Origin of the sequence: Streptomyces sp. NPDC047130 (assembly GCF_040643475.1) — a bacterium.
Classification (GTDB): Bacteria; Actinomycetota; Actinomycetes; order Streptomycetales; family Streptomycetaceae; genus Streptomyces.
This window is the reverse complement of record NZ_JBEYUK010000009.1, coordinates 114,343-170,221: the sequence shown is the minus strand read 5'-3', so window position 1 is coordinate 170,221 and position 55,879 is coordinate 114,343. Positions and strand designations below refer to the sequence as shown.

The following is a 55,879-nucleotide window of genomic DNA, read 5'->3' as shown; positions in this document are numbered from 1 at the left end:
GCCCTGCGGCCGCTTCACCTACTACCGGCTGAAGCCGGAGGTCCTGACCGCGCTGTCCGGGCAGTTCGCCGCCCTGGCCGACTCGGCCCGTGGCGCCGCACGGAACAAGAGGGCCTGCCCATGACCTCCACCGGGCCCACCACGGCCACCGCGCCGGACCCGGCCGCGGACGACTCGATCGCCGGCCGGCTCACCGCCCTCGACCGCTACCTCGCGGTGTGGATCCTCCTCGCCATGGCCGTCGGCCTCGCACTGGGCCGCCTGGTCCCCGGCCTGGGCGGCGCCCTCGCGACGACCGAGATCGGCGGCGTCTCGCTGCCGATCGCGCTCGGCCTGCTGGTGATGATGTACCCGGTTCTCGCCAAGGTCCGCTACGACCGGCTCGACCGCGTCACCGCCGACCGCAGGCTGATGGCCGCCTCCCTGGTCGTCAACTGGATCGTCGGCCCGGCGGTGATGTTCGCGCTGGCGTGGATCTTCCTGCCCGACCTCCCCGAGTACCGCACCGGCCTGATCATCGTCGGCCTGGCCCGGTGCATCGCCATGGTGATCATCTGGAACGACCTCGCCTGCGGCGACCGCGAGGCCGCCGCCGTGCTGGTCGCGCTGAACTCCGTCTTCCAGGTGCTCGCCTTCGGCCTGCTGGGCTGGTTCTACCTCGAACTGCTGCCGCGCTGGATGCATCTCGGCGACGGCCGGGGCCTGGACGTGTCGGCCGGAGGGATCGCGCTGAACGTCGTCGTCTTCCTCGGCATCCCGCTGCTGGCCGGCTTCCTCACCCGCCGCCTCGGCGAACGCCGGATGGGCCGCGAGGGCTACGAGCGGACCTTCCTGCCGCGGATCGGCCCGTGGGCCCTGTACGGGCTGCTGTTCACGATCGTCGTCCTCTTCGCCCTGCAAGGGAAGACCATCACTTCCCAGCCCTGGGACGTCGCCCGGATCGCGCTGCCGCTACTGGTCTACTTCGCGGTGATGTTCTTCGGCACCTTCCTCCTCGGCAAGGGTCTGGGCCTGGCCTACGACCGCACCGCCACCCTGGCGTTCACCGCGGCGGGCAACAACTTCGAGCTGGCCATCGCGGTCGCCATCGCCACCTTCGGCGTCACCTCCGGGCAGGCGCTGTCCGGCGTCGTCGGCCCCCTCATCGAGGTACCCGTTCTCATCGGCCTGGTGTACGTGGCCCTCGCCTGGCGCCGCCGGTTCGCCCCGGACGCGGTGACGACGGCCCCATGACGCGGCGGACGGACGTGGCCTCGTGACGCGGCGGACGGCCGACGGCAGCCGCGCCGAGGCGGACGCGGTCGTCCGGTGCACCGGCTTCCGCCCCGCCCCGGCCCACCTCGCCCCCCTGCGCCTGCGCGGCCACCGCGGCCACCTGGCCACCACCGGCACCAGGGCCGCCGACGAGCGTCTCCACCTGCTAGGCCACGGCGACCGGACCGGCCCCGCCTCCGCCACCCTCATCGGCGTCGGCCGCCCCGCCCGCGACGCGGCCCGCGCCGTCGCGCGGCTGCCGGGCGACGACTGAGGCACCCGGTCCTCCACCGGGGGCCGCGTGGACCGCTCCCTGGCGACAGGTGCCGTGAAGTTGCGTCGATGCGGGAGGCCGGCCCGCCCGGAGCACGCTGCGGATATGCTCTGTGGCCGGACCGGGCGAGGGGGCGCAAGATGGACGGCGCGATCGAACTGGCGCAGTTGATAACGCAGTTGAGGAGCGAGCTGAGTCGGGCCATGGCCGACGGGGAGGGCGCCGACCTGCGCTTCGAAGCCGAGCAGGTGGAACTCGAGCTCACCGTCGGCGTGGAACGCAGCCGCGAGCCGGGCGCACAGTTGAAGTTCTGGGTCCTCGAGGTCGGAGCGGCCGCCCGACAGGCGACGGCGGTCACCCAGCGCATCAACCTCACGCTTCGCCCCGTCCGTGGCGACCGCCCGGATCAGCCCGCGCTGATATCGGGCGACGAACTCCTGGACGAGTACTGACCTCCATCGTCGAACCCGCCGCCAGGCACGCGGAAGAGAGCCGGAGCCGTCGATGACCACAGCAGAGCCCTCCACCGCGGGCATCGACCCGCGGCGCATCGCGGAGATCATCGTGGTGACCCGTGGTGGCAGACGCCGGGGTTCGGGTTACCGCGTCACCCGCACCTCCGTCCTCACCGCCGCACACGTCGTCTCCGACGCCACCCAGGTGACCGTGCGCTGCGAGGCGGACCGGCCCGGAGAATGGTCGGCCGTGGCCGCCACGGCCTGGACGGACCCCGCACTGGACCTCGCCGTACTCACCGTCGAGGCACCGGCCACGGCTGCCGACGTGGAGCCCGCCGCCTTCGCCCGCATCCCGGAGGAACGGCACGCCGTCGTCCCCGTCCACGCAGCCGGCTTCCCCCTGTGGAAGCAGCGCAGGAGGCCGGAGGGAGGCACCTTCCGGGAGCTCCACCAGGCCGACGGCACCGTCGCCGCCCTCTCCAACCTCCGGACCGGAACGCTCGAGATCACCGTCGCTCCGGCAGGCGCCGATCCCGACCCGAAGGCCTCCCCCTGGGCGGGCATGTCGGGGGCCGCCCTCTGGGCCGGCGACCGGATCGTCGGCGTGGTGGCCGAACACCACCGCTGGGAAGGCTCCGGCCGACTCACCGCGGTCCGCATCGACACGGCCCTCCGCCAGGCCGACGACGCCTCGGCCGCCGCCTTGGCCGACCTGCTCGGTGTGCCCCGGACGACCGGCCTGCCCCCGGTCGGCACCGGGACCGGAACGCGCGGGCCCGCAGGCCACGACCGGGACACACGCGCGTCCCGCCCTGTGAAGAGAGTCATCGGACTCCCCGTGACCCACGGGATCGAACTCTTCAAGAACCGGACCGAAGAGCTCGCCCGGGTCGGCTGGCACCTCGCGGACCCGACCGTCCGCCTGGTCTCGGTCGTCGGACGGCGCGGCATGGGCAAGAGCGCGCTCGCGGCCAAGCTGATGGAACAGCTGGACCACGGCCTGTGGCCCGGACGTACCCGGATCCCCGTCGTCTCCGGACTGGTCAACCTCAGTACGCGAACCTCAGGGATCTCGCTGGAGCGCCTCTACTTCGACTGCGCCCGCCTGCTCCCCGCCCACCTCCGCACCCACCTGGAGAGGGTCTGGGCGGACAACCTTCCGGTCGCCGACCGGATCCAGGAACTGTTCGACGCCCTCGATGGCCGGCTGTTCGTCGTCCTGATGGACAACTTCGAGGACCTCCTGACCGACGAGGGCGAGGTCACCGACGAAGAGATCGCGGTCTTCCTGGACTGCCTGTTCCGCACCGAGGCGGGGCCCCGCCTGCTCGTCACCACACAGATCCCCCTGCGACTCAGGCCGGAGCTGCGCAGGTTCGCCGCACAGGTCGAGCTGACCGACGGGCTCGGGGCGGACGAGGCGGTCGAACTGCTGCGGGAGCTGGACCGCGACGGCGCCCTCGGCCTGGCCGAACTCTCCGACGAGGAACTGCTGAGTGCCTCGGTCCACGTCCACGGAGTGCCCCGCGCCCTCGAACTCATGGTGGGAGCCCTGGCCGAGGACAACGCCGAACTCCCCACCCTCCACGAGATCCTGGAGGACTTCGTCCAACGCGAGAACGTGGTCGAATCCCTCGCCCACGACCGCTACCGCCGCCTCGACGCCGGCAGCCGCACCGTGATCCAGGTGCTCGCCGCCCTGCGGACACCGGCATCCCGCGCGACCCTCGAGGAGATCGTCTCCCGCGTCGACCCCGAGGTGGACCTCGGTCTGGCGCTCAGCAAGCTGCTCCAGGTGCGCCTCGTATCGGCCGACCGAACCACGCGGACCTTCTCCCTGCACCCGATGGACGCCGATCTGGCCTACGCCGACCTGTCCCGGCACAGTCCCGCGGGGCGCCGCGCCATCGAGCGCAGGATCGCCGACCGGTACGCCAACACCGCCAGACCCAGGCCCGCATGGCGCACCCTGGACGACCTCGAGCCACTGCGGCGGCAGTTCCTGCACCTGGTCCGCGCCGGGGACCACGACGACGCCGCCATGGTCCTCGGCGAGATCAGCGAGTGGATGGTGTGGAAGGGATCCGTCCTCACCGCCCTCTCCTTCCACGTGTTGATCGACGACCTGGTACGTGACGACCGCGCCCGCCTCGCCCACCTGGTCCCCTACGGGCACGCGCGCCTCAGCGGCGGGCCTCTGGAACAGGCCCTGGACCTCTTCCGGCAAGGAGCCGAGCTCGCCGGACGTCTGGGCGACCCCGTCGCCCTGCAGAGCGCCGTCTTCGGACTGGGTGACACCTACCGGCAGATGGGCAGGCCGGAGGACTCCGTCGAGCCGCTGACCAGGGCAGGCGAACTGGCAAGGGAGAACGGCGACACGGAGAACGAGATCCACTCCCTGCTCTCCCTCAGCCTGACCCTCAGCTACTCGAGCAGAGGTGAGGAGGCGCTGGCCGCCGCCGAGAAGCTGCGGGCCCTCGCCGCGCAGACGGGCGACCCGCTCACCGAGGCACGAGCCTGGAACGCCCGCACCATCTCCCTGCTGACGCTGGGCCGCTGGGAGGAGACGGTGGTCTCGGGGGCACGTGCCGCCCAGGCGTACCGCACGGCGGAAAGCCAGGAGGCGGTCGCCTACGCGCTCAACGCCCAAGGCATCGCCCTCCTCGCCCTCGGCCGCACCGACGAAGCGTCGAACGTCCTGGAAGACGCCCTGCGGGAAGCCTCCCTGATGCAGAACCCCCGCGCCGAGGGTGTCTGCCTCTGCAACCTCGCCTGGGCCTACTGGAGGTCCGGCCGGTGGGACGAGGCCGCCGCATGCGCCGAGCGGGCCTCCGCCGCCCTCCAGATCGCCGGCGCGACGGAATGCTCCGCCGCCGGGGACCTCGCGTCGGCGGCCCGCGCCATGGCCAGGTCCGAGCCCGCGGCCGCCGCCGCGGCTCTGACCGGAGCGGCCGGCGCCCTCACCGGCAACGCCGAGGTGATCTCCGCGTCGTGGCTCCTGCAGCAGGCCGAGGAGCTTGGAGCCGCCGGCACCTGACGGACGGACCTCGGCCGGGCGCCCGCCGCCGGGGTCCGGGCCAGGCGGGTGCCGGGTCAGGCAAGCGGGGTGCCGGTCTCCTCGGTCAGGGTGTGCAGGAGGCGGTCCTGGAAGGCGGTGTCGTGGACCGCCGGGTGGGGGCGCCGTCGTTCGCGGTGGTACCAGTAGCCGCCGGTGGTCAGGGCCTCGCGGTCGTCGGAGGCGGCGAGCCACTCCTGGGTGCGGTGGCCGAGCTCCAGGTCGTCCGGGGCGCCCGGGCCGCCCATCTTCGTCGGGACCCAGCCCGGATCCACCGCGTTGCTCGGCACGCCGGGCCGCAGCCGCGCCACCGCGGCGGCGAGGGCCGTGACGAACAGCTTGCTGTCGGCGTACGACCCCGGGACCGCGCCGCGCCAGTCCACCCCGGCCAGGGAGGGCCGGCCGCCGAAGTGGGAGCCGCTGCTGAGGTACACCAGACGGCGCGCGCCGCCCACCAGCGCGGTCAGCAGGTAGGGGGCCACGACGTTGACCGGCATGACCGCCGGCCCGCGCCACACGCCGGCGTTGTGGATCACCGCGTCCAGCGGCTCACCCCCGTTCAGCTCGTCGGCGATGCGGCGCACCGCGTCACGGTCGGTGAGGTCGCCCACGACCAGGCGGGCTCCCCGGGCGGTCAGCGGGGCGAGGTCCCGTGCGCGGCCCTCATCGCGGGCGTGCACCACCACCTGGTGTCCCGCGGCGAGCAGGGAGTCCGCCGCGGCCCGCCCGAGGCCGTCCGCGGAACCGGTCACGAGGATGCGACGCATGAGGTACCTGTCCCTTCGGTGCTGCCTTCGGTGCTGCCTTCGGTGCTGCCTTTGGTGCTGCCTTCGGTGCCTTCGGTGACGGCGCGGCGCTTGCGCGGACGGGAGGGCCCGTGTCGTCCAGCGAACAACACCGACCGGCCGTCGGCGAGTCGCAGCGGAGCCGGGGCAGCCCTCCCCGGGGCGTCACGCACCGGGCGCACCGGGCGGCCCCGGCCGCCGCTCCGCGGTCCGCCGTGGGGCCGTCGGTACGGCGAGCACCATGGTGAGGCCGCCTCCCGGGGTGTCCTCGGCGTCGAGCGTGCCGCCGACGGCCTCGACGAAGCCGCGGGCCACGGCGAGACCCAGGCCGACGCCGACGCCCCTCGGCGCGTCGCCGTACCGCTGGAAGGGCTCGAAGATGCGGGCCTTGGCGTCGTCCGGCACCCCGGGCCCCCGGTCGACGACCCGGACCTCCACGCGGTCGGCGAGGGCGCTCGCGGACACCAGCACCTTCGCCTCCGGCGGGCTGTACTTCACGGCGTTCTCGACGACGTTGGCGACGGCCCGCTCCAGCAGGCCGCGGTCGACGTGGATCATGGGCAGGGTCTCGGGGATGTCGAGCTGCACGCTGTCCCCGGGCACCCCGCCGAGTGCCTTCGGGACCACCTCGTCGAGGTCGGTCTCCCGGATGAGGGGGGTCACCGTGCCGGTCTGGAGCCGGGACATGTCGAGCAGGTTCCCGACCAGGTGGTCGAGGCGGTCGGCGCCGTCCTCGATGGCCTCCAGGAGGTCCGCCCGGTCCTCCTCGGACCATTCGACGTCGTCGGCGCGGAGCGAGCTCACGGAGGCCTTGATCCCGGCGAGCGGGGTGCGCAGGTCGTGGCTGACCGCGGCGAGCAGCGCGGTCCTGATGCGGTTGCCCTCGGAGAGCTCCTGGGCCCGGTCGGCCTCGTGCTGCAGGCGCGAGCGCTCCAGGACGACGGCCGCCTGCGCGGCGAACGCGGCGAGCACCCGGCGGTCGGAGGCGGGCAGCACCCGTCCGGAGAGGGTGAGGGCCGTGTGGGCGCCGGCCGGGACGTCGACGTCCGCCTCCTCGGGCGTCGCTGCGGGCCGCTCGCCCACGCTGCCGACACAGGTCCACGGGGCGGTCTCACCGGCCCGCTCGAGCAGCGCCGCCGACTCCATGCCGAACGTCTCGCGCACCCGTTCCAGCAGCGCGTCGAGCGTCGTCTCCCCCCGCAGGACGCTTCCGGCCAGGAAGGACAGGATCTCCGACTCCGCGCGCAGCCGGGCCGCCTGGTGGGTGCGCCGGGCCGCCAGGTCCACCACGGAGGCCACGGACACGGCGACCCCGACGAAGACGAGGAGGGCGACGATGTTCTCAGGGTCGGCGATGGTCAGGGTGTGGACCGGCGGCGAGAAGAACCAGTTGAGGAGCAGGGAGCCCGCCACCGCCGACGCCAGCGCCGGCACCAGGCCGCCCACCAGGGCCGCCGCGACCGTCAGCGCCAGGAACAGCAGCATGTCGTTGGCCAGGCCCACCGACGGCACGGCGGCGATGAGCAGCCAGGTCAGCAGGACGGGGCCGAGGACGCCGACCACCCAGCCGCCCGCCACCCGGGCCCGCCCCAGCCGTCCGCCGCGCGCCACCGGCAGCCCGCGGCCCCTGCCCGCCTCGGCGTGGGTGACGAAGTGGACGTCGAGGTCGGGCCCGGACTCGCGGGCCACGGTGGCGCCCACGCCCGGCCCGAAGACGTACTGCCAGGTCGGGCGCCGGGAGACGCCGACCACGATCTGGGTGGCGTTGACCCCGCGGGCGAAGTCGAGCAGGGCGGCCGGGACGTCGTCGCCGACGACCTGGTGGAACGTTCCGCCGAGGTCCTCCACCAGCGCGCGCTGGACGGCCAGCTCCTTCGGCGAGGCGGTGCTCAGGCCGTCGCTGCGGGAGATGTACACGGCCAGGACCTCCCCGCCCGCCCCCTTCTCGGCGAGCCGGGCGGCCCGGCGGATCAGGGTCCGGCCCTCCGGCCCGCCGGTCACGCCGACGACGATCCGCTCCCGCGATCCCCAGATGGCCTGGACGCGGTGCGCGCTGCGGTACTCGGTGAGGTACTCGTCGACCCGGTCGGCCACCCACAGCAGCGCCAGTTCCCGCAGGGCCGTCAGGTTCCCGGGCCGGAAGTAGTTGGACAGCGCCGCGTCCACCTTGTCCGGCTGGTAGATGTTGCCGTGCGCCATACGGCGGCGCAGCGCCGGCGGGGACATGTCGACCAGCTCGATCTGGTCGGCCCGCCGCACGACCTCGTCGGGCACGGTCTCGCGCTGCCGCACCCCGGTGATCGACTCCACGACGTCGCCCAGGGACTCCAGGTGCTGGATGTTGACGGTGGAGACGACGTCGACGCCGGCGTCGAGCAGTTCCTCGACGTCCTGCCAGCGCTTGGCGTTGCGGGAGCCGGGGACGTTGGTGTGGGCCAGCTCGTCGACCAGGGCGACGGCGGGCGCCCGCCGCAGGACGGCGTCGACGTCCATCTCGGTGAAGACGGCGCCCCGGTACTCGATCTCCCTGCGCGGCACCATCTCCAGGCCGTGCAGCATCACCTCCGTGCGGGGCCGGTCGTGGTGCTCCACGAAGCCGACCACGCAGTCGGTGCCGCGCTCGGTCCTGCGGTGCGCCTCCGACAGCATCGCGTAGGTCTTGCCCACGCCGGGTGCCGCGCCGAGATAGATCCTGAGCTTGCCGCGTGCCATGTCATTCCTCGGGGCGACGGCCCGGACGGGCCGGGGGTCGGACGGCGGGGGTGGTGTGCGGGGGCCTCTCCAGTGTGCGGCGCGGCCGGCCCCCGGACGCCGCGGGCCGCGGCGGTCAACGGCTCGCCACGAGGTCCTTGAGCGCGATGTTGAGCTCCAGGACGTTCACCCGGGGCTCCCCGAGGAAGCCGAGGGCACGGCCTTCCGTGTGGTCCTCGACCAGCTCCTCCACCCGGGTGACCGGCAGGCCGTTGCGCTCGGCGACCCGGTGGGCCTGCAACCGCGCGTACGCCGGGGAGATGTGCGGGTCCAGGCCCGAGCCGGAGGACGTCACCGCGTCCGCGGGAACGTCGGACGGGTCGACGTCGTGACCGGGCACCGAGTTGTCCTCGACGACGGCGGCCCGGGCGGCCAGCACCTGGGCGCAGAGCGAGCCCTCCGCCGACCCGGCGGTGCACCGTCCGTCGACGGCCCCGCTGTCGGCCGCAAGGTTGGTGGCACCCGACAGGACGAGCCGGTACTGGGTGTTGCGACTGTTGACGCCGAGCCCGTTGGCGGGGCGGCCCTGGAACCACCGCAGGTCCGGCTCGGGGGTCTCCTGACCCTCCTTCAGCGGCAGGGTGTACGCCTGCCCGATCAGGGAGGAGCCGACCACCTCGCCCTCGGAGGTGATCTCCGAGCCGTTCGCCCTGCCGGGGAAGAGCCCCTGGGCGACGCCGGTGACGACGAGCGGGTAGACGACGCCGGTCACCAGCGTCAGCAGGAGCAGGGCCCGCAGCCCCGCTCCGAGCGACCGGGCGGTGTTGACGAGGGAGTTGTTCATGGCAGCACGCTTTCCAGAGTCACAGCCCGGGGAGGAGCGAGACGAGCAGGTCGATGATCTTGATGCCGACGAAGGGGACGACCAGGCCGCCGAGGCCGTAGATCCCCAGGTTGCGGCGGAGCATCCGGTCCGCGCCCATCGGCCGGAACCGCACGCCCCGCAGGGACAGGGGCACCAGCGCGACGATGATCAGCGCGTTGAAGACGACGGCGGACAGGATCGCGGAGTTGGGCGAGGACAGCCGCATGATGTTGAGCGTGTCCAGCCCGGGGTACACCGAGGCGAACAGCGCCGGGATGATCGCGAAGTACTTGGCGACGTCGTTGGCGATGGAGAAGGTGGTCAACGCGCCCCGGGTGATCAGCAGTTGCTTGCCGATCTCGACGATCTCGATGAGCTTGGTCGGATCGGAGTCGAGGTCGACCATGTTGCCGGCCTCCTTGGCGGCCGACGTGCCGGTGTTCATGGCCACGCCGACGTCGGCCTGGGCCAGCGCCGGGGCGTCGTTGGTGCCGTCGCCGGTCATCGCGACCAGCTTGCCGCCCGCCTGCTCCCGCTGGATGAGGGCCATCTTGTCCTCGGGGGTGGCCTCGGCGAGGAAGTCGTCGACGCCCGCCTCCTCGGCGACGGCCCGGGCGGTCGTCGGGTTGTCACCGGTGATCATGACGGTCCGGATGCCCATCCGGCGCAGTTCCTCGAACCGCTCCCGCATGCCCGTCTTGACGACGTCCTTCAGGTGGATCACCCCCAGGACCCGGGCCCCGCGCCCGTCGTCCACGGCGACCAGGAGCGGGGTGCCGCCGGCCTCGGAGATCCGGTCGGCGACGGCTTCGGCCTCCCCGGCCACCGTGCCGCCCCGTTCCCGGACCCAGGCGACGACCGAGCCGGCCGCGCCCTTGCGCACCCTGCGGCCGCCGACGTCGACACCCGACATGCGGGTCCGGGCGGTGAACGTGATCCACTCGGCGCCGACCAGTTCCTCCTGGTGGCGCTCCCGCAGCCCGTACCGCTCTCTCGCCAGGACGACGACGGAACGCCCCTCCGGGGTCTCGTCGGCGAGGGAGGACAGCTGGGCCGCGTCGGCGAGTTCGGCGGCACCGGTCCCGCCCACGGGCACGAACTCGGCGGCCCGGCGGTCGCCGAGGGTGATGGTGCCGGTCTTGTCGAGCAGCAGCGTGGAGACGTCGCCCGCGGCCTCGACGGCCCGCCCCGACATGGCCAGCACGTTGCGCTGGACCAGGCGGTCCATGCCCGCGATGCCGATGGCCGAGAGCAGGGCGCCGATCGTGGTCGGGATCAGGCAGACCAGCAGGGCGACCAGGACCACCAGATCCAGCTCGGTGCCCGCGTACCGCGCGAACGGCGGCAGCGTGGCACAGGCGAGGAGGAAGACGACCGTCAGTGACGCCAGCAGGATGTTGAGCGCGATCTCGTTCGGCGTCTTCTGCCGCGCGGCGCCCTCGACCAGGCCGATCATCCGGTCGACGAAGGTCCTGCCCGGTTCGGTGGTGATCCGGACGACGATCCGGTCGGACAGCACCGTGGTGCCGCCGGTGACGGCGCTGCGGTCGCCGCCGGACTCGCGGATGACGGGGGCCGACTCGCCGGTGACGGCCGACTCGTCGACCGAGGCGACGCCCTCGACGACGTCGCCGTCACCGGGGACGACGTCGCCCGCCTCGCAGACCACCAGGTCACCGACGCGCAGGCCGGTGCCCGGGACCTCCTCCTCGGTCCTGCGGTCCGCGCGGAGACGCCGGGCCACGGTGCCGGTCCTCGCCCTGCGCAGGGTGTCCGCCTGTGCCTTGCCACGGCCCTCCGCGACCGCCTCGGCCAGATTGGCGAAGACCACGGTCAGCCACAGCCAGCCGCTGATCACCCAGCCGAACAGGTCGGACGGATCCGTGGCGGAGAACACCGTGGTCAGGGCGGCGCCGACCCACACCACGAACATCACGGGCGACGAGACCATCACCCGCGGGTCCAGCTTGCGGAAGGCGCTCGGCAGGGACCGGAGCAGCTGCCGGGGGTCGAAGAGGCCGGCGCCGACGCGTCCCTGGTCGGGACCGTGCCCGGTGGGGACGCCGCCGTGCGGCGCCCGGGTGGGAGTGACGGTGGCCATGGGGTCCTCCGACGGTCGAACGGATGTCCTGAGGCGGGTGGTCATCACGCGAGCCCTTCGGCCAGGGGACCGAGCGCCAGGGCCGGGAAGTAGGTCAGGGCGGTGACGATCAGGACCGCGCCGACCAGGAGGCCCGTGAACAGCGGCTTCTCGGTGCGCAGGGTGCCGGCGGTCACCGGGACCGGCTTCTGCTCGGCCAGCGAACCGGCCAGGGCCAGGACGAACACCATGGGCAGGAAGCGGCCGAGGAGCATCACGAGCCCGGTCGTGGTGTTGAACCAGTCCGTGTCCGCGTTCAGGCCGGCGAAGGCCGAGCCGTTGTTGTTCGCCGCCGAGGTGAAGGCGTACAGGACCTCGGAGAAGCCGTGCGCGCCGGAGTTGAGCATCGAGTTCGCGGGGGTCGGCAGCGCCAACGACGCGGCGGTGAACACGAGCACCAGCGTCGGGGTGACCAGGATGTAAAGGGCCGCCAGCTTGATCTCGCGCGAGCCGATCTTCCTGCCCAGGTACTCGGGCGTCCGGCCGACCATCAGGCCGGCGAGGAACACGGCGACGACCGCCATGACGAGCATCCCGTACAGGCCGGTACCGACGCCGCCGGGCGCGATCTCGCCCAGCATCATGCCGAGCAGCGTGAGGCCGCCGCCGAGGCCGGTGTAGGAGGAGTGGAAGGAATTCACCGCGCCGGTCGACGTCAGCGTCGTGGACACCGCGAAGAGCGACGAGCCGGCGATCCCCAGACGGGTCTCCTTGCCCTCGGTCGCCCCGCCCGCCGCCTGCAGCGCCGCGCCCTGGTGGGCGAACTCGGTCCACATCATCAGGGCGGCGAAGGCCACCCAGATGGCCGCCATCGCGGCGAGGATCGCGTAGCCCTGCCGCACCGAGCCGACCATCACGCCGAAGGTGCGCGTCAGCGAGACCGGGATCACCAGGATCAGGAAGATCTGGAACAGGTTGGAGAACGCGTTCGGGTTCGAGAAAGGGTGGGCGGAGTTGGCGTTGAAGTAGCCGCCGCCGTTGGTGCCCAGCTCCTTGATGGCCTCCTGGGAGGCGACCGCGCCGCCGTTCCACTGCTGGGCGCCGCCGGTGAACCGGCCGACCTCGTGGATGCCGGCGAAGTTCTGGATCACCCCGCAGGCCACCAGGACCACGGCCGCGACGGTCGCGAGCGGCACCAGGACGCGGACCGTGCCGCGCACCAGGTCGGCCCAGAAGTTGCCCAGCTCACCCGTGCGGGACCGGACGAAGCCGCGCACCAGCGCCACGGCGACGGCCATGCCGACGGCGGCGGACACGAAGTTCTGCACGGCCAGACCGGCGGTCTGCACGACGTGCCCCATCGTCTGCTCGCCGTAGTACGACTGCCAGTTGGTGTTGGTCACGAACGACACGGCCGTGTTGAACGCCTGCGCCGGGCCGACCGGGGCGAAGCCGAGCGACCCCGGAAGAACGCCCTGGAGCCGCTGCAGCAGGTACAGGAGGAGAAGCCCGGCCAGCGAGAAGGCCAGCACGCCGCGCAGGTACGCGGGCCAGCGCATCCGCGTGTCCGGGTCGGCGCCGATCCCCCGGTAGATCCACCTCTCGACGCGCAGGTGCGTGCCGGAGGTGTGGACGCGGGCCATGTACGTGCCCAGCGGCCCGTGGACGAGCGCCAGGGCGGTCATCAGGGCCAGCATCTGGAGGACGCCGGCGGTGACAGGACTCATGACGAGGCTCATGACGGGGCTCAGAACCTCTCCGGACGGATCACGGCGAGGACGAGGTAGCCCACCAGGGAGACGGCCACGACCAGGCCGACGATGTTCTCGACGGTCACAGCCTCGCCACCCCCTTGGCGACGAGTGCCACCAGCGCGATGCCCGCGATCATGGTGACGAGGAAGGCCGGATCGGCCATCACGAACTCCTGGAAGAGAGTTGCGGTGAGTAGGGACGCTCCGAGCGAAGCACCCCTCTGGCCGGATCGAGCCGCCCGTTGACAGCTCCCATACGCCGGGGGGACCGGCATTGACGGATCTCTTACAGCACCCGGTCACGAGCGGTGTGGCTGCGTCCGCCGGTCCTCCGCCGGGCGGACCGTTCGCCGCCCGGATCGGGACAGCGCGGAGAAGGCCGTCCGCGAGCTGCTGGGAGAGCACGCGTTCGGCCTGGCGATGAGCGGCGGGGTGAAGGGCGGGGTGCGGACGCTGCCGGGGATGCGGCTGTACTGCGACGCGGGCCCGGAGGACACGGCCGGGGCGCTGCGGCGGCGGCGGCGGTGGCGGGCGCGGGGGTGGGGGTGGCGGGCGTAAAGGGGCAGCCGCCGCAGGGGGAGCCGGCGTATGCGGCTGCGGGGGCCGGGCCGGTCGCGCGGCCCGGCCCGGCCCCCGCAGGCGCGGCGTCAGCCGTAGGTGTAGAAGCCCGAGCCCGTCTTGCGGCCCAGACGCCCCGCGTCGACCATCCGCTGCAGCAGCGGGGGAGCGGCGTACAGGGGCTCCTTGTACTCCTCGTACATCGAGTACGCGACCGAGGCCACCGTGTCGAGGCCGATCAGGTCGGCGAGCTTGAGGGGGCCCATGGGGTGGGCGCAGCCCATCTCCATGCCGTTGTCGATGTCCTCGCGGCTGGCGATCCCCGACTCGAACATCCGGATGGCGGAGAGGAGGTACGGGATCAGCAGCGCGTTGACCACGAAGCCGGAGCGGTCCTGGGCGCGGATGGAGTGCTTGCCGAGCGCCTTCTCGGCGAACAGCTGCGCACGGCTGAGGGTGCCCTCGGAGGTGGTCAGGGCGGGGATCAGCTCCACCAGCTGCTGCACCGGCGCCGGGTTGAAGAAGTGGATGCCCACCACCTGGTCGGGCCGCGACGTGGCGACGGCCAGCTTCACCAGCGGGATGGACGAGGTGTTGGAGGCCAGGATGGCGTCCGGACGGGTGACGACCTGGTCCAGGACCTGGAAGATCTCCGTCTTCACCAGCTCGTTCTCGACGACGGCCTCGATCACCAGGTCGCGGTCGTGGAACTCGCCGAGGTCGGTGGTGAAGTCCAGGCGCGCCTCGGTGGCCTCGCGCTCCTCCTCGGTGAGCTTGCCGCGCTCCACCGCCCGCTGGAGCGAGGTGAAGACCCGGGTGCGCCCGATCTCCAGCGCCTCACCGGTGGCCTCGGCGACCTTCACGTCCAGACCGGCGCGGGCGCAGACCTCGGCGATACCGGCTCCCATCTGGCCGGAGCCCACCACTCCCACGCGTTCGATGTCGCTCACATCGTCCCTTTCGTGATCATCATCGGGTCGGACAGGGTGCCGTCGGTCGGCGCCTGCTCCGATCGAGCACGTTACCTTCGCGGCTCCGACGATCGATCGTTCGGGTGGGGCATGCTGGGTGACCGTGTCCCAGCGGTACTGCCCGTGCCCGGGCGGCCGCGAAACGTGAGGGACGCGGCGGACGTGACGGGACGCGGCGGGGTGCGGCGTCCCGCAGCGTGAGCCGGGACCGACCGATCTGTGACGACGCCGCGTGACCCGATGGAGGTACGGCCGATGGCAGGGCTCTCCCGCAGGACGTTCGCCGCGACGGCACTGGCCGCCCTTCCGGCGCTGCTGGCCACCGGCGCGGCCGGGCCCGCAGCCGCCCGGCCGGCGCCGGTGGCGGGCGCCCCGGCGGGCGGCGGCCGCGCCCCCGCCGGCGCGATGCGCGGAATGTGGCTGGCCACCGTGGGCAACCGCGACTGGCCCTCACGGCCGGGACTGAGCGCCGCCCGCCAGCGCGACGAGCTGCTGCGGTACCTGGACGCCGCGGTGAAACGACGGCTGAACACCGTGATCCTCCAGGTCAGGCCCACCGCGGACGCGCTGTGGCCGTCCCCGCACGAGCCGTGGTCCGCCTACCTCACCGGCACCCAGGGCCGCGCCCCGGGCTGGGACCCGCTGGGCACCGCCGTGGCGGAGGCGCACGCCCGGGGCCTCGAGCTCCACGCCTGGTTCAACCCCTACCGGGTGGCCGCGCACACCGACCCGTCCCGCCTGGTGGCGGGGCACCCGGCCCGCAGGAACCCGGACTGGGTGGTGCCGTACGGCGGCAAGCTGTACTACAACCCGGGCCTGCCCGAGGTCCGCGCCTTCGTCGAGGACGCCATCCTCGACGCCGTCGAGCGCTACCCGGTGGACGCCGTCCACTTCGACGACTACTTCTACCCGTACCCGGTGGCCGGCCAGGCCTTCGCCGACGAGAAGGCGTTCGAGGCGCACGGGGACTCCTTCTCCACGCGGGCCGCCTGGCGGCGCGACAACATCGACCTGCTGGTGCGCGAGACGGCGGCGCGGATCCGCGCCACCCGGCCGGGGACCCGGTTCGGCATCAGCCCGTTCGGCGTCTGGCGCAACGCCTCCACCGACGCGCGCGGCTCCCGGACCCGCGGCGGCGTCCAGACGTACGACGACCTGTACGCGGACACCCGCACGTGGGTGCGGGAGGGGTGGATCGACTACGTGGTGCCCCAGCTCTACTGGCACATCGGGCAGAGCGCCGCGGACTACGCCGTGCTGGCCGAGTGGTGGGCGGATACCGCACGCGGCACCGGGACGGCGCTGTACCTCGGTGAGGCGCTCTACAAGGCGGGTGACCCGGCCCAGGCCGCGGCGTGGCAGGACGTGCGCGAACTCTCCCGCCACCTGGAGCTGGCGGCGGCGCTGCCCGAGGTGGGGGGCCACGTCTTCTTCTCGGCGAAGGAGGTCGCCGCCGATCCGTCCGGCGCGCTGGCGCGGGTGGTCGCGGACCACTACTGAGGCCACCGCCGCCGCCGTGGGCGGTGACGGGCGCGGCCCGGACGGCGTACACGGTGGCCGTCCGGGCCGCGCCCCACCCGCGGCGGGTCTACAGCCGGTGGCTGCCGCTGCCGGTTGCTCCGGGGCCCGTCGTCAGGTGCTTGACCTCGGTGTCCGGGCCCGGCCACAGCATCGCCTCGCTGCCGTCCTCGAACCGGACCCGGTAGGGCGGGCTGCCACCGGGGCCGAGCACCTCGGTCACCTCGGCGGTCCGGTCGCCCGCGCCGACCACCCTGCCGTGCGTCACCAGCCGGTCGCCCACGTGTGCGTACATGGCGGGCCTCCTCGTCTCGTCGTCTCGTCGTCCAAGCGATCCGTTCCGGGAGCTCCCCCTCCGTTCCGAGTCTACGAGCGGGGCGCGGGTCCGGCAGGGCCGCGAGCGGGGCCGGGGTCTGCGGTCCGGGCTCGGGCTGAGGTCCGGGCTGGGGCTAGGGCTGTGGTCCGGGCTCGGGGCTGCGGTCCGGGTCTGGGGCTGGGGTTGCGGTCCTGGCCCGGGCTTGGGGCTGGGGTTGCGGTCAGGGGCTGGGGCCGGAGGGCTGCGAGCGGGGCCCGGGGTCACGGTCCGGGCTCGGGCTTGGGCTCGCATTGCGGCCCGCGCTCGGTCGCGGGGCTGGAGTTGCGGTCCGCGCTCGGGCCCGGGTGCTGGGGTCGCATTCGGGCTCGGGCCGGGGACTGGGGTTCCGGGCCGGGCCAGCTGGGGCTGCGCGCGGTATGCGGGGAGGCGGTCCGGGCCCCTCCCGGCCGCGGAAATCGCCTTGCGGCGCCCGAGCGGGCCGTGGAACCGTCCCGGCCATGACCGCGACGCCCGCCGCCCCCGCCCCGCCACCGCTCCCCGACGGCCACGAGTTCTCCGCCGACCCCGCCCGGGTGGACGTCGCACGGGTCCACCGGTGGCTCTCCACCGACGCCTACTGGGCGCTCGGCCGCGACCTCGCCCAGCAGCAGGCCGCGATGACCGGCTCGCTGAACTTCGGGGTGTACGACGCCGCCGGCGCCCAGGTCGCCTACGCCCGCGTGGTCACCGACCGCGCCACGTTCGCCTGGCTCTGCGACGTCTACGTGGACCCCGCCGCCCGCGGCAAGGGCCTGGGCACCGCCCTGGTGGCGCGCGTCCGGGAGGAGCTGCGCCCCTTCGGGCTCCGCCGGATCCTGCTCGCCACGCACGACGCCCACGCCGTCTACGCCCGCCTCGGCTTCGCGCCGCTCGAGCGTCCGGAGCACTTCATGGCGCTCCAGCCGCTGTGAGAGGCCGCGCGTCCCCCCGACGATCGGCGGGCCGCGCCCCCTTGACCCGCCCTTCCGACAGGTCGAACATCACCGCATGCATGTTCGGGTCACCTTCGTTGCAGCCGCGAGCAGCACCCGCCCGATCGCCGAGCGATTCGACGACGACAGCCCTCTGGACCGGGAGTCCTGGGAGGGCATCCAGCGTGCCGTGCCGGGCCTGGCGCCCTTGGCCGCCGCCGACCTGCGCTACTGCTCGCCCACCCCGCGCAGCCGGGCCACGGGCGAGCTGCTCGGCTACGTCCCGCTGGTCCAGCCCGCCCTTCGCGACTGCGACATGGGCCGGTGGCGCGGCATGACGCTGGGCGAGGCGATGACCCACGAGCCGCAGGCGGTCGACGCCTGGCTCGCCGACCCGCGCTCCGCGCCGCACGGCGGGGAGTCGCTGTACTCCTTCATCGCGCGGGTCGGCGGCTGGCTCGACACCCGGCCGTCGGACGACGGGGCCACCATCGTCGCCGTCGCCGAGTCCGGGGTGATCCGGGCCGCGCTCACCTACGCCCTGAAGGCGCCGCCCTCGGTGTACTGGAACGTCGACGTCCGGCCGCTCGCCGCGGTCACCGTCCTGGGCCGGCCCGGCCGCTGGAGCCTGCGCCTGGACGTGCCCTACGCGCCGCCGGTGCGGGCGTAGTCCGTGGTGAGCACCAGGTCCTTGGCCGGACCGCGCACCCGCCACACCGTGCGCCACCGGTCGGCGTCCAGCACCGTGAACTCGCCCTCGTAGAGGTCGGCGGCGCACGGGTGCGTGGCCGTGAACCGGCCCGCGGAGAGGTCCAGCGCGTGGAACGCCCGGCCGTCGGAGAACCGCACGTCCGCCTCGCCGGGGGCGACGCCGGGCAGCAGGCGCAGGGTGCGTCCGGCGGGCCTGGAGACCCCCTGCCACAGGAAGTCGCCGTCCTCCCGCTGCAGCAGCCCCTCCTCCGGCGCGGGCAACGGCCCGAACACGGTCGTCCCGGTGAACCGCCCCTCGTCGCCGGAGGCCAGGTCGCGGACGGTGCGCTCGGTGCGCCAACTCCCGGGCAGAAAGGCCCAGAGGTCCGGCACCCGGTGGAACTCCTCCGGCACGACTCCTCACGCTCCCCTCGTCGCCGCCCGGCCCCCTGGGTGTCGTCGGCCCCGGGCGGTCCGCTGCCGCCATCATCGCCCCACCGTCCGCGTGCCCCGCCACCGGCCCGCGCGCGGCGTCTTCCGGGCGGAATGAACCACGATCCGATGTGTTGAAGAACATATGAAGAAGATCGGCTTTCTCTCCTTCGGGCACTGGTCGGACACCCCGCACTCGCAGACGCGGACCGCCTCCGACGCCCTCCTCCAGGCCGTCGACCTCGCCGTGGCCGCCGAGGAGCTGGGGGTGGACGGCGCGTACTTCCGCGTCCACCACTTCGCGCGGCAGTACGCCTCCCCGTTCCCCCTGCTCGCGGCGATCGGAGCCCGCACCGAACGGATCGAGATCGGCACCGGCGTCATCGACATGCGGTACGAGAACCCCATGTACATGGCGGAGGACGCCGGTGCCGCCGACCTCATCGCCGGCGGCCGGCTCCAGCTTGGCATCAGCCGCGGTTCACCGGAACAGGTGATCGACGGCTGGCGCTACTTCGGCTACCGCCCGTCCGAGGGCGAGAGCGACGCCGACATGGCGCGCAAGCACACCGAAGTGCTGCTCGAGGTGCTCAAGGGCGAAGGCTTCGCCCAGCCGAACCCGCGCCCCATGTTCCCCAACCCGCCGGGGCTGCTGCGCGTCGAACCGCACTCCGAGGGGCTGCGGGAGCGCCTCTGGTGGGGCTCCGGCTCCAACGCCACCGCCGTGTGGGCCGCCAAGCTGGGCATGAACCTGCAGAGCTCCACGCTCAAGGACGACGAGAGCGGCGAGCCTCTCCACGTCCAGCAGCGCAAGCAGATCGAGGCCTACCGCGAGGCCTGGCGGGAGGCCGGACACGACCGCGAGCCGCGGGTCTCGGTCAGCCGGTCCGTCTTCGCCCTGGTCGACGCCCGGGACCGCGCCTACTTCGGCCGCGAGACCGACTCCCAGGACCACTTCGGCAACATCGACGCGCACACCCGCGCCGTCTTCGGCCGCTCCTACGCCGCCGAACCCGACGTCCTCGTCGACCAGCTCGCCAAGGACGAGGCGATCGCCGCCGCCGACACCCTGCTGCTCACGGTCCCCAACCAGCTCGGCGTCGACTACAACGCCCACGTGCTGGAGGCCATCCTCACCCACGTCGCCCCGGCCCTCGGCTGGCGCTGACCCGGCCGCCTGCCCGGGGTCACCACCGCATGGCAGGAAAGGTGGGAAGCCCGTCATTGCGGCCATGACGGGCCGCTGCCAGGCTCGAGGACATGAGGGAGCGCAGCGTGCTCCTCGTCCTGTACGAGGGGGTTCAGAGCCTCGACGTCACGGGGCCCCTGGAGGTGTTCGCCGGGGCCGCCGAGGCGGCCGAGGCGGCGGGGTGGCCCGGTGGCTACCGGGTGACGACCGCCTCGCCCGGCGGTGGACCGGTGCGGGCGTCCAGCGGGCTGCGGATGCTGCCGGACGCCGACCTGGCCGACGCCGCGCCGCCGCACACGCTGCTGGTGCCCGGCGGCGCGGGCACCGCCGAGCCCGACCCGGTGGTGGTACGGCGGATCCGCGAACTGGCCGCCGGGGCCGAGCGGGTGGTGTCCGTCTGCACCGGCGCGTTCCTGCTCGCCGAGGCGGGACTCCTGGCGGGTCGGCGGGCCACCACCCACTGGGCGTACTGCGACACGCTCGCCCGGCGCTTCCCGGAGACCGAGGTCGCCGCCGAGCCGATCTACGTGCGGGACGGCCCGATCGCCACCTCCGCGGGGGTCACCGCGGGCATCGACCTCGCCCTGGCGCTGGTCGAGGAGGACCTCGGCAGGGACGTCGCGCTCCGCCTCGCCCGGTACCTGGTGGTGTTCCTCCGCCGGCCGGGCGACCAGGCGCAGTTCAGCACCCAGCTCGCCGCGCAGCTCGCGGAACGCCACCCGCTGCGCCAGGTGCAGAACTGGATCGCCGAGCACCCCGACGACGACCTGTCGGTCGAGGCGCTCGCCCGCCGGGCCGCCCTCTCGCCGCGTCACTTCGCCCGCGCCTTCACCGCCGAGGTCGGGGTGCCCCCCGGACGCTACGTGGACTCGGTCCGGCTGGAGGCGGCGCGCCGTCGCCTGGAGGACACCGAGGACGGTGTCGCGGAGGTCGCCCGCGCCTGCGGTTACGGCACGGCGGAGGCCATGCGGCGGGCCTTCGTCCGCGCGCTGTCCGTGCCCCCGGCCGAGTACCGGCGCCGCTTCCGGCCGGCCCCCGCCACCGGCACCGGCACCGCCACCGCCACCGGCACCACCACTGTCATCACCGGAACCACCGTGACCGCGGACGCCGCGGCCGAACGAGAGGACCGACGACCATGAAGATCGCCTTCCTGCTCTACGAGGGCTTCACCGCGCTGGACGTGGTGGGGCCGTACGAAGTGCTCTCCCGCGTCCCCGGGGCGGAGGTCGTGTTCACCGCGGCCCGCAGGGGCCCGGTCCGCACCGACATGGGCAGCCTCGCCCTCACCGCCGACGCGGCGTACTCCGAGGTGACCGACCCGGACGTCCTCGTCGTCTCCGGCGGCCCGGGGACCGAGGCCCTCGTCGGCGACGGACCCACGCTGGACTGGATCCGGGCCGTCGACGCGACCACCACCTGGACCACGTCCGTCTGCTCGGGCTCCCTCCTGCTGGCCGCCGCCGGTCTCCTCACCGGCCGCCGGGCCACCTCGCACTGGATCTGCCTGGAGACCCTGGGCATGTTCGGCGCGACACCCGTCGGTGACGAACGGATCGTCGTCGACGGGAAGTACACCACCGCGGCGGGCGTGTCGGCCGGCATCGACCTCGCGCTCCACCTCGCGGGCCGCGCGGCGGGTGACCGTGTCGCCGAGGCGATCCAACTCGTCACCGAGTACGCGCCCGAACCGCCCTACGGCACCGGCTCCACCGCGACGGCCCCGCCCGAACTGGTGGAAGCGCTGCGGGCGAGCAACCTCGTCGTCGGTCCCGCGATCGGGAGTTGACCGGCCGCCTCCCGCCGACGAGCATGACCGCGCACGGGGGGATCGGTGGGAGAAACATGCCGGAGCAGTGGCCCGAGGGCCGTTTCGCGGACCCGGAGGCAGCGCGGGCGCGGTACGACGCCGGACTGCGGGGCTCGCGCGGGGCCGTGCGGGAGGTGCTCCGCGCCGACGTGTCCGACGCCCACTGGGGCGTGGCCACCGTCGCCCTCGCGGCCACCGTGGTGGGCCTGCTCGTCGCCCCCGTCCTCGGCGCGGCGGTCGCCGCGGGATTCGCCGCCCTGTACCTGGGGACCCTCGCCGTCATGCACGCCCGCGGCGTCCGCGGCTCGGACGCGGTCCGCCGCTCCTACTGCTTCGCCTTCGGCTGGGGCAAGTGGGTCGACCCGACCTCGTGACCCCGGCCCGTTCGTCCCCGTGAGGGACGCACTCCCCGGGCCTCCCTGAGGACGGCGAAACCGTGGAGCGCCCCCGCACACGCCGTCCGCACCACCCTCCGACCCGCGAGGGACTCGTCCTCCGGTCCGGAAACAGGCTTCGTGGCACGGGCGTTGTCCCGACACGCCTCAGGGACCCGCACCGCACCCACCGTCCGATGCCGCCCTCGCCCGGCTGCTCGCCCAGCAGCGGTTCGGCACGCTCGCCACCGCCACAAAGAGCGGCCACCCGCGCACCTGACCACCCTGCTCCACCACTGGGACCCCGAAGCCCGCGTGGTGCGGTTCTCCCGCCACCGCCCCTAGGATCGACGACCCGGACCCGACACGTGGGGGAGTGCGTCATGGCAGGCCAGGTCGCGGCGGTGAGCCGCAACGCGGAGTACTCGTTCAGCAAGCCCACCCGCGCGTCCATCACCCTCCTCGCCGGCCTCGGCGTCGAAGGGGACGTCCACGCCGGCACGACCATCCGCCACCAGTTCCGCATGACCTACGAACCCGAGCTGCCGAACCTCCGCCAGGTCCACCTCATGCACGAGGAACTCTTCGCGGAGCTCGCGCACAAGGGGTTCGACGTCTCCGCCGGCCAGCTCGGCGAGAACGTCACCACCCGAGACGTGGACCTCCTCGGCCTTCCCACCGGCACGCTGCTGCGCCTGGGGGAGCAGGCCGTGGTGGAGGTGACGGGGCTGCGCAACCCGTGCTCGAAGATCAACGACTTCCGCCAGGGGCTGCTGGCCGAGGTGTTCGCCCTCGACCCCGCGTCCGGCGACTTCACCTTCAAGTCCGGCGTCATGGCGGTGGTGCGCCACGGAGGGACCGTCCGCCCCGGCGACCCGATCGAGGTGGAACTCCCGGCCCCGCCGCACCGCCCGCTGGAGCGCGTGTAGCGCCCGCGCCCGGAGGGTCCGCGAAGCCTCCACGCACGTGCCGCGGTCCCGGCGGCGGGCGCCGCACGCGGTCGACTGTCAGTGCCCCGAGTCATGATGGCCACAGACCGCATCCGCATCCCGGGGGAGTTGCCTTGAGCTGGGACGTCCTGCTGATCCGCCTGCCGCACGGCACCACTTCGCTCACCGAGCTGCCGCCCGGGGGCCCACCGCCCCTCGGCCGCCGCGACGAGCTCCACGCGCGGATACGCGGCGCGTTCCCCGACGTGAACCTCACCGACCCCAGCTGGGGCGAACTCGGCGGCGACGGATGGTCCATGGAACTGAACATGGGCGACAAGGACCAGGTGGACACACTCATGCTGCACCTCCGCGGCGGCGGGGACGACGCGGTCTCCGCCGTGCTGCGCCTGGCCGGAGCCCTGGACTGCCACGCCTACGACACCTCGACCGACGACCTGATACGGCCCGACGGCCCGAACGGCTGGCGAGCCTTCCAGGCGTACCGGGACGGCATCCGCGGAGTGCCCGGCGCGTCGGCGGCGGACACGGGTCGCCTGCCCGGCTGACCGTTTGCTGCCCGCCATCTCCGCCGCCGAGCCCGCCGCGGCGTCCCCGTCCGGCGAAACGACTCGCAGGCCCCCGCCCCGAACCGTGGGGCCCCACCATGTCCCGCCCTGCCTCCTACGACCCCGCCCGGCCGGGCAGCGGGATTCCGCCGGCCATGTGGTCACGACCGCCACGCTGAGCGGAACCGGCTTGGTGCGATCGGGTGGGAGCAGCTCCACCAGGTGCTTCACCCGGTGCAGGGCCACGAGAATCCTGCCCGTGCCGGGGCCGCCGCCGACGCGGGCGCGGGACCGTTGACCAGGCGACCACCCTGCGGCGCAGAGGCTGGGGCCGGGGTACTACATTCAGGCCACCCGCGCCGGGGGAGCGACCCCGCCCGCCGGAACCACGCTCCCAGGAGGCGTCGCATGAGCACCCCCCACTCGGCAGGCAGTCTCTGGCGGATGGACGAGGACGACGGCGGCCACCTCGCCGGGCGGTGGTGGAAGTGGGCGTTGTCCGCGCCGGAGGACCGCAGCCCCGTGCGGGACACCACCGGGGAGCACGCCGGGTGGGACCAGCCGGCGGACGTCTGGTTCCTGGCCGGCACCTACGGCGGCCGGGTGGAGCGGCGGTGCGCCGTACCCGCGGGGCGGCCCGTGTTCTTCCCGGTGCTCAACGTCCAGCACACCTGGGAGTACTCGCAGGACCACCTGCGCATGCGGTTGGAGCGCGCCGACGCCTCCCTCAACGGCGTGCGGCTGTCCCTCCGGGAGTTCCGCGGCGGGTTCCGGCACGACGGTGCGCGGCACCTGACCTGGGGCGTCTGGGGAGGCCTCGAGCCGCTGGCCCCCGGGCAGTACGTGCTCGAGATCGACGGCCGCTCGGGCGACTTCGTCGTGGACACCACGTACCACCTGACCGTCACGGACCACTGAACGCCAAGCCGAGGGAGGCCGGACATGGACCTGGTGCTGGACCCGCCGCGCGGTGTCGCGCCGCTGCGGATCGGGATGACCCTCGACGAGGCGCTCGCCGCGGTCGCCGGGTGGGCGGAGCCGAAGGTGTTCCGGCGGGAGGACGCGGTGACCGTCTCCACCTCCTGCGGAGGCGTGGGCGTGGAGGTCCTGCTGGAGGACGGCCGGCGCGTCACCGCGGTCGAACTGTGGGCCCCCGGCGGGGGCCGACGGAGCGACGTCCGGGTCCTCCTCGACGGGGACGACGTGTTCACCACGCCCGCCGAGCGGATCCTGGCCCGCGCCCGCGAGCGCGGCCGGCGGATCCGCGCCGACGAGCCCGGGCACCCGCTGGTCCCCGGCGTCTCCCTCGGCTTCACCCGCGAGACCTCGCAGGACGTGCCGCGCGACCCGTCCGGGTCCCCGATCCACTTCAACGCCGTGCTGGTCGCCGCGGAGGACTACTACGACTTCCTCGACTTCCCGGAGGCCGACTGACCCGCTGCCGTCCGCCCCGACGCCGGCTCGCCCGCTGGAGGCTGCCCGCTGCCGCCCGACCCGTCGCCGGTTTGCCCGCTGGAGGCTGCCCGCTGTCGCCCGCCCCGCTGCCGCCCGCCCCGTCGCCGTCCACCCCGTCGCCGTCCGACCTCTTCACCGCCCGCCCGGTCGCCCGGTACGGTGCGCCGACCCGCACGCGGCGCTGAAGGGAGTCGTGAAGAGATGGGCCTCGTCCCGACCGTTCGTGGAGAGATCGACGCCGGCGAGCTCGGCCGCACCTACATGCACGAGCACATCTTCATCCGCACCGCCGACGTCCAGCGCAGCCGCCCCGGCGAGTGGGGCGACGACGAGACGCGCATCGCCGACGCCGTGACCCGGCTGCGGGCCCTGGCGGCGCAGGGCGTGCGGACCATTGTGGACCCCACCGTGCTCGGCATGGGGCGCGACGTCGCGCTGGTGCGGCGGGTGGCCGAGCAGGTGCCCGAGCTCAACATCGTCGTCGCCACCGGCATCTACACCTACGACAGCGTGCCGTTCTACTTCCGGCACCGGGGCCCCGGGCTCGCGCCCGGCACGCCGGACCCGATGGACGAGCTGTTCGTCGAAGAGATCACCGAGGGCATCGCCGGCAGCGGCGGCGTGCGGGCCGGGATGCTCAAGTGCGCCATCGACGCGGACGGGCTGACGCCCGGCGTGGAGCGGGTGATGCGGGCCGTGGCCCGGGCCCACCACCGCACCGGCGCGCCCGTCACCGTGCACACCCACCCCGGCAGCCGCACCGCCGGCGAGGTGAAGCGGGTGCTGTGCGACGAGGAGCAGGTGGACCCCTCGCGGATCGTGCTCGGGCACAGCGGCGACTCCACCGACTGCGACTACCTCGCCGAACTCGCCGACGAGGGCTTCGTGCTGGGGATGGACCGGTTCGGCCTCCACCTGGACGTCACCTTCGAGCAACGGGCCGCGACGCTGGTCGAGATGTGCCGCCGCGGGTACGCCGGGAGCATGGTGCTCTCGCAGGACGCGTCCTGCTACATCGACTGGATCGACCCCGCGGCCCTGCCGCTGCTGCCGCAGTGGCACTACCTGCACCTCGGTGACGAGGTCCTCCCGTACGTACGGGAGTCGGGGGTCACGGAGGAGCAGATCAGGACCATGCTGGAGGACGTCCCGCGCCGCCTGCTCGACGGCAAGGGCTGACCCGGGCCTCCGGGTCACGGGACCGGCTCAGCCCGTGAGCTCCCACAGGACGCGGTAGTACCGGATCCGCTCCGGGTCCGGCGCCACGCCGTACGCGTCGAGCAGCGTCTCCTCCCAGCCGGGGCCGTAGTTCCACACCGTGCTCCACGTCGCCACGGCCAGGTCGGCCCAGCGGTCGGCGACGCCGAGCGAGCCGAGGTCCACGTGGCCGGTGGGGGCGCCGTCGTCGCCCAGCAGCGTGTTGGGCGCGCAGGCGTCGCCGTGGCAGACGACGAGGCGGTCGCCCGGCGGCGGATCCTCCAGCAGCCGCAACGCCTCCCCGACCGTGCCGAGGCCGCGCAGTTCCTCCGGCCAGGCGGCGGGGTCGACGGCGCCGGCCGCCACCCGGGCCCGCGCCCGCGCCAGCCGCCGCTCGAGCGACCAGTCGAACGGGCAGTCCGCGACCGGCAGCGCGTCGTGCAGCGCACGCAGTCCCGCCCCCACCGCGCGGGCGGCCGTGCGCGGATCCGCCTTCCACCGCTCGTCCACGGCGGAGGTACCGGGAAGCCCCCGGGTGAGCAGCCAGGTGCCCGAGGCGTCCCCGCCCTCCGCGAGCACCGGCGGCACGGGGGTGTACCGGGACGCCCACCGCAGCCGCACCGCCTCCGCCGGCAGGTCGAGCCCGCTGCCGGCGGGCGCCCACTTGGCGAACCGCGGGCCGTCCTCCGCGTCGATCCGGAAGGTCGGCCCGCCCACCTGGTTGAGCCAGACCGGGTGCAGCGGCCGGCCGGCGGCCAGCTCCAGGACGGCAGGCGGCGTCTCCACGGGCCCCTGGGGCGGTGCGGCGATGGGAAGCATGCCCCCATGGTGGCCCAGAGGGGCCGCCGCACGATCCCATTGCATAAAAATGCGGGGCACCGTATAGTCGTGCCATCGATAGGGAGGACCCATGACGGTACGAGCGGCGGTTGCCGGAGCGAGTGGATACGCGGGCGGGGAGCTGCTGCGACTGCTGCTGGCGCACCCCGAGGTGGAGATCGGCGCACTGACCGGGAACTCCAACGCCGGACAGCGACTCGGCGCGCTGCAGCCGCACCTGCTGCCGCTGGCCGACCGGGCGCTGGAGGCGACGACGGCGGAGACCCTCGCCGGGCACGACGTGGTGTTCCTCGCCCTGCCGCACGGCCGGTCCGCCGCCGTGGCCGAGCAGCTCGGCCCCGACGTGCTGGTCGTCGACATGGGGGCCGACTTCCGCCTGAAGGACGCCGCCGACTGGGAGGCCTTCTACGGCTCCCCGCACGCCGGCACCTGGCCGTACGGCCTGCCCGAACTGCCGGGCGCCCGCGCCGCGCTGGAGGGGTCCAAGCGCGTCGCGGTGCCCGGTTGCTACCCGACCGCCGTGTCGCTGGCGCTGTTCCCGGCCTACGCCGCCGACCTCGCCGAACCGGAGGCCGTGGTGGTCGCCGCCTCCGGCACCTCCGGCGCCGGCAAGGCCGCGAAGCCGCACCTGCTGGGCAGCGAGGTCATGGGCTCCATGTCGCCCTACGGCGTCGGCGGCGGCCACCGGCACACGCCGGAGATGATCCAGAACCTCAGCGCCGCCGCGGGGGAGCGGGTGAGCGTGTCGTTCACGCCGATGCTCGCGCCCATGCCGCGCGGCATCCTCGCCACCTGCAGCGCCAAGGCCAAGCCGGGCGTCACCGCGGAGACCGTTCGGCAGGCGTACGTCAAGGCGTACGCCGACGAGCCCTTCGTCCACCTCCTCCCCGAGGGGCAGTGGCCGGCCACCGGCTCGGTCGTCGGTTCCAACGCCGTGCAGGTGCAGGTGGCGTACGACGCGGCAGCGGGCCGGGTGGTGGTCGTCACCGCCGTCGACAACCTCACCAAGGGCACCGCCGGCGGCGCCGTGCAGAGCATGAACATCGCCCTGGGTCTGGACGAGACCACCGGGCTTTCCACCGTCGGAGTCGCACCGTGAGCGACCCCCGGGCGGCCGCCGGGCCGCGGAAGAGCATGGCCGCACCGACGCACCGCGCGGTCGGAGAAGCGAACGAGGAGATGCAGTGAGCGTCACGGCAGCCAAGGGATTCACGGCGGCGGGCATCGCCGCCGGGATCAAGGAGAACGGCAACCCCGACCTCGCCCTGGTCGTCAACAACGGCCCCCGACGGGCCGCCGCCGGTGTCTTCACCTCCAACCGCGTCAAGGCCGCGCCGGTCCTCTGGTCCGAGCAGGTCCTCAAGGGCGGCGAGGTGTCCGCCGTGGTCCTCAACTCCGGCGGCGCCAACGCCTGCACCGGCCCCCGGGGCTTCCAGGACACCCACGCCACCGCGGAGAAGGCCGCCGAGGTCCTCGGCCTGAACGCCGCCCAGGTGGCGGTCGCCTCGACCGGGCTGATCGGCGTGCTGCTGCCCATGGACAAGCTGCTGCCGGGCATCGGCACGGCCGCCGCGCAGCTCTCCGAGCACGGCGGCGAGAAGGCGGCCATCGCCATCAAGACCACCGACACCGTGCACAAGACGTCGGTCGTCACCCAGGACGGCTGGACCGTCGGCGGCATGGCCAAGGGCGCGGGCATGCTCGCCCCGGGCCTCGCCACCATGCTGGTCGTGATCACCACCGACGCCGACCTGGACGCCGCCGCCCTGGACACGGCGCTGCGCGACGCCACCCGGGTCACCTTCGACCGGGTCGACTCCGACGGCTGCATGTCCACCAACGACACCGTGCTGCTCCTCGCCTCCGGCGCCTCCGGGACCACCCCGGACCAGGCGGCGTTCGCGGCGGCCGTCCGCGCGGTCTGCGACGACCTCGGACAGCAGCTCATCCGCGACGCCGAGGGCGCCAGCAAGGACATCAAGGTGGAGGTGGTCAACGCCGCCTCCGAGGCCGACGCCGTCGAGGTGGGCCGTTCGATCGCCCGGAACAACCTGCTCAAGTGCGCCATCCACGGCGAGGACCCCAACTGGGGCCGCGTCCTCTCCGCGATCGGCACCACGGGCGCCGCCTTCGAGCCGGACCGGCTGAACGTCGCCATCAACGGCGTGTGGGTCTGCAAGGGCGGCAGCGTGGGCGAGGACCGCGAGCTCGTCGACATGCGCTACCGCGAGGTGCACATCGTCGCCGACCTGGCCGCGGGCTCCGAGACCGCCACCATCTGGACCAACGACCTCACCGCCGACTACGTCCACGAGAACAGCGCGTACTCCTCATGAGCAACCGCACCCGGCGGCACACCGCCCTCCCCAAGGCCCAGATCCTCATCGAGGCGCTGCCCTGGCTCACCCGCCACCGCGGCAGGACCGTCGTCATCAAGTTCGGCGGCAACGCCATGGTCGACGAGCAGCTCAAGGCCGCGTTCGCGCAGGACGTCGTCTTCCTGCACCACGCCGGACTCCGGCCGGTCGTGGTGCACGGCGGCGGGCCGCAGATCAGCGCCGCGCTGGACCGGCACGGCATCGTCAGCGAGTTCAAGGCCGGTCTCCGCGTCACCACCGAGGAGGCCATGGACGTGGTCCGGATGGTCCTCGCCGGGCAGGTGCAGCGCGAACTGGTCGGCCTGCTCAACCAGCACGGCCCGCTCGCCGTCGGCCTCACCGGCGAGGACGCCCACACCCTGACCGCCACCAAGCACCTGGCCGAGATCGACGGCGAACTCGTCGACATCGGCCGGGTCGGCGAGATCACCGCGATCGACACCGGCGCCGTCGAGGCGCTGCTGGCGGACGGCCGGATCCCGGTCGTCTCCTCGATCGCCCGTTCCCAGGACGACGGACATGTCTACAACGTCAATGCTGATACGGCGGCTGCGGCACTCGCTGCGGCGCTCGGCGCGGAAACGCTCATGGTCCTCACCGACGTCGAGGGCCTCTACGAGGACTGGCCCCACAGCGACGAGGTGATCAGCCGCCTCACCGCGAGCGAGCTCGAGAAACTCCTGCCGGAGCTGTCGGCCGGCATGGTGCCGAAGATGGAGGGCTGCCTGCACGCCGTGCGCAACGGTGTCGGCAACGCCCGCGTCATCGACGGCCGGGTCCAGCACTCGATCCTGCTGGAGATCTTCACCGACGAGGGCGTCGGCACGATGGTCGTGCCGGACGAGCCCGCCGTCGCCGACCAGGAGGGGCAGTCGTGAGCAACGCCGAACTGAAGGAGCGCTGGAACGGCGCCCTGATGAACAACTACGGCACGCCCCGGATCCCGCTGGTCCGCGGCGAGGGCGCCAAGGTCCGGGACGCCGAGGGCAAGGAGTACCTCGACCTCGTCGGCGGCATCGCCGTCAACGCCCTGGGCCATGCCCACCCGGCCGTCGTGGAGGCGGTCTCCCGCCAGATCGCCTCGCTCGGCCACGTCTCCAACCTCTTCGTCGCCGAACCGACCGTGGCGCTCGCCGAACGGCTGCTGGAGCTGTTCGGGCGGGACGGCAAGGTCTTCTTCTGCAACTCCGGCGCCGAGGCCAACGAGGCCGCGTTCAAGCTCGGCCGGCTGACCGGCCGCCGCCACGTCGTGGCCACCGAGGGTGGCTTCCACGGCCGCACCATGGGCGCGCTCGCCCTCACCGGCCAGCCCGGCAAGCAGGAACCGTTCCTCCCGCTGCCCGGCGACGTCACCCACGTCCCCTACGGCGACGCCCAGGCCCTGGCGGCCGCGGTCACCGAGGAGACCGCCCTGGTGATCATCGAGCCGGTGCAGGGCGAGAACGGCGTGGTGGTGCCCCCGGCCGGCTACCTCAAGGCCGCCCGCGCCATCACCGCCGCCGCCGGCGCGCTGCTGGTCCTCGACGAGGTGCAGACCGGCATCGGCCGCACCGGCCACTGGTTCGCCTACCAGGCCCACGAGGGCGTGCTGCCCGACGTGGTCACCCTGGCCAAGGGCATCGGCGGCGGCCTGCCGCTCGGCGCCACCGTCGCCTTCGGACGCGCGGCCCAGCTGTTCACGCCCGGCCAGCACGGCACCACGTTCGGCGGCAACCCGGTAGCCTGCGCCGCCGGCCTGGCCGTGCTCGACACCATCGCCGACGAGGGCCTGCTCGACAACGTCAAGCGGCAGAGCGAGCGCCTCGTCACCGGCGTGGAGGCGCTGGGCAGCCCGTTGATCTCCCACGTCCGGGGCGAGGGGCTGCTGCTGGGTATCGTGCTCACCGGGCCGCTCGCAGCGCAGGCGCAGCAGGCGGCCCAGGAGGCCGGGTTCCTGGTGAACGCGCCCGCCCCCGACGTCGTCCGGCTGATGCCTCCGCTGAACCTGGCCGACGCGGAGACGGACGCCTTCCTCCAGGCGCTCCCCGGCATCCTCGACGCGGCCGATGCCACAGCCCGCTGAGGCGGACGACCGGATCCGGAGACGAAGGAACACGATGAGTCAGGCGCAGGACCACGAGCAGCAGGCGGGCCCCGCCGTGCCGCAGACCCGCACCGCCCGGCACCGCCGGATCGTCGACATCCTGAACCGGCAACCGGTGCGGTCCCAGAGCCAGCTCGCCAAGCTCCTCGCCGACGACGGGCTGAGCGTCACCCAGGCGACGCTCTCCCGGGACCTCGACGAGCTGAACGCGGTGAAGATCCGCAACACCGACGGCGAGCTGATCTACGCGGTGCCCAGCGAGGGCGGTTTCCGCACCCCGCGCGCGCCGCTGGGGGAGTCCGCCAAGGAGGAGCGGATGCGGCGGCTCTCCGGCGAGCTGCTGATCTCGGCCGAGGCGTCCGCGAACCTCGTGGTCCTGCGCACCCCGCCCGGCGCCGCGCAGTTCCTCGCCTCCGCCATCGACCAGGCGGAGCTGCACGACATCCTGGGCACCATCGCCGGCGACGACACCCTGCTGCTGATCAGCCGGGAGCCGACCGGCGGCCAGGCGCTCGCCGACCACCTGCTGGCGCTGGCCCAGAACAGCCGCCGCGCCAACCCGTGACGCCGCGTCAGTAGCGGGTGATCGCCGTCGGCCCGTCCGCGGTGCCGACGGCGATGTGCGGCGCGCGGGACGGGTCGGCCCAGCGCAGGAGGCGGCGCATCGCGTCGGCCGGCACGGACACGCAGCCGGCCGTCGCGCCGTCGCCGTGCACGTGCAGGAAGACGCCCGCGCCGCGGCCCCGCACGGGCTTGCGGTAGTTGAAGCCGATGACGAGGGCGTACGCGTACTGCTGCCGGTAGCCGACGAGGTGCTCGGCCTCGGACGGCCGGCAGTCCGCGGCCAGCGGCTCGCTCCAGCGGTTGTAGGCGCGCGAGTCGTTGTCCTGGCAGCACCACGAGTCGGGGCCCACCCGCCGGTACGGGTGGCGGACGCCCTCGGGGGCGGGCTCGATGCCGAAGGCGAACGGCAGGTCGTAGAGCCCGGTGGGCGTGGTGCCGGTGCCCTGGCGGCGGGTGGCGCCGTCCGCCAGGCCGTTCGCGCCGAACCGGGCGGGCGCCGAGCCGGCCTCCTCCCAGCGCCCGCCGGTCCCGGAGTGCTGCCACCAGGTGACGGTTCCGGTGGTGCTGCCCGTCGTCGCCGCCTCGGCGGTGATCAGCTGCGAGCCCCCGCCGGTGTCCGCCATCCGCTCGGGCAGCGGCCGCCCGGCACCCGGCGGGGCGCCCGGCACGGACCAGGCGCCCAGCAGCGGCGGACACAGGACGGCGGCGGCGACGGCTACGGCGTGGCGCATGCGCCCATCGTCACGGAGCCACCGGGGGCAACGGCAGCGGCACGCCGGGCAGGCCGTCGATGCTGGTGGCGATGGTCCGCCGGGCGAAGTAGGCGCTCAGCGACTCGTCGTCGTCCCGCGAGAACCGCTTGGCGTGCAGCTCGCGGTCGCCCTCGTACGCCATGTAGGGGACGGCGAACCCGCAGGCGTCCCGGACCGTCCTCGCCGTGACCACGACGATCGCGCGGAGCCCGTGGTCGCCCGGATCGATGTCCGGGAAGTGCGCCAGCAGCCGGGGGAACCGGGGGTCGTCCCGGAAGACGGCCTCCCCGGTGCCGTGCACGCGCAGCACGGTCGGCGGGCCCTGGAACGCGCACCACATCAGGGTGATCCGGCCGTTCTCCCTCAGGTGCGCCACCGTCTCGGCGTTGGACCCGGCGAAGTCCAGGTAGGCGACCGTGTGGTCGTCCAGCACCGCGAGAGAGCCCTTGAGGCCCTTGGGGGAGAGGTTCACCGTGCCGTCCGCGGCGAGCGGGGCGGTGGCGGTGAAGAAGACGGGTTGTGCCTCGATGAACGCGCGCAGCCGGTCGTCGATCCGGTCGTATGACTTGCCCATGGGCCCATCCTCGCCCCAACTCCATTACTCCGCGCAGGTTTTCACGGCGGGGTCTTGAAGGGCGGACTCGGGGTCCAGGACCCAGCACCCAGGACCCAGGCGGGGGACCGCGCTCAGGGCCTCCGCATTGACGATTCATGCGGAGTACTGCATAATCATGCACAGCGATGATGTGCGGCGGGCGCCGTACGGTGTCGCACCCTTTCGGCCTTCGGCAACGAGGAGCACAGCACGTGAGCAGCAACAGCGGTGACGTCCGCCTCTGGGGCGGCCGGTTCGCCGACGGGCCCGCCGAGGCACTGGCGAAGCTGTCGGCGTCGGTCCACTTCGACTGGCGACTGGCGCCCTACGACATCGCGGGCTCCCGCGCCCACGCCCGGGTGCTGCACCAGGCCGGCCTCCTCACCGCCGACGAGCTGGACCGGATGATCGCCGGCCTCGACCACCTCGAGCAGGACGTCGCCTCGGGCGCCTTCGTGGGCACCATCGCCGACGAGGACGTGCACACCGCCCTCGAGCGGGGCCTGCTCGAGCGGCTCGGCCCCGACCTCGGCGGCAAGCTCCGGGCCGGCCGGTCGCGCAACGACCAGGTCGCCACGCTCTTCCGGATGTACCTGCGGGACCACGCCCGGATCGTCGGCGGCCTGATCGCCGACCTCCAGGACGCCCTGATCGGCCTCGCCGAGGCCCACCCGGACGTCGCCATGCCCGGCCGCACCCACCTCCAGCACGCCCAGCCGGTGCTCTTCGCCCACCACGTGCTCGCCCACGTCCAGGCCCTGTCCCGGGACGCCGAGCGGCTGCGCCAGTGGGACGAGCGGACCGCCGTCTCGCCCTACGGCTCCGGCGCGCTGGCCGGTTCCTCGCTGGGCCTCGACCCGGAGGCCGTCGCCAAGGACCTCGGCTTCGAGCACGGCTCCGCCGCCAACTCCATCGACGGCACCGCCTCGCGGGACTTCGTCGCGGAGTTCGCGTTCATCACCGCGATGATCGGGATCAACGTCTCCCGGATCGCCGAGGAGATCATCATCTGGAACACGAAGGAGTTCTCCTTCGTGACCCTGCACGACGCCTTCTCCACCGGCTCGTCGATCATGCCGCAGAAGAAGAACCCGGACATCGCGGAGCTCGCGCGCGGCAAGTCCGGGCGGCTGATCGGCAACCTCACCGGCCTGATGGCCACGCTCAAGGCGCTCCCGCTCGCGTACAACCGCGACCTCCAGGAGGACAAGGAGCCGGTCTTCGACTCCATCGACCAGCTCGAGGTCCTGCTCCCCGCCTTCACCGGCATGATGGCCACGCTCACCGTGCACCGGGAGCGGATGGAGGAGCTCGCGCCGGCCGGGTTCTCGCTGGCCACCGACATCGCCGAGTGGCTGGTCAAGCAGGGCGTGCCGTTCCGGGTCGCGCACGAGGTCGCCGGCGAGTGCGTCAAGGCGGCCGAGGCGGAGGGCAAGGAGCTCGACGAGCTGACCGACGAGCAGTTCGCCAAGATCAGCGAGCACCTGACCCCCGAGGTGCGGACGGTGCTCAACGTCCCCGGGGCCCTGGCCTCCCGCGACGGCCGGGGCGGCACCGCCCCGAGCGCGGTCGCCGTCCAGCTCGCCGAGGTCAAGCAGGACGTCGCAGCCCAGCACACCTGGTCCACCGCCCGCCGCGCCTGACCGCTCCCGCTCCCGGGGCCCCGCCACCACCCCGGCCGGGCGCGCGGTGCGCCGCGGCTGCCTCCGCCGCCCTGGGGCCCGGCGTCAGGCTGTCTCCGGCTGCGGGAGGACCCGGCGTCAGGCCGCCTTCGCCTTGGTGGCGTACATGTCGACGTACTCCTGCCCCGACAGCCGCATGACCTCGGCCATCACCGAGTCGGTGACCGCCCGCAGCACGTAGCGGTCGCGGTCCATCCCCTCGTAGCGGGAGAACTCCATCGGCTCCCCGAACCGCACCGTGACCCGGCCCGGGCGCGGCATGCCCTTGCCGCCCGGCTGCAGCTTGTCCGTGCCGATCATGGCGAACGGCACCACCGGCGCCCCGGTCATCAGCGTGAGCCGCGCGATGCCGGTGCGGCCCCGGTAGAGGCGGCCGTCGGGGGAGCGGGTGCCCTCGGGGTAGATGCCGAACACCTTGCCCTCCTCCAGGACCCGGCGCCCCGTCATCAGCGCGGCCACACCGCCGTTGGCCCCGTCCCGGTCGACCGGGATCATGCCGACGCCGGTGAAGAACCAGGCCATCAGCCGGCCCTTGACCCCCTTGCCGGTGACGTACTCGTCCTTGCCGATGAAGAGCACCTGCCGGTCGGTGACCAGCGGCAACACGATGGAGTCGATGAAGGTGAGGTGGTTTCCGGCCAGGATCACCGCCCCCGTCCCGGGAATGTTCTCCGCGCCTTCGACGCGTGGGCGGAACATCAGGCGCATGATCGGTCCGAGCACTGCCTTGATGAGCGCGAAGCGGGACAACGAGCCCTCCCATGTCAAGGGGTCCGACGGAAACGGACGAGTCCGTGCAGGTGAGGACGATACTCGCGCAGCAGGTCCGGACGCACATCCGGTTGACGGAGCCGTTGCACAGTGTTGACAGCGAGTCACCCGGCCGCCGATCCGCGACACGCGTCCGACACCGGAACGGAACACGGGGCGCCGGCGAGGCGGCGGCGAGACGACACCCGCTGTTTTCCGCCCGGTCCTCCCGGGGACCTTCAATCGTCATGGACACGCACCTACGATCCGGCCGACCTGTTGTCGCGATCTCACGAGGGAGCACCGATGGCGAGAACCTCAGGCGCCGCAGAATCCGACGAGACCGCGGGCCCCGCCCCCGGCACGGGGCGACGGGCCCTGCTGGGCGCGGCCCTGCTGGGGGCCTCGGCGGTCGCGCTCGGCGCCGGCGGCACCGCCGCGGCCGCCGGAGGGACGGGGCGCGGACGCGGCCTCGCCGGGCTGCCGACGCCGGCCGTGATCGCCCACCGCGGCGCCAGCGGCTACCGCCCGGAGCACACCCTCGGCGCCTACCAGCTCGCCCTGGACATGGGCGCGGACATCATCGAGGCCGGCGACCTGGTGATCACCAAGGACGGCCACCTGGTCTGCCGCCACGAGCCCGAGATCGGCGGCACCACCGATGTCGCCGACCATCCCGAGTTCGCCTCCCGCCGCACCACCAAGTCGCTCGACGGCGTCCCCACCACCGGCTGGTTCGCCGAGGACTTCACCCTGGCCGAGCTCAGGACCCTGCGCGCCGAGGAGCGGATCCCCGCCAACCGCCCGCAGAGCACGCTCTACGACGGCGTCTGGCAGATCCCCACCTTCGAGGAGGTCCTGCGCTGGCAGGACGAGCAGACCCGCAGGCGCGGCAAGCAGGTCTTCGTCTACCCGGAGCTCAAGCACCCCACCTACTTCCGCGAGCTGGGCCTGCCGCTCGAGGAGCGGCTCGCCGGGCTGCTGCGCCGCCACGGCAAGCACCGCCGCAACTCGCCGGTGCTGCTCCAGTCCTTCGAGCCGACCAGCATCCGCAGGCTGAGCAAGCTGGTCGACAACCCGCTGGCCGTGCTGCTCTCCTCGGCCGGCAGCCGCCCCTGGGACTTCCAGCGGCAGGGCGACCCCCGCACGGTCGCCGACCTGATCACGCCGGAAGGGCTCGCCTGGATCGCCTCCTTCGCCGACGGCATCGGCCCCACCCTCGACCTGATCATCCCGCGCGACTCCGCCGGCCGGCTCACCTCGCCGACCACCCTCGTCGCCGACGCGCACCGGGCGGGCCTCGTGCTCCACCCGTACACGCTGCGCAACGAGAACCCGTTCCTGCCGGCCGACTTCCGCCGCGGCACCGAGCCGGACGGTTACGGCGACGCGTTCCGCGCCTTCCACGCCTACTTCGACACCGGCATCGACGGCGTCTTCACCGACCACCCCGACACCGGTCTGGTCGCCCGCGAGCTCTGGCGCGCGGCCCGCTGACCCGGCGCCCGGGCGCGCCCACCGGCGCGCCCGGCATCGACCGGCGCGCCCACCGGCAACCGGCACGCGCGGCGTCAACCCGCCGCCTCCGCGGCCCGTCGTCAGGGTGAATCCGGTCCGGCGGCGGCAACCACCGCCGCCGGACCGCCGTCCTGTGAGCGTATGAAGCCGCACGACATGGTGGACCGGCTGCGCCCCCTGCTGGTCGCCGAGGCGGCGGCCGAGGCCGCGGCGACCGGAGCCGAGGCCCGGGACCTCGAGCAGGCCGTCTGGCTCCGCCTCCTGGAACGCCTCCAGCGGGCGGAGCCCCCGCGGGACCCGGCCCGCTGGCTGCGCGACGCGGTCCGCGCCGAGGCCCGCGGCCTGCGCCGGGCCGCCCGCCGGGAACGCTCGCTGCGCCGCGACCCCGCCGACGACCCGCGCCTCGGCCCCGAACAGCTCGTGCTGGCCTCCGCCCGCCGCCGTACCCTCCAGGACGCCGTCCGCCGCCTCCCCGGCCGCTGCCCCCGGCTGCTCGCCGCGCTCTTCTCGCCGCACGACCTCACCTACCGGGAGATCGCCCGGGAGTTGGGTATCTCACAGGGCAGTCTCGGGCCGGAACGTTCCCGATGTCTGGGATGTCTGCGTCGGCTGCTCGGTCCGGAGGTTGCGCCCCGCCCGAGGCGGGGATAGGTGTGAAGGACCACTGGTGAGCAAGTGAGCGGGAGGCATGCACACATGGGCATGAGCGTGACCATCTCCAGGGCGGCCGAGCAGGACGCCGAGCAGATCTTCCGGCTCCGGTATCTGTGCTTCCAGAGCGAGGCGGTCCTCTACGGCGACCACCGCATCGGCCCGCTGACCGAGTCCCTCGCCGACGTCCGCGAGGAGATCGCCTCGGGCATCGTCTGCGTCGCCCGCCTGGGCGACGAGGTGATCGGCGCCGTGTACGCGCGCGTGACCGGCGACGGCGCCGGGGAGATCGACGGCCTGTGCGTCCACCCCCGGCTCCAGGGCCACGGCATCGGCGCCCGGCTGCTGCGCGCCGCCGAGGCCGCGGTCACCGGCTCGGCCCAGGTCACGGCCTTCCGGCTGAGCGCCGGCAACCGCAGCGAGCCCGGCCTGCGGCTCTACCGCCGCCTCGGCTACCGGACCACCGGCCGCGCCGAGGGGCCCGACGGCGTCCCGCGGATCGTGCTGGAGAGGGCCACCGCCGTGCCCGAGGACCCCGGCACGGGACCGGCGGTCTACGCGGCGACGGCCTGACGGTCGTCGGCCCGGCCCCGCAGCAGCCAGTAGAGCGCGGTCACCGGAAGCAGCACCGGGATGAAGAGGTAGCCCATCCCGAACTCCGACCACACCGTGGCGTCCGGGAAGGCCCCGGGGTCGGCGACCGTCCAGGTGCCGACCACCAGCACGCCGAGCAGCTCGGCGGCGCAGCACACCACCGCTGCCCGCCGGGCCCGCTCGCCGCCGCGCACCAGCGTGTAGGTGATGAAGAGGTAGACCAGGCCGGCCACCGCCGACAGCGTGTACGCCAGCGGGGCACGGTCGAACTTGGTCGACATCTCGTACACCGAGCGGGACACCGCGCCGACCACCATCACGCCGTACAGCCAGACCAGCAGAATGCCCGGCCCGGACGTCAGCTCCCGCCGAGTCGAGGTCATCTCAGCCTCCCCAGATGTCGTAGAGCCGCACCTGCAGCACCGCCAGGACGAAACCGCCCGCGGCGACCGTGACCGAGCCCCACCGGGTGCGCTCGGCCAGTGACATGAACCCGGCCGCCGGCACGCAGGCGAAGGCGCCGAGCAGGTAGGCCACGAAGATCACCGTGCCCTGCTCCGGGCGGTCGCCGCGGGCCAGCTGCACGATCCCCACCACGAGCTGCGCGGTGGCCAGCAGCGCGACCACGGCCATGCCGATGAAGTGCCAGTCCTTGGTCGGCTGGTCCCGCGAGGCGGCCCAGCCGCACCAGGCGGCGAGGAGGAGCGCCGCGACGGCGGTCGCCACGGTCAGGGGTACGAGCATGCCAGCGACCTTATTACGGGCGCCCCGCGCCGCTCCGTCCGACCCTGACCGCGGCGGAGGCGGGGGACAGGCCCGACCACGGTGCGCAACCGGGCCGCCCGAGACCCCGGGGGAGGTCCCACGGAGTGCCGCCGCATCCCCCGAACGGCGCCCCGACAGGTCCCGAGCGGCCCTCGCTAGGGTCGAACACATGACGACGACCTTTCACGCCGAGGCCCTGCTGTTCGACAACGACGGCACGCTGCTGTCCTCCCTGGAGTCCGTGACCCGCTCGTGGACCCTCTGGGCCCACGAGCACGGCGTCTCCCGCGAGCGGTTCGCGGCCGTCGAACTGCACGGCCGCCCCGCCGCCGAGATCGTCGCCGACCTGCTCCCCGTGCCGCGCGTCCCGGCCGCCGTCGCCCGCATCGAGGAGATCGAGGTGGAGGATGTCCCCCGCGGGGGCGTCACCCCGCTCCCCGGCACCCGGGACTTCCTGCACGGCCTGCCCGCCGACCGCTGGGCCGTCGTCACCTCCGCCTCGCGCCGCCTCGCCGAGGCCCGGCTGGCCCGGGTGGGCCTCACCCCGGCGACCCTGATCGCCGCCGACGACATCACCCGCGGCAAGCCCGACCCGGAGCCCTACCTGCTCGCCGCCAAGGCCCTCGGCGTCGACCCCGCCCGCTGCGTCGTCTTCGAGGACGCCCCCGCCGGCCTCCGCTCCGGCCGTGCCGCCGGGATGCGCACGGTGGCGTTGGCCACAACCCACCAGGCCCACGAGCTGGAGGCCGACCTGGTGGTCCCGGACCTCTCCGCGCTGTCCGCGCAGGTCACGCCCGACGGCATCGTGGTCTCGCTCCGCGCGGGAAACGGGGCGAACCGGCCCTGAGGGGCACCGCCGACCGGACAGGGTGTCCGCATGCCGGACACCCTGCCCCACCTGCCCATGCTCGTCTGATTTACTGACCTCATGACCACGACGAGCTGCACCACCCCTGCGACCGAGGCGACCCCGACGCCCGGTGCTCGTTGTCTGTGTCGAATGTGCGCCTGTTAGAGGGCCCCGCAAGACGTTCCGGCCTCGCGCCCCGAAGCGAGCCCCGCGGCCTCACCGTGCCGCCCGCGCACCACGGATCTCCCCGTCCTCCCTCCGCCGCACCGCCGCGACCGGAGCCGGAGCGACACGCCGTGCCGCGGTCCGACCGAATGCACCCGTGTCCGGGGCAGCACCCCGCCCCGGCACTCGACAGTGACGGAACCCCCTGTGATCACCACCTCGGGTCTGACCAAGATCTACCGCTCCGGCGGCCGTGAGGTCACCGCCATCGACGGCGTCGACCTCCACGTCCGCGAGGGCGAGGTCTTCGGCGTCATCGGCCAGTCCGGCGCCGGGAAGTCCTCCCTCATCCGCTGCGTCAACCTCCTCGAGCGCCCCACCTCCGGCACGGTCACCGTCGCGGGCCAGGACCTCACCGCCCTCGCCGGGCGGGGACCGCGCGCCTCCAAGGCGCTGCGCGAGGCCCGCAGCCGGATCGGCATGGTCTTCCAGCACTTCAACCTGCTCTCCTCGCGGACCGTGCAGGACAACATCGAGCTTCCGCTGGAGATCCTCGGGAAGTCCGGCCGGGAACGCTCCGCCAAGGCGCTCGAACTCCTCGACCTGGTCGGCCTCGCCGACAAGGCCAAGGCCTACCCGGCCCAGCTCTCCGGCGGCCAGAAGCAGCGCGTCGGCATCGCCCGCGCCCTGGCCGGCGACCCCAAGGTGCTGCTCTCCGACGAGGCCACCAGCGCCCTCGACCCGGAGACCACCCGCTCGATCCTCCAGCTGCTGCGCGACCTCAACCGGCAGCTCGGCCTCACCGTCCTGCTGATCACCCACGAAATGGACGTCGTCAAGACCGTCTGCGACTCCGCCGCGCTGATGGAACGGGGCCGCGTCGTCGAGTCCGGCACCGTGGACGAGCTGCTCGCCACCCCCGGATCCCAGCTCGCCGCCGCGCTGTTCCCGGTCGGCGGTGGCACCTCCGGCCCCGGCAGCACGGTCGTGGACATCACCTTCCACGGCGAGACCACCGGCCGCCCGGTCATCTCCCAGCTCGCCCGCACCTACAACGTCGACGTCTCCATCCTGGGCGCCGCGGTCGACACCGTCCGCGGGGCCCAGATCGGCCGGATGCGGATCGAACTGCCCGGCCACTACGACGACAACGTCGTCCCGATCGGCTTCCTGCGCGAGCAGGGCCTCCAGGTCGAGGTCGTCGGCCGCCCCGCCGCCGCGGACGACGCGCACGCGAAGACGAAGGAAGTGGCCAAGTGACCTGGTCCGAGATGCAGCCGCTGCTCACCCAGGCCAGCTGGGACACCCTCTACATGGTCGGCTGGTCCACCGTGATCGCGATCGTCGGCGGTCTGCCGCTGGGCGTCCTGCTGGTCCTCACCGACCGCGGCGGCCTCCTGCAGAACGTCGTCGCCAACAAGGTCATCGGCCAGGTCGTCAACATCGCCCGCTCACTGCCGTTCATCATCCTCATGGTGGCGCTGATGAGCTTCACCCGCCTGATCACCGGCACCACCATCGGCCGTGACGCCGCCATCGTGCCGCTGGCCATCGGGGCCATCCCGTTCTTCGCGCGCCTCGTCGAGACCTCCGTCCGTGAGGTCGACCACGGACTCGTCGAGGCCGTGCAGGCGATGGGCGGCAACACCTGGACGGTCGTCCGCAAGGTCCTCGTCCCCGAGGCCCTGCCCTCGCTGATCTCCTCCGCCACCACCACCGTGGTCGCGCTGATCGGCTACTCCGCCATGGCCGGCACGGTCGGCGCGGGCGGACTCGGCGACATCGCCGTCCGCTACGGCTACCAGCGGTTCGAGACCGGCCTGATGTGGGTCACCGTGGCGGTCCTCGCCGTGGTCATCGCCCTCATCCAGTTCGCCGGCGACGCCGGGGCCCGCGCCCTGCACCGCCGCGGCGGACGCGGCGGACCCGCCCCCCGGCTCCGCCTCCTGAAGGCCAAGGAGCCCACCCCGAAGGCCGACGCCGCCGAAACCCGCCAGGCCGCCTAGGCCCGGCCGACGCCGCCGCACACAGACCTCCCCGCACCACCCGAGGCGGGGCAGCACCACCAGGCACGCCCCCGCGTGCCGCAACGGAAAGGCACTTTTCGTGCGTAACACCGCCAAGCTCACCACCGCCGTCCTGACCGCCGGAGCCCTCACGCTGGGCCTGAGCGCCTGCGGCGGCTCCGACGACAAGGCCGCGTCCTCGGACGGCCCGCTGATCGTCGCCGCCACCCCCGTCCCGCACGCGGAGATCCTGACCTACGTCAAGGACAACCTCGCGGAGAAGGAGGGCCTCGACCTGGAGGTCAAGGAGTTCACCGACTACGTGACTCCCAACACCGCCACCGAGGACGGCTCGGTCGGCGCCAACTACTTCCAGACCAAGCCCTACCTGGACGACTTCAACAAGAAGAACGGCACCCACCTCGTGCCGGTCGTCTCCGTCCACGTGGAGCCCCTCGGCCTCTACTCCGACAAGTTCGAGAAGGCCGACGAGCTGAAGAACGGCGCCACCATCGCCGTCCCGAACGACACCGCCAACGAGGCGCGCGCCCTCAAGCTCCTCGCCGACAACGGACTGATCGAGCTGAAGAAGGGCTCCGAGGCCGACGCCACCCCGGCCGACATCACCAAGAACCCCAAGAACCTGAAGTTCAAGGAGATTGAGGCCGCCCAGACGCCGCGCGCCCTCGCGGACGTCGACGCCGCCGTCGTCAACGGCAACTACGCCATCGAGGCCGACCTCAAGCCCGCCGAGGACGCCGTCGTCCTGGAGTCCGCCGAGAACAGCCCGTTCGGCAACTACCTCGTCGTCAAGGAGGGCTCCGAGGACGACCCGCGCGTCAAGAAGCTCGTCAAGCTGCTCACCTCGCCCGAGGTGAAGAAGTTCGTCGAGGACAAGTACGCCGGCTCCGTCCTCGCCACCTTCTGACAGCCGGCCCGCACGGCCGGCCCGACGCACCGTCAGGACCCGCGGGGTCCACTCCGGACGCAGGAGTGGACCCCGCCCCCCTGATCGGTGCTTTCATGCTGCATGCTGAAGAGTTCAGCAGGTCCGAACGGTCCCCTAGGTTACGGAGCGGCGCATGTACGGCACCTTCCCCGACATCTCCATCAGCACGGAGCGGTTGGTCCTGCGCCCGCTCGAGGACGCGGACGTCCCCGCCTACACCGAGATGCTCAACGACGAGCAGGTCGTCGCCTGGACCTCCGTCCCGCACCCCTACGACGAGGCGCACGCCCGCCGGTGGATCGGCCAGGACGCTCCCGCCGAGCGCACCGAGGGCCGCGGCATCGTCCTGGCCGTCACCGAGTTCCTCACCCAGCGGCTGGTCGGCACCCTCCACCTCCACCACACCGACTGGCGCATCCGCTCCACCGAACTCTCCTACGTGATCGCTCCCTGGGCCCGCGGCGAGGGATACGCCACCGAGGCCGCCCGGGCCTGCACCCAGTGGCTCTTCCGGGACCAGAAGTTCGAACGCGTGGAACTGCGCACCGCCGCCGACAACGCCGCAGCCCAGCAGGTCGCGCAGAAGATCGGCTGCGTCAGCGAGGGCGTCCTGCGCGGCGCCTGGATAGCCCGGGCCAAGGACGACCGCGACCTCTGGACCGACGTCCGCACCGACCTGATCGTCTGGAGCCTGCTCCCCGAGGACTTCGAGGGCGTCGGCGAGTACGCGGACTGGGACTGACCACCGCGCCCGGCCCGCGGGGTAACCTCACAGCGCGCCCTGCGGCGGACCCCTCCGCCCGCCCGCGACACCCCGCGCCCGCGCCCCCGACACCTCTGCCCCCGCCGGCACCGCACACCCCTGGAGACTGACGACGATGGCCGACCGGGTCACGGTGATCGGCTGGGACGGCTCGCCGCTGACCGCCGCCGGACGCTCCGCGCTCGGCGCCGCCACCCTGGTGGCCGGCGCACCGCACCACCTCGCGCTCCCCGAGGTGCCGTCCGGCGCCGAACGGATCCGCCTCGGCAGTCTCCCGCTCGCCGCCCGCAGGATCGCCGCCCACCGCGGCACCGCGGTCGTCCTCGCCGACGGCGACCCGGGCTTCTTCGGCGTCGTACGCAGCCTGCGCGCCCCCGAGTTCGGACTCGAGGTCGAGGTGGTCCCGGCGGTCTCCTCCGTCGCCGCCGCCTTCGCCCGCGCCGGAATGCCCTGGGACGACGCCCAGGTGGTCGTCGCCCAGCCCCGCACCCTGCGCCGGGCCGTCAACGTCTGCCGCGCCCACACCAAGGTCGCCGTCCTCACCGCCCCGGGCGCCGGCCCCGCCGAACTCGGCCTGCTCCTCGAGGGAGCACCCCGCACCTTCGTGGTCTGCGAGGAACTCGGCACCGACCGGGAGCAGGTCAGCGTGGTCACCTCCGACCGCGCCGCCGACCACATCTGGCGCGACCCCAACGTCGTCATCGCCATCGGCGCGCCCAGCCACACCGAGTCGGCCCCCTGGATCGCCGGCCGCGCCCCCTCCGGGCCCCGCGGCTGGGTCCTCCCCGCCGACTCCTACGAGGGCCCGTTCGGCGAGGCGGAGGCCGAGTCCCTGCGGGCCGCCCAACTCTCCCGCCTGGGCCCGCGCGTGGGCGACCTGGTGTGGGACATCGGCTGCGGCTCCGGCGCGTTCGCCGTCGAGGCCGCCCGCGCCGGGGCCGCCGTCATCGGCGTCGACCGCGACCCCGACGCCTGCGCCCGCACCGAGCGCGCCGGCCGCCGCTCCGGCGTCCAGCTCCAGGTCGTCCACGGGACCGCCCCGCACGTCCTGGAGACCCTTCCGGAGCCCGACGTGGTGAGAATCACGGCCGGGGGAGCGGACGTCGTCGCCGCGGCCGCCGACCGGCGCCCCGAGCGCATCGTGGCCCATGTGCCCACCCGCGACGCGGCCGAACTGGCGGGCCGCCGCCTGGCCGAGCGCGGCTACCAGGTCGACTGCTCCCTCCTGCAGTCCGTGGCGCTCGACGCCGAGCGGTGGACCGAGAACGGACGGAGCGTCGGCTTCCTGCTCTGCGGTGAACTGCTCCGCACCCGGCCCCCCGGCGCTTCCGGACGCACCCCTTCCAGTAGCGCCCCGTGATCGAACGGTGCCGGGGCGCGGGGTAGGCTGGCCGATCGTTGTACCGCGCCTGGATTTCGGTTCTCGTCGGGCCATGTCCGGACAAGACCGCCGGCCGGGTCCACCGGGTGGGGTACGACGGCGCCGGAGGCGCACGAGAGGGTGAGTTCCCGGACGGACCTTGCCGGATCGGCCTGCGTCGGAGGGCGGGGGACGGCGACAATCGGGTCGTGGCCTCCTCGTCCGAGTGGGCGGGTCTCTCGTGCCGCTCGGCGGCCCCGCTCGTTCAACAGGACGGGCGGTCCGCGCGCCGCTCCGGACGAGCAGGCTGTAAGAGGCACCAACCGATGGGCGAGGGGTACGCATGACCGACACCGGCCGAGTCCCGGGCGAGGGACTGCCGGAGAGCGCAGGCACGGTGGAACAGCCGGGCGTCCCCACGCCGGGCTCCTACCCCTACCTCTCCGAACCGACCGCCGAGGAAGAAGACCTCCTGCTGCCGGGCGCCCAGGGCGCCTGGGGCAACGAAGTGGCGCCGGCGCCGGAGGGCGGCTACCCCGAGGGCGGTTACCCGGAGGGCGCGTACGCCGACGGCGGCTACCCGGAGCAGCAGGGCCACCCGGAGCAGCAGGGCCACCTGGAGCAGCGCCAGGGGCACGAGCAGCACCCGGGCCACGGGCAGCACTCCGGGCTCGACCAGCAGGTCTACGCCGAGCAGCAGGCCTACGCGCAGCAGCAGGTGACGGCCGAGCAGCAGGCGTACGCCCAGCCCCACGCCGCCCAGCAGGCCGTGGACCAGGCCGTGCAGCAGGAGGCCGCCGGGCAGGTGCCGCCCGCCGGACCGGAGCACACCGTGCCGGAGCAGGGCCTGCCCGCCGAGGGTGCCGCCCCGTACGCGCCGGAGGGCGCGGGACGGACCTCGCACGCCACCGGCGTCCACGACAGCGGGAGCTACGACCTCGGCGCCGCCGCCCAGGCGTCCGGTCGGGCCGCCTCCCCGCGCCGCCCGCTGCACCTCGGACCGCCGACGCCCGACGCCTCCATGAGCCCCGTCCGCTCCCTCGCCGACCGCGGACCGGCCACCGTGGTGCGGCAGTCGGGACAGCAGGCCCCGGGCGCCGAGTACCCCGACCCCCAGGGCGGCGCCGGCGCCCAGCACCACACGCCGTGGGCCGGCGTGCCCACCGGGCAGGCCGCCGCCCAGGCGTACCCGGAGCAGCAGGCCGCCCAGCCGCAGGCGGGCCAGGCCTACGCCATGGCGGGGGAGGGCTACCCGGCCGCCGACGCCTCCCTCGGCGCGGGCATCCCCCACGCCGCCCCGGCCGACCCGGCCGCCGGCCCCTACGAGGCCGCCGCCCAGCAGCAGGCCTACCAGGGCCGGCAGCCCGCCGCCCCGCAGGACACCTTCGGCGGGCAGCAGGCGTTCGACGGGCAGCAGGCGTTCCCCGCCGCCCCGCAGGAGACCCACCCCGGGCAGGACGCGTACGCGGCCCAGGACGCCGCCCTCCAGCAGCAGACCTACCCCAACGACACCCTCTCCGGCCAGGGCACGCTCGGCGGCCGGCAGGTCTTCGTCGGCCACGAGGCCCCGGTCCACGGCGCGGACGCCTCCGGGCAGTTCGCGGTGACCGAGCCGCTGGGCGAGTTCGTGCCGGTCCAGGGCACCGTCCCCACCCCGCCGCACCTCGCCCCCGGCCACCAGCCGGCCGCCGCCGGCGAGGCGTGGCCCGCGCAGGCCCCGGACGCCGCCGAGCCGGTGACCGAGCAGGCGGGCGCGGAGCGGGAGTTCGCCCCCGAGCAGTCCTCCGAGGCACAGTCGGCCGAGCATGCCCCCGCCGAGCAGGCCCCCGTCGAGCAGGCCTCCGCCGAGGAGACCGCCCGGCCCGAGCAGCACGAGCAGCACGAGGCGGCGGCCGCCGAGGTCACCGCCGCGGACACCGAGGCGCCGGTGGCCGAACAGGCCCCGTCCGCCCCGGGGGCGCCCGCCGAGGAGGCCCCGGCCGCCCCCGCCGGGCAGCCGGAGCAGCCGCAGGCCCCCGAGGCCCCGGTCGCCGTCGTCCCCGCGCCGCGCGAGGGCGAGCGCATGGCCGCCCAGGAGCCCGCCGCCGAGGCCGAGGCCGCCGAGGAGCCGCACGAGGGGACCGCGGACGCCGGGACGCCGCGGGCCGAGGCCGACTTCATCGAGGCCGACTTCATCGAACCCGGCGCCACCGAGCCCGGTCCCGCCGAGGCCCCGCAGGCCGAGGCGGCCCCCGCCGGGGAGCCGCGGCCGGAGCCCGCCCCGCAGGACGACGACCAGGCCCCGGCCGCCGCGGCGGAGGCCGCCGACACCGTCCCCGCCCAGGCGGCTCCCGTGGACGACGCGGCCCCCGCCGAAGCGCCGGAGGCAGCGTCCGCCGAGGCCCCCGAGCCGGCCCCCGAGGCGGCCCGGGAGGAGACCCCCGAGGCGGAGCCCCAGCCCGCCGCCCCCGGTTACGCCGAGTCCGAGCGGGAGGCCGTGCTGCGGGTGATGCGCGAACGCCGCGACATCCGCCAGGGCTTCCGCCCCGACCCCATCCCGCACGAGGTGCTGCGCCGCGTCCTCGAGGCCGCGCACCACGCGCCGTCCGTCGGGCACTCCCAGCCCTGGGACTTCGTCGTCATCCGCTCCGAGGAGACCCGGCAGCAGATGCACGAACTGGCCGAGCGTCAGCGCGAGGCGTACGCCAAGTCGCTGCCCAAGGGCCGGGCCAAGCAGTTCAAGCAGATGAAGATCGAGGCCATCCTCGACACCCCGGTGAACATCGTCGTCACCGCCGATCCGACCCGCGGCGGACGCCACACCCTCGGTCGGCACACCCAGCCGCAGATGGCGCCCTACTCCGCCGCCCTCGCGGTGGAGAACCTCTGGCTCGCCGCGCGCGCCGAGGGCCTCGGCGTCGGCTGGGTCAGCTTCTTCGACGAGCGCGAGATGGTCCGCGCCCTCGGCCTGCCCGAGTACCTCGAGGTCGTCGCCTACCTCTGCGTCGGCTACGTCGACGAGTTCCCCGACGAGCCCGAACTGGTGCAGGCCGGCTGGTCCAAGCGTCGCCCGCTGTCCTGGGCGGTCCACGAGGAGACGTACGGCCGCCGCGCCCTGCCCGGCGAGGACCCGCACGACCTGCTCGCCGAGACCATCGCCGGGATCCGTCCGCTGGACGCCAAGGCGCTCGGCGAGGCGTGGGAGCGGCAGAAGCGGATGACCAAGCCGGCCGGAGCGCTCGGCATGCTGGAGATCATCTCCGCCCAGCTGTGCGGCCTGTCCCGGCAGTGCCCGCCGCCCATCCCCGAGCCCGCGGCCGTCGCGGTGTTCGCCGGCGACCACGGCGTCCACGCCCAGGGCGTCACCCCGTGGCCGCAGGAGGTCACCGCCCAGATGGTGGCCAACATGCTGGGCGGCGGCGCGGTCAGCAACGCCTTCGCCTCCCAGGTCGGCGCCGAACTCTGCGTGGTGGACGTCGGCGTGGCCGCCGAACTGCCCGCACAGCAGGGCCTGTTGCCGCGCAAGGTGCGGCCCGGCACGGCCGACATGACGCAGGGCCCGGCGATGACCCGCGAGGAGGCCAAGGCCGCCATCGAGGTGGGCATCGAGACCGCCCGCGACCTGGTCGCGGCCGGCAACAAGGCGCTGCTCACCGGTGAGATGGGCATCGCCAACACCACCGCGTCCGCCGCGCTGATCTCCGTCTTCACCGGGACCGACCCGGCCGAGGTCACCGGCCGCGGCACCGGGATCGACGACGAGACGCTGGCCCGCAAGACCGACGTGGTCCGGCACGCCCTCGAACTGCACCAGCCCGACCCGGCCGACCCGATCGGCGTCCTGGCCGCGGTCGGCGGCCTGGAGCACGCCGCCATGGTCGGCCTGCTGCTCGGCGGCGCCTGCCTGCGCACGCCGGTCATCCTGGACGGCGTGAGCGCCGGAGCCGCCGCCCTGGTGGCCCGCGCCATCGCCCCCGAGGTGCTGGCCGCCTGCATCGCCGGCCACCGCAGCGCCGAGCCCGGCCACATCGCCGCCCTCAACAAGCTGGGGCTGCGTCCGCTGGTCGACCTCGACCTGCGTCTCGGCGAGGGCACCGGCGCCCTGCTGGCGCTGCCGCTGGTCCAGTCGACGGCCCGCGCCATGCACGAGGTGGCCACCTTCGACTCCGCCGGCGTCACCGAGAAGTAGCCGCGCCACCGCAACCGCGCCACCGGAACCGGGGCAGGGCAGGGATCGTGCGAAGATCACACCGCCCTGCCCCGGTCCGCGTCGGCCGCACCCCATAAACTCCCCTAGTCAGGGCAGCTCCGACGGTGCAGCTCCCATCCGGCCGGGCACGCCCCGAAGCGGCCCGGCAGCGTCCCCCGCACCCCGTCCCCAGGGAGCCGCCCCATGGCCGAACACCCCGCCTACCCCGTGGGCCTGCGCCTGACCGGCCGTCGAGTGGTCGTGCTCGGCGGCGGGCAGGTCGCCCAGCGCCGCCTCCCCGCCCTGGTGGCGGCCGGCGCGGACGTCACCCTGATCTCCCCGTCGGCGACGCCCTCCGTCGAGGCGATGGCCGACGCGGGCGAGATCACCTGGGAGCGCCGCCGCTACGCCGACGGCGACCTCACCGGTGCCTGGTACGCCGTCGTCGCCACCAGCGACCCCGCGGCCAACACCGCCGCCTCCGACGAGGCCGAGCGCCACCGCGTCTGGTGCGTCCGCTCCGACGACGCCGACGCCGCCACCGCGTGGACCCCCGCCACCGGCCGCGCCGGAGGCGTCACCGTCGCCGTCCTCACCACCGAGGCCAAGGACCGCGACCCGCGCCACACCGCCGCCATCCGCGACGCCGTCGTCGAGGGCCTGCGCGACAACACCCTGGTCGCCCCGCAGCACCGCACCAAGACCCCCGGCGTCGCCCTGGTGGGCGGCGGCCCCGGCGACCCCGACCTGATCACCGTGCGCGGCCGCCGCCTGCTCGCCGAGGCCGACGTGGTCATCGCCGACCGCCTCGGCCCCCGGGACCTCCTCGACGAGCTCCCGCCGCACGTCGAGGTCATCGACGCCGCGAAGATCCCCTACGGCCGCTACATGGCCCAGGAGGCCATCAACAACGCCCTGATCGAGCACGCCAAGCAGGGCAAGGCCGTGGTCCGCCTCAAGGGCGGCGACCCGTTCGTCTTCGGCCGCGGCATGGAGGAGGCCCAGGCGCTCGCCGAGGCCGGCATCCCCTGCACCGTCGTCCCCGGCATCTCCTCCTCCATCTCCGTCCCGGCCGCCGCCGGCATCCCCGTCACCCACCGCGGCGTCGCCCACGAGTTCACCGTCCTCAGCGGCCACGTCGCCCCCGACGACGAGCGCTCGCTGGTCGACTGGGCGGCCACGGCCCGGCTCACCGGCACCCTCGTGATCCTGATGGGCGTCGACAAGATAGGCCGCATCGCCGAGACGCTGATCGCCCACGGCAAGGCCCCGGACACCCCGGTGGCCCTCGTCCAGGAAGGCACCACCAGCGCCCAGCGGCGGGTGGACGCCACCCTGGCCACCGTCGCCGAGGCCGTGCGCGCCGAGGACGTCCGGCCGCCCGCCGTCATCGTCATCGGCCCCGTCGTCTCCGTCGGCGCCGCCACGCTCCAGTAAGGCACCCCCTCCGCATGACCGACCTCATCCCCGTCGACGACCCCGCCGACCCCCGCCTCGCCGACTACACCGGCCTCACCGACGTCGAACTGCGGCGCCGCCGCGAGCCCGCCGAGGGCCTGTTCATCGCCGAGGGCGAGAAGGTGATCCGGCGGGCCGTCGAGGCCGGCTACGGGATGCGGTCGATGATGCTCACCGCCAAGTGGACCGGGGTGATGGCCGACCTGATCGGGGCCACCGACGCGCCGGTCCACCTGGTGACCCCCGAGGTCGCCGAACAGGTCACCGGCTACCACGTCCACCGCGGCGCGCTCGCCTCCATGGAACGCGAGCCGCTGCGGGACGTCGCCGAACTCCTCCCCGGAGCGAGGCGGGTGGCCGTCTTCGAGGACATCGTCGACCACGCCAACATCGGCGCCGCCTTCCGCAACGCGGCGGCCCTCGGGGTCGACGCCGTGCTCCTCACCCCGCGCTGCGCGGACCCGCTGTACCGGCGGTCGGTCAAGGTGTCCATGGGCACCGTCCTCCAGGTGCCGTGGACCCGGCTCGCGTCCTGGCCCGCGGACGTCGACCGCCTCCGCGACGCCGGCTTCACCGTCGCCGCCCTGTGCCTCAGCGACCGGGCCGTCACCCTGGACGAACTGGCCGCACGCCGCGACGAGCGGCTCGCCCTCGTCTTCGGCACCGAGGGGGACGGCCTCAGCCCCCGCGTCCTCGCCGCCGCCGACCACCACGTCACCATCCCCATGGCCCGGAACGTCGACTCCCTCAACGTCGCCGCCGCCTCCGCCGTCGCCTTCTACGCGACCCGCCCGGACGCCCAGGGCGCCTGAGCCCCCGCTGAGCGAGCCGCGCCGCACGGCCTGCGGGCGATCGTGCCGTCGGGCGGCACGGATGGGCGGCACGGGTGGGCGGCACGGGTGGGCGGCACGGGTGGGCGCGGCCCGGCGGCCCAGGCACGCCGGGGCCGGCCGGAGAGGGGTCAGGTGCCCGTCCCGGCCGCGCCCGCGGAGACACCGGTGCCGGGAGCCGCCCCCGAGGTGTCGGAGGGGCCCTGGCAGCCCTGGACCGCGGCGATGCCGAGGGCGACCAGCAGGGTCACCACCACGAACACGATCAGCCGCTGCCGCAGCAGCCGGGGATTCGCGGGACGCAGCTTCGTCCCGCTCCGCGCGCCCCCGCCGGAACCGCCCGCGCCCGTGCCGGACGCCGGGCGCCCGCCCCGGGAGGCCGCCGCCCCGCCGCCCCGGGAGCCGCCGGTGGACGACGGACGGCGCCGCGCCGGCGTCGGGGCCGAGGAGCGCCGCTGCGCCGGCGCCGGCGACGGGCCCGCGCCGCCCGCGGACCGCACCGGCGTGCGGCCGACGGACGGGGAGGCGCCCCGCGGCACCGGGGTCCGCACCGTGGACACCCCGGCGCCGTCCTCGCGGCCCGCCGGACGCACGTCGCCCAGCACCAGCCCCTGCGCCTCCCGCGCCGCGATCTCCTTCAGCCGCAGCGACAACTGCAGCGTCGTCGGCCGCTGTTCCGGATCCTTGGCCAGGCACGCCCGCACCAGCGGCGCCAACGCCCCCGGCACGCCCCGCAGCTGCGGCTCCTCGTGCACCACGCGGTACAGCATCACCTCGGAACTGCCGTGCCCGAACGGGGAGTCACCGGTCGACGCGTACGCCAGCGTGGCGCCCAGCGCGAACACGTCGGTGGCCGGCGTGACCGCCGCACCCCGCACCTGCTCCGGCGCCAGGAAGCCCGGCGAGCCCACCGCCGTGCCGACATGGGTGAGCGTGGACGCCCCCGTGGCCCAGGCGATGCCGAAGTCGATGATCCGCGGGCCCTTGGGGGAGAGCAGGATGTTGGACGGCTTCAGGTCACGGTGGACCACCCCGGCCTCGTGCACCGCCACCAGCCCCTCGGAGAGCGCCGCGCCGATCGCCGCGACCTCCGCCGCCGGCAGCGGACCCTCCTCGGCGACCTTGTCGTGCAGCGACGGCCCCGGCACGTACTGCGTGGCGAACCACGGCCGCTCCGCCTCCAGGTCCGCGGCCACCAGCCGCGCCGTGCACCCGCCCCGGATCCGCCGCGCCGCCGACACCTCGCGGGCGAAACGCGACCGGAACTCCTGGTCCTCGGCCAGGTCGGGCCGGATCACCTTGAGCGCGACCCTCTGACCCCGCCGGTCGGAGCCCAGGTAGACCACGCCCATCCCGCCCGCGCCGAGCCGCCGGTGCAGCCTGAACGAGCCGACGACGCGCGGGTCCTCGCGCCTGAGGCGCATCATCGCCATGTTCATCCCCGCTGCCCGGTCCGTGTGACGAGCCAACAGCTTACGTTTCCCGGCCGCGCCGTGCGCTCAGGCCGCGCCCGCTCACCCCACGGGGAACGCGTTTGCGGGCCCGCCGCTGCCAAGATGCCGCCCCCGTAAGGGGTTTGGCGACGGCGTCGCCACGTGAAGCATGTCACTCGCGCCCCCGGACCGCCACCGGCTTCGGCCCTCGCTTCTCCACCCTGGGAAGTAGCGCCTCCCGCCGTATTCATCCGGGGGCATGACGTCCGGCGCCGGATTCCACGCAAGGATGCGGTGTGTGGCCACGCAGTCGTCGTCCGAGGGCGTGGTGCCGGGGCGCCCAGCGCGTCCCGGGCCCGGAAGAGCGGTCCGGGTGGGGACACCGGCCCTGACGAACCCCGTGGGGACGGGGGTACGGCGGACGGCACCACGCCGGCGCGGCGCGATCGCCGCGCCGGCGTGGGGTTTCCCGGGCCGCCGTCGCCCCGCCGAGTTGTCCTCGTCAGCCTCGTCAGCACGTCGATCACCTGCCCGCGTACGCTCACGGCCATGCCGGCAGACCTGCACGCCCACGCCCGCGCCGCGGCCCACCCCGCCGCCGCGCCCTGCCCCGGCTGCGCCACCGCGACCCTCGCCGACCGCCCCGACGCCACCGTCGTCCGCCACCACCGCACCGTCGCCAAGGCCCATGCCCCCGGGACCGACCCGGTCGAGCTCCGCCGCCGGGTGGCCGTGGCCGCCGCCCTGCCGGACATCCTCCTGCCCCCGCTCGACCCGTCCCCGGCCCTCCTGGGCGGCCGTCCGGCGACCTGCTGGCCGCTCGGCCTCCCCGTCGACCCCGACGACCCGTCCGCCGCGCCCTGGGAGGACGCCGCCACCCTGACCGCCCGCCTGCACCGCGCCCAGCCGCCGCCCGGACTCCCCGCCATGCGCGGCCCCGAGAAGGCCGCCCTGGCGGTCGCCCGCCTCCTCGCCGAGGCCCCCGGACACCCCGCCGTGCCCGCGCTGCTGGGAGCCTGGGCCGCCCTCCCGCCGTGGGCCCGCGCCGAGGAACCCGCCCCGCCGGAACTGGGCGCCGCCCTCTGCCACGGCGACCTGCACCTCGGCCAGCTGGTCCGCCACCCCGCGCCCGACGGGCCGTGGCGGCTGATCGACGTCGACGACCTCGGCATCGGCGTCCCCGCCTGGGACCTCGCCCGCCCCGCCTCCTGGTACGCCTGCGGCCTGCTCCCGGCCGACGCGTGGCGGCGCTTCCTGGACGCCTACCGGTCCGCCGGCGGTCCTGCCGTGCCGCCCGACGGGGACCCCTGGCCGGCCCTGGACGTCCCGGCCCGCGCCCTCACCGTGCAGACCGCCGCGCGGTCCGTCACCAAGGCGGCCCTCGCCCGACGCCCCGTGGACGAGGCGGAGGAGGCGCTGATCGACGCCTGTGGCCGGATGGCCGCCGGGCGGACCGGAGCGGTGTGACCAATCCGGCCGTTCGAGGTGCAACCGGCCGCCGCCGGGGGAGAGTCTGTGAGGGCGAAGCCAACGCGGCACAGAACACGCACCGCGATACGAGGAGTTGATCCGTCGATGCACTGCCCGAAGTGTCACGCGCCGATGCACACCTACAACCGCAACGGGGTCCAGATCGAGCAGTGCTCCGGCTGCCGCGGGATCTTCCTGGACTACGGCGAGCTGGAGACGCTGACCCGGCTCGAGGCGCAGTGGTCGCAGCAGGCACCGCCGGCCGCACCCGCCGCCCCCGCCTGGGGCGCCCCCCATGCCGGGCACCACGGCGGCCACGGCCACCACGGTCACCACCACCCGCGCAGCTTCGGCCGGATGCTCTTCTCCTCCTGACCCTGAGCGAACACGCGAGAGCCCCCGTCCACCGGAGTGGACGGGGGCTCTCGTCACCGTGTGCGCGATACTGGGATTGAACCAGTGACCTCTTCCGTGTCAGGGAAGCGCTCTCCCGCTGAGCTAATCGCGCGGGGGTACCGCCTCGGGTCCTGGGACCCGGCGGCCCCGGAGGGCCAGTGCGCGATACTGGGATTGAACCAGTGACCTCTTCCGTGTCAGGGAAGCGCTCTCCCGCTGAGCTAATCGCGCGGGGATCCTTGCGGATCAAGATCCTTACGGATCAGTGGACGATACTGGGATTGAACCAGTGACCTCTTCCGTGTCAGGGAAGCGCTCTCCCGCTGAGCTAATCGTCCTTGGAGGTGGAGACGGGATTTGAACCCGTGTAGACGGCTTTGCAGGCCGTTGCCTCGCCTCTCGGCCACTCCACCAGGAGCACAGGGTTTCGGGAAGATCCCCTGCTCTTTCGAGCGGACGACGAGGCTCGAACTCGCGACCTCAACCTTGGCAAGGTTGCGCTCTACCAACTGAGCTACGTCCGCCTGTCGTTTCGGTCCGCTTCCGCGTCCCGGCGACGTGTTGAACTTTAGCCCATTCCCGGGCCAGTACAAAAACGCGTTTGCGCAGCATGCCGCCGCCGACGTCCCCGCACCCCCGTTCCGGCAGGTGCGCGGCCGCTCACCCAGGGCTCCGCCCGCGGCCCG

General features: G+C 74.0%; 52 protein-coding genes, 5 tRNA genes and 2 pseudogenes (1 of these 59 cut by a window edge). 38 read left to right on the top strand and 21 right to left on the bottom strand.

Going from position 1 to position 55,879, the window contains the following annotated elements; translation table 11 throughout:
• The 5 genes and pseudogenes from ABZ836_RS14410 to ABZ836_RS14390 form a co-directional block, all read left to right on the top strand.
• On the top strand, nt 1–124 hold the end of the coding sequence (locus tag ABZ836_RS14410; RefSeq protein ID WP_356139151.1) for a metalloregulator ArsR/SmtB family transcription factor. It extends 185 nt beyond the left edge of the window; only the last 124 of its 309 coding nucleotides appear in the window; its start codon lies off the left edge, out of view; it ends in the stop codon at nt 122–124.
• Nucleotides 121–1,233, top strand: a complete 1,113-nt coding sequence (arsB, locus tag ABZ836_RS14405; RefSeq protein WP_361142059.1) for an ACR3 family arsenite efflux transporter — start codon at nt 121–123, stop codon at nt 1,231–1,233. Before ABZ836_RS14410 ends, arsB begins: the two co-directional genes overlap by 4 nt.
• Before the next feature lie 40 nt (nt 1,234–1,273).
• A pseudogene (locus ABZ836_RS14400) lies at nt 1,274–1,528 on the top strand (pyridine nucleotide-disulfide oxidoreductase); the annotation flags it as partial.
• Between the two features lie 140 nt (nt 1,529–1,668).
• Nucleotides 1,669–1,980 carry a trypco2 family protein gene (locus tag ABZ836_RS14395; RefSeq protein WP_356139147.1) on the top strand — a complete coding sequence of 104 codons (312 nt, stop codon included), beginning with the start codon at nt 1,669–1,671 and terminating at the stop codon, nt 1,978–1,980.
• 52 nt (nt 1,981–2,032) lie between these two features.
• Entirely contained in the window at nt 2,033–5,023 is a 2,991-nt protein-coding gene (locus ABZ836_RS14390) for a tetratricopeptide repeat-containing serine protease family protein (RefSeq protein ID WP_361142057.1), read from the top strand.
• 56 nt (nt 5,024–5,079) lie between these two features.
• Here ABZ836_RS14390 and ABZ836_RS14385 read toward each other — a convergent pair whose 3' ends face one another.
• From ABZ836_RS14385 to ABZ836_RS14355, 7 genes are all read right to left on the bottom strand, one after another.
• Entirely contained in the window at nt 5,080–5,808 is a 729-nt protein-coding gene (locus tag ABZ836_RS14385) for an SDR family NAD(P)-dependent oxidoreductase (RefSeq protein WP_356139143.1), read from the bottom strand.
• Nucleotides 5,809–5,991: 183 nt separating this feature from the next.
• Nucleotides 5,992–8,538: a sensor histidine kinase KdpD gene (locus ABZ836_RS14380; protein ID WP_361142055.1), complete on the bottom strand. Its 2,547-nt coding sequence runs from the start codon at nt 8,536–8,538 to the stop codon at nt 5,992–5,994.
• 115 nt (nt 8,539–8,653) lie between these two features.
• On the bottom strand, nt 8,654–9,361 hold the full coding sequence (locus ABZ836_RS14375; RefSeq protein ID WP_361142053.1) for a potassium-transporting ATPase subunit C: 708 nt from the start codon (nt 9,359–9,361) through the stop codon (nt 8,654–8,656).
• Nucleotides 9,362–9,380: 19 nt separating this feature from the next.
• Nucleotides 9,381–11,483 (bottom strand): potassium-transporting ATPase subunit KdpB, encoded by a 2,103-nt coding sequence (gene kdpB, locus ABZ836_RS14370; protein ID WP_361142051.1) that lies wholly within the window; start codon nt 11,481–11,483, stop codon nt 9,381–9,383.
• A gap of 44 nt (nt 11,484–11,527) precedes the next feature.
• Complete coding sequence (gene kdpA, locus ABZ836_RS14365) at nt 11,528–13,189, bottom strand: potassium-transporting ATPase subunit KdpA (protein ID WP_361142049.1); 1,662 nt, start codon at nt 13,187–13,189, stop codon at nt 11,528–11,530.
• 20 nt (nt 13,190–13,209) lie between these two features.
• On the bottom strand, nt 13,210–13,299 hold the full coding sequence (gene kdpF / locus ABZ836_RS14360; RefSeq protein ID WP_356139134.1) for a K(+)-transporting ATPase subunit F: 90 nt from the start codon (nt 13,297–13,299) through the stop codon (nt 13,210–13,212).
• Nucleotides 13,300–13,862: 563 nt separating this feature from the next.
• Nucleotides 13,863–14,723: a 3-hydroxybutyryl-CoA dehydrogenase gene (locus tag ABZ836_RS14355; protein ID WP_356133865.1), complete on the bottom strand. Its 861-nt coding sequence runs from the start codon at nt 14,721–14,723 to the stop codon at nt 13,863–13,865.
• A 276-nt stretch (nt 14,724–14,999) separates the two neighbouring features.
• Here ABZ836_RS14355 and ABZ836_RS14350 point away from each other — a divergent pair, with 276 nt between their 5' ends.
• Nucleotides 15,000–16,244 (top strand): family 10 glycosylhydrolase, encoded by a 1,245-nt coding sequence (locus tag ABZ836_RS14350; protein ID WP_361142046.1) that lies wholly within the window; start codon nt 15,000–15,002, stop codon nt 16,242–16,244.
• 88 nt (nt 16,245–16,332) lie between these two features.
• Here the strand turns inward: ABZ836_RS14350 and ABZ836_RS14345 are convergent, their stop codons facing one another.
• On the bottom strand, nt 16,333–16,557 hold the full coding sequence (locus ABZ836_RS14345) for a DUF1918 domain-containing protein (protein ID WP_356133869.1): 225 nt from the start codon (nt 16,555–16,557) through the stop codon (nt 16,333–16,335).
• Between the two features lie 518 nt (nt 16,558–17,075).
• On the opposite strand from ABZ836_RS14345, the gene ABZ836_RS14340 reads away from it, so the two are divergent.
• Nucleotides 17,076–17,528, top strand: coding sequence for a GNAT family N-acetyltransferase (locus ABZ836_RS14340; RefSeq protein WP_361142044.1), 453 nt, complete (start codon nt 17,076–17,078; stop codon nt 17,526–17,528).
• A 76-nt stretch (nt 17,529–17,604) separates the two neighbouring features.
• Complete coding sequence (locus ABZ836_RS14335; protein ID WP_361142042.1) at nt 17,605–18,198, top strand: histidine phosphatase family protein; 594 nt, start codon at nt 17,605–17,607, stop codon at nt 18,196–18,198.
• Here the strand turns inward: ABZ836_RS14335 and ABZ836_RS14330 are convergent.
• Nucleotides 18,174–18,632, bottom strand: coding sequence for a DUF6314 family protein (locus ABZ836_RS14330; protein ID WP_361142040.1), 459 nt, complete (start codon nt 18,630–18,632; stop codon nt 18,174–18,176). The two genes, ABZ836_RS14335 and ABZ836_RS14330, sit on opposite strands and share 25 nt — an antisense overlap.
• A 163-nt stretch (nt 18,633–18,795) precedes the next feature.
• On the opposite strand from ABZ836_RS14330, the gene ABZ836_RS14325 reads away from it, so the two are divergent.
• The 10 genes and pseudogenes from ABZ836_RS14325 (at nt 18,796) to ABZ836_RS14280 (ending at nt 26,155) form a co-directional block, all read left to right on the top strand.
• Nucleotides 18,796–19,818: an LLM class flavin-dependent oxidoreductase gene (locus ABZ836_RS14325; RefSeq protein WP_356133877.1), complete on the top strand. Its 1,023-nt coding sequence runs from the start codon at nt 18,796–18,798 to the stop codon at nt 19,816–19,818.
• A gap of 92 nt (nt 19,819–19,910) precedes the next feature.
• Nucleotides 19,911–20,981 (top strand): GlxA family transcriptional regulator, encoded by a 1,071-nt coding sequence (locus tag ABZ836_RS14320; protein WP_356133879.1) that lies wholly within the window; start codon nt 19,911–19,913, stop codon nt 20,979–20,981.
• Entirely contained in the window at nt 20,978–21,628 is a 651-nt protein-coding gene (locus ABZ836_RS14315) for a DJ-1/PfpI family protein (protein WP_361142038.1), read from the top strand. Before ABZ836_RS14320 ends, ABZ836_RS14315 begins: the two co-directional genes overlap by 4 nt.
• 56 nt (nt 21,629–21,684) lie before the next feature.
• Nucleotides 21,685–22,023, top strand: a complete 339-nt coding sequence (locus tag ABZ836_RS14310; RefSeq protein ID WP_356133883.1) for a hypothetical protein — start codon at nt 21,685–21,687, stop codon at nt 22,021–22,023.
• Between the two features lie 214 nt (nt 22,024–22,237).
• Nucleotides 22,238–22,353 (top strand): annotated as a pseudogene (locus ABZ836_RS14305) (pyridoxamine 5'-phosphate oxidase family protein); the annotation flags it as partial.
• A 53-nt stretch (nt 22,354–22,406) separates the two neighbouring features.
• Complete coding sequence (locus tag ABZ836_RS14300) at nt 22,407–22,952, top strand: MOSC domain-containing protein (RefSeq protein ID WP_356133884.1); 546 nt, start codon at nt 22,407–22,409, stop codon at nt 22,950–22,952.
• A gap of 134 nt (nt 22,953–23,086) precedes the next feature.
• Nucleotides 23,087–23,521 carry a hypothetical protein gene (locus ABZ836_RS14295; RefSeq protein ID WP_361142035.1) on the top strand — a complete coding sequence of 145 codons (435 nt, stop codon included), beginning with the start codon at nt 23,087–23,089 and terminating at the stop codon, nt 23,519–23,521.
• 408 nt (nt 23,522–23,929) lie between these two features.
• Complete coding sequence (locus ABZ836_RS14290) at nt 23,930–24,439, top strand: hypothetical protein (RefSeq protein ID WP_361142033.1); 510 nt, start codon at nt 23,930–23,932, stop codon at nt 24,437–24,439.
• Between the two features lie 24 nt (nt 24,440–24,463).
• Nucleotides 24,464–24,955 (top strand): hypothetical protein, encoded by a 492-nt coding sequence (locus ABZ836_RS14285; RefSeq protein WP_361142031.1) that lies wholly within the window; start codon nt 24,464–24,466, stop codon nt 24,953–24,955.
• Between the two features lie 222 nt (nt 24,956–25,177).
• Nucleotides 25,178–26,155: a phosphotriesterase-related protein gene (locus ABZ836_RS14280; protein WP_356133889.1), complete on the top strand. Its 978-nt coding sequence runs from the start codon at nt 25,178–25,180 to the stop codon at nt 26,153–26,155.
• Between the two features lie 27 nt (nt 26,156–26,182).
• On the opposite strand, the gene ABZ836_RS14275 is transcribed toward ABZ836_RS14280, so the two are convergent.
• Nucleotides 26,183–26,992, bottom strand: coding sequence for an aminoglycoside 3'-phosphotransferase (locus ABZ836_RS14275; RefSeq protein ID WP_361142029.1), 810 nt, complete (start codon nt 26,990–26,992; stop codon nt 26,183–26,185).
• 91 nt (nt 26,993–27,083) lie between these two features.
• On the opposite strand from ABZ836_RS14275, the gene argC reads away from it, so the two are divergent.
• From argC to ABZ836_RS14250, 5 genes are all read left to right on the top strand, one after another.
• On the top strand, nt 27,084–28,112 hold the full coding sequence (gene argC, locus ABZ836_RS14270) for an N-acetyl-gamma-glutamyl-phosphate reductase (RefSeq protein WP_361142027.1): 1,029 nt from the start codon (nt 27,084–27,086) through the stop codon (nt 28,110–28,112).
• An 85-nt stretch (nt 28,113–28,197) separates the two neighbouring features.
• Nucleotides 28,198–29,349, top strand: a complete 1,152-nt coding sequence (gene argJ, locus ABZ836_RS14265; RefSeq protein ID WP_356133895.1) for a bifunctional glutamate N-acetyltransferase/amino-acid acetyltransferase ArgJ — start codon at nt 28,198–28,200, stop codon at nt 29,347–29,349.
• Nucleotides 29,346–30,269, top strand: a complete 924-nt coding sequence (argB, locus tag ABZ836_RS14260; RefSeq protein ID WP_356133897.1) for an acetylglutamate kinase — start codon at nt 29,346–29,348, stop codon at nt 30,267–30,269. Before argJ ends, argB begins: the two co-directional genes overlap by 4 nt.
• Nucleotides 30,266–31,453: an acetylornithine transaminase gene (locus ABZ836_RS14255; protein WP_356133899.1), complete on the top strand. Its 1,188-nt coding sequence runs from the start codon at nt 30,266–30,268 to the stop codon at nt 31,451–31,453. Before argB ends, ABZ836_RS14255 begins: the two co-directional genes overlap by 4 nt.
• Nucleotides 31,454–31,487: 34 nt before the next feature.
• Nucleotides 31,488–32,039: an arginine repressor gene (locus tag ABZ836_RS14250; protein WP_356133901.1), complete on the top strand. Its 552-nt coding sequence runs from the start codon at nt 31,488–31,490 to the stop codon at nt 32,037–32,039.
• A gap of 7 nt (nt 32,040–32,046) precedes the next feature.
• Here the strand turns inward: ABZ836_RS14250 and ABZ836_RS14245 are convergent, their stop codons facing one another.
• Together ABZ836_RS14245 and ABZ836_RS14240 are read right to left on the bottom strand one after the other, a co-directional pair.
• Nucleotides 32,047–32,769, bottom strand: a complete 723-nt coding sequence (locus ABZ836_RS14245; RefSeq protein WP_361142023.1) for a L,D-transpeptidase family protein — start codon at nt 32,767–32,769, stop codon at nt 32,047–32,049.
• Between the two features lie 10 nt (nt 32,770–32,779).
• On the bottom strand, nt 32,780–33,364 hold the full coding sequence (locus ABZ836_RS14240) for a pyridoxamine 5'-phosphate oxidase family protein (RefSeq protein WP_356133904.1): 585 nt from the start codon (nt 33,362–33,364) through the stop codon (nt 32,780–32,782).
• 233 nt (nt 33,365–33,597) lie between these two features.
• Between ABZ836_RS14240 and argH the strand changes: the two genes are divergently transcribed.
• On the top strand, nt 33,598–35,028 hold the full coding sequence (argH, locus tag ABZ836_RS14235) for an argininosuccinate lyase (RefSeq protein WP_361142021.1): 1,431 nt from the start codon (nt 33,598–33,600) through the stop codon (nt 35,026–35,028).
• A 117-nt stretch (nt 35,029–35,145) separates the two neighbouring features.
• Here the strand turns inward: argH and ABZ836_RS14230 are convergent, their stop codons facing one another.
• Nucleotides 35,146–35,775 carry a lysophospholipid acyltransferase family protein gene (locus tag ABZ836_RS14230; protein WP_356134150.1) on the bottom strand — a complete coding sequence of 210 codons (630 nt, stop codon included), beginning with the start codon at nt 35,773–35,775 and terminating at the stop codon, nt 35,146–35,148.
• Between the two features lie 348 nt (nt 35,776–36,123).
• Here ABZ836_RS14230 and ABZ836_RS14225 point away from each other — a divergent pair, with 348 nt between their 5' ends.
• The 3 genes from ABZ836_RS14225 (at nt 36,124) to ABZ836_RS14215 (ending at nt 38,559) form a co-directional block, all read left to right on the top strand.
• Nucleotides 36,124–37,314: a glycerophosphodiester phosphodiesterase gene (locus ABZ836_RS14225; protein ID WP_356133907.1), complete on the top strand. Its 1,191-nt coding sequence runs from the start codon at nt 36,124–36,126 to the stop codon at nt 37,312–37,314.
• Between the two features lie 162 nt (nt 37,315–37,476).
• Entirely contained in the window at nt 37,477–37,986 is a 510-nt protein-coding gene (locus tag ABZ836_RS14220) for a sigma-70 family RNA polymerase sigma factor (protein ID WP_356133908.1), read from the top strand.
• Nucleotides 37,987–38,031: 45 nt separating this feature from the next.
• Nucleotides 38,032–38,559 carry a GNAT family N-acetyltransferase gene (locus ABZ836_RS14215; protein WP_356133910.1) on the top strand — a complete coding sequence of 176 codons (528 nt, stop codon included), beginning with the start codon at nt 38,032–38,034 and terminating at the stop codon, nt 38,557–38,559.
• Here the strand turns inward: ABZ836_RS14215 and ABZ836_RS14210 are convergent.
• Nucleotides 38,541–38,963, bottom strand: a complete 423-nt coding sequence (locus ABZ836_RS14210) for a hypothetical protein (RefSeq protein ID WP_361142018.1) — start codon at nt 38,961–38,963, stop codon at nt 38,541–38,543. The two genes, ABZ836_RS14215 and ABZ836_RS14210, sit on opposite strands and share 19 nt — an antisense overlap.
• A 1-nt stretch (nt 38,964) precedes the next feature.
• Nucleotides 38,965–39,324 (bottom strand): hypothetical protein, encoded by a 360-nt coding sequence (locus tag ABZ836_RS14205; protein ID WP_356133914.1) that lies wholly within the window; start codon nt 39,322–39,324, stop codon nt 38,965–38,967.
• A 190-nt stretch (nt 39,325–39,514) separates the two neighbouring features.
• Between ABZ836_RS14205 and ABZ836_RS14200 the strand changes: the two genes are divergently transcribed.
• The 9 genes from ABZ836_RS14200 to ABZ836_RS14160 all read left to right on the top strand — a co-directional run bounded on the left by ABZ836_RS14200 (nt 39,515) and on the right by ABZ836_RS14160 (nt 51,876).
• Nucleotides 39,515–40,192 carry an HAD family hydrolase gene (locus tag ABZ836_RS14200; protein WP_361142016.1) on the top strand — a complete coding sequence of 226 codons (678 nt, stop codon included), beginning with the start codon at nt 39,515–39,517 and terminating at the stop codon, nt 40,190–40,192.
• A gap of 375 nt (nt 40,193–40,567) precedes the next feature.
• A complete protein-coding gene (locus ABZ836_RS14195) occupies nt 40,568–41,620 on the top strand; it encodes an ATP-binding cassette domain-containing protein (RefSeq protein ID WP_356133918.1) in 1,053 nt (350 codons plus the stop codon).
• Entirely contained in the window at nt 41,617–42,366 is a 750-nt protein-coding gene (locus tag ABZ836_RS14190) for a methionine ABC transporter permease (RefSeq protein WP_361142014.1), read from the top strand. Before ABZ836_RS14195 ends, ABZ836_RS14190 begins: the two co-directional genes overlap by 4 nt.
• Nucleotides 42,367–42,466: 100 nt before the next feature.
• Nucleotides 42,467–43,294 carry a MetQ/NlpA family ABC transporter substrate-binding protein gene (locus ABZ836_RS14185; RefSeq protein WP_356133922.1) on the top strand — a complete coding sequence of 276 codons (828 nt, stop codon included), beginning with the start codon at nt 42,467–42,469 and terminating at the stop codon, nt 43,292–43,294.
• A 154-nt stretch (nt 43,295–43,448) separates the two neighbouring features.
• Complete coding sequence (locus ABZ836_RS14180; protein ID WP_361142012.1) at nt 43,449–44,057, top strand: GNAT family N-acetyltransferase; 609 nt, start codon at nt 43,449–43,451, stop codon at nt 44,055–44,057.
• A 136-nt stretch (nt 44,058–44,193) separates the two neighbouring features.
• Nucleotides 44,194–45,438 carry a precorrin-6y C5,15-methyltransferase (decarboxylating) subunit CbiE gene (gene cbiE, locus ABZ836_RS14175; protein ID WP_361142010.1) on the top strand — a complete coding sequence of 415 codons (1,245 nt, stop codon included), beginning with the start codon at nt 44,194–44,196 and terminating at the stop codon, nt 45,436–45,438.
• A gap of 343 nt (nt 45,439–45,781) precedes the next feature.
• Entirely contained in the window at nt 45,782–49,606 is a 3,825-nt protein-coding gene (gene cobT, locus ABZ836_RS14170) for a nicotinate-nucleotide--dimethylbenzimidazole phosphoribosyltransferase (RefSeq protein WP_361142008.1), read from the top strand.
• A gap of 204 nt (nt 49,607–49,810) precedes the next feature.
• Nucleotides 49,811–51,043 (top strand): uroporphyrinogen-III C-methyltransferase, encoded by a 1,233-nt coding sequence (cobA, locus tag ABZ836_RS14165; RefSeq protein ID WP_361142006.1) that lies wholly within the window; start codon nt 49,811–49,813, stop codon nt 51,041–51,043.
• 14 nt (nt 51,044–51,057) lie between these two features.
• Nucleotides 51,058–51,876 (top strand): RNA methyltransferase, encoded by an 819-nt coding sequence (locus tag ABZ836_RS14160; protein ID WP_361142004.1) that lies wholly within the window; start codon nt 51,058–51,060, stop codon nt 51,874–51,876.
• Between the two features lie 149 nt (nt 51,877–52,025).
• On the opposite strand, the gene ABZ836_RS14155 is transcribed toward ABZ836_RS14160, so the two are convergent.
• A complete protein-coding gene (locus tag ABZ836_RS14155) occupies nt 52,026–53,333 on the bottom strand; it encodes a serine/threonine-protein kinase (protein WP_356134151.1) in 1,308 nt (435 codons plus the stop codon).
• Nucleotides 53,334–53,876: 543 nt separating this feature from the next.
• Between ABZ836_RS14155 and ABZ836_RS14150 the strand changes: the two genes are divergently transcribed.
• Nucleotides 53,877–54,794, top strand: a complete 918-nt coding sequence (locus ABZ836_RS14150) for a phosphotransferase (RefSeq protein WP_361142002.1) — start codon at nt 53,877–53,879, stop codon at nt 54,792–54,794.
• A gap of 108 nt (nt 54,795–54,902) precedes the next feature.
• Entirely contained in the window at nt 54,903–55,172 is a 270-nt protein-coding gene (locus ABZ836_RS14145; protein WP_356133934.1) for a zf-TFIIB domain-containing protein, read from the top strand.
• 61 nt (nt 55,173–55,233) lie between these two features.
• Here ABZ836_RS14145 and ABZ836_RS14140 read toward each other — a convergent pair.
• The 5 genes from ABZ836_RS14140 to ABZ836_RS14120 form a co-directional block, all read right to left on the bottom strand.
• Nucleotides 55,234–55,305: transfer RNA gene (locus ABZ836_RS14140), tRNA-Val, on the bottom strand.
• A 47-nt stretch (nt 55,306–55,352) separates the two neighbouring features.
• A tRNA-Val gene (locus ABZ836_RS14135) sits at nt 55,353–55,424 on the bottom strand.
• 35 nt (nt 55,425–55,459) lie between these two features.
• A tRNA-Val gene (locus ABZ836_RS14130) sits at nt 55,460–55,531 on the bottom strand.
• A gap of 1 nt (nt 55,532) precedes the next feature.
• A tRNA-Cys gene (locus tag ABZ836_RS14125) sits at nt 55,533–55,606 on the bottom strand.
• A gap of 38 nt (nt 55,607–55,644) precedes the next feature.
• A tRNA-Gly gene (locus ABZ836_RS14120) sits at nt 55,645–55,717 on the bottom strand.
• Nucleotides 55,718–55,879 lie beyond the last annotated feature (162 nt).

Coding starts and splice junctions, on each gene's coding strand:
- ABZ836_RS14225 (WP_356133907.1), top strand. CDS start 36,124: ATGGCGAGAACCTCAGGCGCCGCAGAATCCGACGAGACCGCGGGCCCC.
- ABZ836_RS14230 (WP_356134150.1), bottom strand. CDS start 35,775: ATGCGCCTGATGTTCCGCCCACGCGTCGAAGGCGCGGAGAACATTCCC.
- ABZ836_RS14285 (WP_361142031.1), top strand. CDS start 24,464: ATGGACCTGGTGCTGGACCCGCCGCGCGGTGTCGCGCCGCTGCGGATC.
- ABZ836_RS14385 (WP_356139143.1), bottom strand. CDS start 5,808: ATGCGTCGCATCCTCGTGACCGGTTCCGCGGACGGCCTCGGGCGGGCC.
- ABZ836_RS14335 (WP_361142042.1), top strand. CDS start 17,605: ATGCATGTTCGGGTCACCTTCGTTGCAGCCGCGAGCAGCACCCGCCCG.
- ABZ836_RS14395 (WP_356139147.1), top strand. CDS start 1,669: ATGGACGGCGCGATCGAACTGGCGCAGTTGATAACGCAGTTGAGGAGC.
- ABZ836_RS14240 (WP_356133904.1), bottom strand. CDS start 33,364: ATGGGCAAGTCATACGACCGGATCGACGACCGGCTGCGCGCGTTCATC.
- argB (WP_356133897.1), top strand. CDS start 29,346: ATGAGCAACCGCACCCGGCGGCACACCGCCCTCCCCAAGGCCCAGATC.
- arsB (WP_361142059.1), top strand. CDS start 121: ATGACCTCCACCGGGCCCACCACGGCCACCGCGCCGGACCCGGCCGCG.
- ABZ836_RS14215 (WP_356133910.1), top strand. CDS start 38,032: ATGGGCATGAGCGTGACCATCTCCAGGGCGGCCGAGCAGGACGCCGAG.
- ABZ836_RS14350 (WP_361142046.1), top strand. CDS start 15,000: ATGGCAGGGCTCTCCCGCAGGACGTTCGCCGCGACGGCACTGGCCGCC.
- ABZ836_RS14275 (WP_361142029.1), bottom strand. CDS start 26,992: ATGCTTCCCATCGCCGCACCGCCCCAGGGGCCCGTGGAGACGCCGCCT.
- ABZ836_RS14325 (WP_356133877.1), top strand. CDS start 18,796: ATGAAGAAGATCGGCTTTCTCTCCTTCGGGCACTGGTCGGACACCCCG.
- cobT (WP_361142008.1), top strand. CDS start 45,782: ATGACCGACACCGGCCGAGTCCCGGGCGAGGGACTGCCGGAGAGCGCA.
- ABZ836_RS14180 (WP_361142012.1), top strand. CDS start 43,449: ATGTACGGCACCTTCCCCGACATCTCCATCAGCACGGAGCGGTTGGTC.
- ABZ836_RS14220 (WP_356133908.1), top strand. CDS start 37,477: ATGAAGCCGCACGACATGGTGGACCGGCTGCGCCCCCTGCTGGTCGCC.
- ABZ836_RS14310 (WP_356133883.1), top strand. CDS start 21,685: ATGCCGGAGCAGTGGCCCGAGGGCCGTTTCGCGGACCCGGAGGCAGCG.
- ABZ836_RS14205 (WP_356133914.1), bottom strand. CDS start 39,324: ATGCTCGTACCCCTGACCGTGGCGACCGCCGTCGCGGCGCTCCTCCTC.
- ABZ836_RS14250 (WP_356133901.1), top strand. CDS start 31,488: ATGAGTCAGGCGCAGGACCACGAGCAGCAGGCGGGCCCCGCCGTGCCG.
- ABZ836_RS14345 (WP_356133869.1), bottom strand. CDS start 16,557: ATGTACGCACACGTGGGCGACCGGCTGGTGACGCACGGCAGGGTGGTC.
- ABZ836_RS14380 (WP_361142055.1), bottom strand. CDS start 8,538: ATGGCACGCGGCAAGCTCAGGATCTATCTCGGCGCGGCACCCGGCGTG.
- ABZ836_RS14280 (WP_356133889.1), top strand. CDS start 25,178: ATGGGCCTCGTCCCGACCGTTCGTGGAGAGATCGACGCCGGCGAGCTC.
- ABZ836_RS14340 (WP_361142044.1), top strand. CDS start 17,076: ATGACCGCGACGCCCGCCGCCCCCGCCCCGCCACCGCTCCCCGACGGC.
- ABZ836_RS14320 (WP_356133879.1), top strand. CDS start 19,911: ATGAGGGAGCGCAGCGTGCTCCTCGTCCTGTACGAGGGGGTTCAGAGC.
- ABZ836_RS14210 (WP_361142018.1), bottom strand. CDS start 38,963: ATGACCTCGACTCGGCGGGAGCTGACGTCCGGGCCGGGCATTCTGCTG.
- ABZ836_RS14150 (WP_361142002.1), top strand. CDS start 53,877: ATGCCGGCAGACCTGCACGCCCACGCCCGCGCCGCGGCCCACCCCGCC.
- cobA (WP_361142006.1), top strand. CDS start 49,811: ATGGCCGAACACCCCGCCTACCCCGTGGGCCTGCGCCTGACCGGCCGT.
- ABZ836_RS14390 (WP_361142057.1), top strand. CDS start 2,033: ATGACCACAGCAGAGCCCTCCACCGCGGGCATCGACCCGCGGCGCATC.
- ABZ836_RS14245 (WP_361142023.1), bottom strand. CDS start 32,769: ATGCGCCACGCCGTAGCCGTCGCCGCCGCCGTCCTGTGTCCGCCGCTG.
- kdpB (WP_361142051.1), bottom strand. CDS start 11,483: ATGGCCACCGTCACTCCCACCCGGGCGCCGCACGGCGGCGTCCCCACC.
- ABZ836_RS14315 (WP_361142038.1), top strand. CDS start 20,978: ATGAAGATCGCCTTCCTGCTCTACGAGGGCTTCACCGCGCTGGACGTG.
- ABZ836_RS14375 (WP_361142053.1), bottom strand. CDS start 9,361: ATGAACAACTCCCTCGTCAACACCGCCCGGTCGCTCGGAGCGGGGCTG.
- ABZ836_RS14200 (WP_361142016.1), top strand. CDS start 39,515: ATGACGACGACCTTTCACGCCGAGGCCCTGCTGTTCGACAACGACGGC.
- ABZ836_RS14145 (WP_356133934.1), top strand. CDS start 54,903: ATGCACTGCCCGAAGTGTCACGCGCCGATGCACACCTACAACCGCAAC.
- cbiE (WP_361142010.1), top strand. CDS start 44,194: ATGGCCGACCGGGTCACGGTGATCGGCTGGGACGGCTCGCCGCTGACC.
- ABZ836_RS14290 (WP_361142033.1), top strand. CDS start 23,930: ATGAGCACCCCCCACTCGGCAGGCAGTCTCTGGCGGATGGACGAGGAC.
- argC (WP_361142027.1), top strand. CDS start 27,084: ATGACGGTACGAGCGGCGGTTGCCGGAGCGAGTGGATACGCGGGCGGG.
- ABZ836_RS14300 (WP_356133884.1), top strand. CDS start 22,407: ATGGCAGGCCAGGTCGCGGCGGTGAGCCGCAACGCGGAGTACTCGTTC.
- ABZ836_RS14155 (WP_356134151.1), bottom strand. CDS start 53,333: ATGAACATGGCGATGATGCGCCTCAGGCGCGAGGACCCGCGCGTCGTC.
- ABZ836_RS14160 (WP_361142004.1), top strand. CDS start 51,058: ATGACCGACCTCATCCCCGTCGACGACCCCGCCGACCCCCGCCTCGCC.
- kdpA (WP_361142049.1), bottom strand. CDS start 13,189: ATGAGTCCTGTCACCGCCGGCGTCCTCCAGATGCTGGCCCTGATGACC.